Annotated in this window: 35 protein-coding genes (2 of these 35 running past the window's edge); 16 read left to right on the top strand and 19 right to left on the bottom strand. The window is 63.3% G+C overall.

All coding sequences use genetic code 11. The features are described from left to right. A protein-coding gene (locus LOY37_RS15120; protein ID WP_258715135.1) for a PAS domain-containing sensor histidine kinase crosses the window boundary here: on the top strand, positions 1–604 show its end. 1,424 nt of this gene lie to the left of the window's left edge; 604 of the gene's 2,028 nt are visible here — the last part of the coding sequence; its start codon lies beyond the left edge, outside the window; the stop codon is at positions 602–604. On the opposite strand, the gene LOY37_RS15115 is transcribed toward LOY37_RS15120, so the two are convergent. From LOY37_RS15115 to mexE, 9 genes are all read right to left on the bottom strand, one after another. Beyond that, positions 565–1,524 carry a lysylphosphatidylglycerol synthase domain-containing protein gene (locus tag LOY37_RS15115; protein WP_258715134.1) on the bottom strand — a complete coding sequence of 320 codons (960 nt, stop codon included), beginning with the start codon at positions 1,522–1,524 and terminating at the stop codon, positions 565–567. The genes LOY37_RS15120 and LOY37_RS15115 overlap by 40 nt on opposite strands. After that, entirely contained in the window at positions 1,521–2,732 is a 1,212-nt protein-coding gene (gene clsB, locus LOY37_RS15110) for a cardiolipin synthase ClsB (protein ID WP_258715133.1), read from the bottom strand. The genes LOY37_RS15115 and clsB overlap by 4 nt, the downstream gene beginning before the upstream one ends. Then, on the bottom strand, positions 2,729–3,511 hold the full coding sequence (locus tag LOY37_RS15105; RefSeq protein ID WP_258715132.1) for an endonuclease/exonuclease/phosphatase family protein: 783 nt from the start codon (positions 3,509–3,511) through the stop codon (positions 2,729–2,731). Before LOY37_RS15105 ends, clsB begins: the two co-directional genes overlap by 4 nt. Next, entirely contained in the window at positions 3,508–5,142 is a 1,635-nt protein-coding gene (locus LOY37_RS15100) for an ATP-binding protein (protein ID WP_258715131.1), read from the bottom strand. The genes LOY37_RS15105 and LOY37_RS15100 overlap by 4 nt, the downstream gene beginning before the upstream one ends. A 121-nt stretch (positions 5,143–5,263) precedes the next feature. Continuing rightward, a complete protein-coding gene (locus LOY37_RS15095; RefSeq protein WP_258715130.1) occupies positions 5,264–6,319 on the bottom strand; it encodes a tetratricopeptide repeat protein in 1,056 nt (351 codons plus the stop codon). Between the two features lie 866 nt (positions 6,320–7,185). Beyond that, positions 7,186–8,313, bottom strand: a complete 1,128-nt coding sequence (locus LOY37_RS15090; RefSeq protein ID WP_258715123.1) for an IS481 family transposase — start codon at positions 8,311–8,313, stop codon at positions 7,186–7,188. A 253-nt stretch (positions 8,314–8,566) separates the two neighbouring features. Continuing rightward, positions 8,567–9,994, bottom strand: a complete 1,428-nt coding sequence (locus LOY37_RS15085; protein ID WP_258715129.1) for an efflux transporter outer membrane subunit — start codon at positions 9,992–9,994, stop codon at positions 8,567–8,569. Then, positions 9,991–13,170, bottom strand: coding sequence for an efflux RND transporter permease subunit (locus LOY37_RS15080; protein WP_045198110.1), 3,180 nt, complete (start codon positions 13,168–13,170; stop codon positions 9,991–9,993). The genes LOY37_RS15085 and LOY37_RS15080 overlap by 4 nt, the downstream gene beginning before the upstream one ends. 12 nt (positions 13,171–13,182) lie before the next feature. Beyond that, positions 13,183–14,424: a multidrug efflux RND transporter periplasmic adaptor subunit MexE gene (gene mexE / locus LOY37_RS15075; RefSeq protein ID WP_093381986.1), complete on the bottom strand. Its 1,242-nt coding sequence runs from the start codon at positions 14,422–14,424 to the stop codon at positions 13,183–13,185. A gap of 183 nt (positions 14,425–14,607) precedes the next feature. Here mexE and LOY37_RS15070 point away from each other — a divergent pair, with 183 nt between their 5' ends. Then, positions 14,608–16,869 (top strand): KAP family NTPase, encoded by a 2,262-nt coding sequence (locus tag LOY37_RS15070; RefSeq protein ID WP_258715128.1) that lies wholly within the window; start codon positions 14,608–14,610, stop codon positions 16,867–16,869. Between the two features lie 48 nt (positions 16,870–16,917). Beyond that, a complete protein-coding gene (locus LOY37_RS15065) occupies positions 16,918–18,021 on the top strand; it encodes a hypothetical protein (protein WP_258715127.1) in 1,104 nt (367 codons plus the stop codon). 28 nt (positions 18,022–18,049) lie between these two features. Here the strand turns inward: LOY37_RS15065 and LOY37_RS15060 are convergent, their stop codons facing one another. From LOY37_RS15060 to LOY37_RS15045, 4 genes are all read right to left on the bottom strand, one after another. Then, a complete protein-coding gene (locus LOY37_RS15060) occupies positions 18,050–19,351 on the bottom strand; it encodes a di-heme oxidoredictase family protein (protein WP_258715126.1) in 1,302 nt (433 codons plus the stop codon). Between the two features lie 14 nt (positions 19,352–19,365). Next, a complete protein-coding gene (locus tag LOY37_RS15055; protein ID WP_258715125.1) occupies positions 19,366–20,667 on the bottom strand; it encodes an ABC transporter substrate-binding protein in 1,302 nt (433 codons plus the stop codon). Beyond that, a complete protein-coding gene (locus LOY37_RS15050) occupies positions 20,654–22,696 on the bottom strand; it encodes a TonB-dependent siderophore receptor (protein ID WP_258715124.1) in 2,043 nt (680 codons plus the stop codon). Before LOY37_RS15050 ends, LOY37_RS15055 begins: the two co-directional genes overlap by 14 nt. A 200-nt stretch (positions 22,697–22,896) precedes the next feature. Then, a complete protein-coding gene (locus LOY37_RS15045) occupies positions 22,897–23,172 on the bottom strand; it encodes a hypothetical protein (RefSeq protein ID WP_045198120.1) in 276 nt (91 codons plus the stop codon). A gap of 273 nt (positions 23,173–23,445) precedes the next feature. Here LOY37_RS15045 and LOY37_RS15040 point away from each other — a divergent pair, with 273 nt between their 5' ends. Then, entirely contained in the window at positions 23,446–24,573 is a 1,128-nt protein-coding gene (locus LOY37_RS15040; protein WP_258715123.1) for an IS481 family transposase, read from the top strand. 345 nt (positions 24,574–24,918) lie between these two features. On the opposite strand, the gene LOY37_RS15035 is transcribed toward LOY37_RS15040, so the two are convergent. Genes LOY37_RS15035 through LOY37_RS15020 form a run of 4 tightly spaced genes read right to left on the bottom strand, consistent with a single transcriptional unit; the run spans position 24,919 to position 29,073 of the window. Then, complete coding sequence (locus LOY37_RS15035) at positions 24,919–26,316, bottom strand: isochorismate synthase (RefSeq protein ID WP_258715122.1); 1,398 nt, start codon at positions 26,314–26,316, stop codon at positions 24,919–24,921. Then, positions 26,313–26,618, bottom strand: coding sequence for an isochorismate lyase (locus LOY37_RS15030; RefSeq protein WP_258715121.1), 306 nt, complete (start codon positions 26,616–26,618; stop codon positions 26,313–26,315). The genes LOY37_RS15035 and LOY37_RS15030 overlap by 4 nt, the downstream gene beginning before the upstream one ends. After that, positions 26,618–27,406: a thioesterase II family protein gene (locus tag LOY37_RS15025; protein WP_258715120.1), complete on the bottom strand. Its 789-nt coding sequence runs from the start codon at positions 27,404–27,406 to the stop codon at positions 26,618–26,620. The genes LOY37_RS15030 and LOY37_RS15025 overlap by 1 nt, the downstream gene beginning before the upstream one ends. After that, complete coding sequence (locus LOY37_RS15020; protein WP_258715119.1) at positions 27,406–29,073, bottom strand: (2,3-dihydroxybenzoyl)adenylate synthase; 1,668 nt, start codon at positions 29,071–29,073, stop codon at positions 27,406–27,408. Before LOY37_RS15020 ends, LOY37_RS15025 begins: the two co-directional genes overlap by 1 nt. A gap of 221 nt (positions 29,074–29,294) precedes the next feature. On the opposite strand from LOY37_RS15020, the gene LOY37_RS15015 reads away from it, so the two are divergent. The 11 genes from LOY37_RS15015 to LOY37_RS14965 all read left to right on the top strand — a co-directional run bounded on the left by LOY37_RS15015 (position 29,295) and on the right by LOY37_RS14965 (position 53,963). Beyond that, complete coding sequence (locus tag LOY37_RS15015) at positions 29,295–30,188, top strand: helix-turn-helix transcriptional regulator (RefSeq protein WP_045198130.1); 894 nt, start codon at positions 29,295–29,297, stop codon at positions 30,186–30,188. Positions 30,189–30,341: 153 nt separating this feature from the next. Beyond that, entirely contained in the window at positions 30,342–34,664 is a 4,323-nt protein-coding gene (locus tag LOY37_RS15010; protein WP_258715118.1) for an amino acid adenylation domain-containing protein, read from the top strand. Next, on the top strand, positions 34,661–40,066 hold the full coding sequence (locus tag LOY37_RS15005) for a non-ribosomal peptide synthetase (RefSeq protein ID WP_258715117.1): 5,406 nt from the start codon (positions 34,661–34,663) through the stop codon (positions 40,064–40,066). The genes LOY37_RS15010 and LOY37_RS15005 overlap by 4 nt, the downstream gene beginning before the upstream one ends. Next, the gene (locus LOY37_RS15000) at positions 40,063–41,100 is read left to right on the top strand and encodes a Gfo/Idh/MocA family oxidoreductase (protein ID WP_258715116.1); all 1,038 of its coding nucleotides are present in this window, start codon (positions 40,063–40,065) and stop codon (positions 41,098–41,100) included. The genes LOY37_RS15005 and LOY37_RS15000 overlap by 4 nt, the downstream gene beginning before the upstream one ends. Beyond that, positions 41,097–42,836, top strand: coding sequence for an ABC transporter ATP-binding protein (locus LOY37_RS14995; protein ID WP_258715115.1), 1,740 nt, complete (start codon positions 41,097–41,099; stop codon positions 42,834–42,836). The genes LOY37_RS15000 and LOY37_RS14995 overlap by 4 nt, the downstream gene beginning before the upstream one ends. Beyond that, positions 42,833–44,530, top strand: coding sequence for an ABC transporter ATP-binding protein (locus tag LOY37_RS14990; RefSeq protein WP_258715114.1), 1,698 nt, complete (start codon positions 42,833–42,835; stop codon positions 44,528–44,530). The genes LOY37_RS14995 and LOY37_RS14990 overlap by 4 nt, the downstream gene beginning before the upstream one ends. A gap of 168 nt (positions 44,531–44,698) precedes the next feature. Beyond that, positions 44,699–46,792, top strand: a complete 2,094-nt coding sequence (locus LOY37_RS14985) for a TonB-dependent siderophore receptor (protein ID WP_408980658.1) — start codon at positions 44,699–44,701, stop codon at positions 46,790–46,792. After that, positions 46,792–47,073: a hypothetical protein gene (locus LOY37_RS14980; RefSeq protein ID WP_258715112.1), complete on the top strand. Its 282-nt coding sequence runs from the start codon at positions 46,792–46,794 to the stop codon at positions 47,071–47,073. Before LOY37_RS14985 ends, LOY37_RS14980 begins: the two co-directional genes overlap by 1 nt. Continuing rightward, positions 47,070–48,572, top strand: a complete 1,503-nt coding sequence (locus LOY37_RS14975; RefSeq protein ID WP_258715111.1) for a PepSY domain-containing protein — start codon at positions 47,070–47,072, stop codon at positions 48,570–48,572. The genes LOY37_RS14980 and LOY37_RS14975 overlap by 4 nt, the downstream gene beginning before the upstream one ends. Before the next feature lie 12 nt (positions 48,573–48,584). Next, positions 48,585–49,802, top strand: coding sequence for a RhtX/FptX family siderophore transporter (locus tag LOY37_RS14970; protein ID WP_213604270.1), 1,218 nt, complete (start codon positions 48,585–48,587; stop codon positions 49,800–49,802). A gap of 324 nt (positions 49,803–50,126) precedes the next feature. Continuing rightward, positions 50,127–53,963 carry a hypothetical protein gene (locus LOY37_RS14965; RefSeq protein WP_258715110.1) on the top strand — a complete coding sequence of 1,279 codons (3,837 nt, stop codon included), beginning with the start codon at positions 50,127–50,129 and terminating at the stop codon, positions 53,961–53,963. 445 nt (positions 53,964–54,408) lie between these two features. On the opposite strand, the gene LOY37_RS14960 is transcribed toward LOY37_RS14965, so the two are convergent. Together LOY37_RS14960 and LOY37_RS14955 are read right to left on the bottom strand one after the other, a co-directional pair. After that, positions 54,409–55,521, bottom strand: coding sequence for a hypothetical protein (locus LOY37_RS14960; RefSeq protein WP_258715109.1), 1,113 nt, complete (start codon positions 55,519–55,521; stop codon positions 54,409–54,411). A gap of 816 nt (positions 55,522–56,337) precedes the next feature. Then, positions 56,338–56,958, bottom strand: coding sequence for a hypothetical protein (locus tag LOY37_RS14955; RefSeq protein WP_258715108.1), 621 nt, complete (start codon positions 56,956–56,958; stop codon positions 56,338–56,340). Positions 56,959–57,122: 164 nt separating this feature from the next. Here LOY37_RS14955 and LOY37_RS14950 point away from each other — a divergent pair, with 164 nt between their 5' ends. Next, on the top strand, positions 57,123–57,671 hold the 5' portion of the coding sequence (locus tag LOY37_RS14950; RefSeq protein ID WP_258715107.1) for a tellurite resistance TerB family protein. The gene runs 165 nt beyond the window's last position; 549 of the gene's 714 nt are visible here — the first part of the coding sequence; it begins with the start codon at positions 57,123–57,125; its stop codon lies off the right edge, out of view.

The raw sequence follows: 57,671 nt of genomic DNA, 5'->3' as shown, positions 1-57,671 counted from the left end.
CACCAAGCCGGTCGGCCAGGGCACCGGGCTTGGCTTGTCGATGGTCTATGGCTTTGTCCGTCAGTCAGGGGGCCGGGTGTGGATCGATTCGAGCCCTGGCCAGGGTACCCGGGTGAAGGTCCTCCTGCCGCGCTATGTGGGCGAGCTGCCGCAGCCACTGGCCGGCGAGCCGGGGCGCAAGCGCTACCCACGCGCCAATGGCGAACGCATCCTGCTGGTCGACGACGAGAGTACCTTGCGCTTGCTGATCAAGGAGGCGCTGGAGGAGGAGGGCTTCGAGGTGTTTACCGCCGCTGACGCCAACAGCGCGCTGCAGCAGTATCGCCAGTTGGGCACGGTTGACCTGCTGATCACCGATATCGGTCTGCCAGGCGGCTTCAGTGGCCGTCAGGTGGCCAATGCCCTGCGCATGCTGCAGGCGCAGCAGAAGGTGCTGTTGATCACCGGCTTCGCCGAACAGGAAGTGACCGACCAGGAGGTGCTGGAGCCCGGCATCGCCCTGATGACCAAGCCCTTTGCCCTGCAAGACCTGGTGTACCAGGTACACCAGATGCTCGAGCCGGTTCAGCCGGTGGTTTGCGAACTTTCCCCGCTGGCGCGCTGACTGGCCAGGCGCTCGAGCATCAGGTAGGTCAGCGTGGCTACCAGCAACGGCAACAAAAAGTAGATCGCCCGGTAGCCAATCAGCGCCGCCAGCAGCGTGCCCTTGCCGTAGGTGCCTTGCAGCAGGGTCAAAAACACCGTCTCGAGTACCCCAAGCCCGGCCGGAATATGAGTAATGACCCCGGCAATGCTGCTGATCATCAGTACCGCCAGCACGGTCGGGTAGCTAGCCCCCTTGGGCAGCAGGATGAACACCACCAGCGCCATCAACGACCAGTTCAGAGCGCCCATCACCACTTGCAACGCCGCCAGACGGATGCCTGGCAGGGTGATCTGCTGCTTGCGAAAGTGCCAGGTGCGGCGAGTAGCGAAGGCGCACGCCAGCAAGTAAGCCATGACCACCAACAACAGCGCTGCACCGATCAGGCGCAGGCCGGTATTGCCGATCTCCATGCCCGCTGGCAACTTCGGCAGCCCGCAGACGAACAAGCTGCCGGCCACCGCGAAATAGCCTGCCCAGTTGGTCAACAGCCCCAGGCTGAGGATCCGGGTGATGGTCGCGACCTTGAGGCCGAGGCGGCTGTACAAACGGTAGCGCAGGGCGATGCCGCCGACCCAGGCGCTGAGGTTGAGGTTGAAGGCGTAGCACACGAACGCCAGCGGCAACACCTGGCGCGCCGGCAAATGATGCCCGGTGTAGTAGCGCCCGAGCAGGTCGAAGCTGCTGAACAGGGCAAAGCTGCACAGGGTTACGCCTGCAGCCATTGCCAGGGTGCGCCAGCGATAGGAGGCCAGGGCCTGGTACACCTCTTGCCAGTCGAGGTTTTTCAGCACGCTGAACAGCAGCACCGGCACCAGGATGAAGAACGCCAGGGTCAGCGCCTGGCGGGCACGGCGCCAGTGCTTATGCTGCCTGCTCATGTCGGCTTGCCCGCAGGTTGCTCGCCGTCATACAGCGGCTTGAGCCGTGGTACATGGGCCGGCAGCCAGCCGATCACGGCCGGGAATCGGCGGATGAAGTGAAAGGTCAAAAAGATCAGCGGCGCCCGCCACCAGTAGCCACGCAGTGCCCGCTGCAGGCTCACCGGTTTGCAGCGGTGGGCGGTAAGCTCCTGCAGGTGTTCATGCAGGCGGCTGTTGAAGGTCTGGTCGCGGATGACCAGGTTGGCCTCAAGGTTCAGGGCCAGGCTCAAAGGGTCGAGATTGCTTGAGCCGACCGTCGACCAGTGCCGGTCCACCAGTGCCACCTTGCCGTGCAAGGGCCGTTCGCAGTACTCGAAAATGCGCACGCCGTCGCGGATCAGGTAGTTGTACAGCAAGCGCGAGCACAAACGCACCCAGGGCATGTCGGGCATACCCTGCAGCACCAGGGTAACCTTCACGCCCCGGCGCGCGGCGTTGCGGATCGCCCGCAGCAGGCGGTAGCCGGGAAAGAAGTAGGCATTGGCAATGGTGATCCGCTCGCGGGCGCCGTTCAGCGCCCGCAAGTAGTGCTGTTCGATGTCGTTGGGGTGATCCTGGTTATCGCGGATGCACAGGGTCATGCTTGCCTGTTCGCTGTCGGCGGCGATCGGTAGCCGGCGTTGCCACCAGCGCCGGGTTCCGGGCTTGAGCGCGCTCTGTTGCTCCAGCAGGGTCAAGGTGGCGCGCTGCAGGTCGGCGACGATCGGCCCGCGCACTTGTACCGCGTAGTCCTGCTTGGCCATCGGTCCGAAATCGGCCAGGTGATCGGCGCAATAATTGATGCCGCCAACAAAACCGACCTCGCCATCGACCACCAGGATCTTGCGGTGCAGGCGGCGAAACAGATTGGTGCGCATGCCCAGGCGTTTCGGGCTCGGGTCGAAGGCCTGCAAATGCACGCCGGCGTCGCTGAGCTCGCGCAGGTAGTCAAGGCTCAGGTCTGCGGTGCCATAACCGTCGACCAGCATCTCGACCTTTACCCCGCGCCGGGCGGCGGCGATCAACAGTTGCTGCAACTGCTTGCCGACCTTGTCTTCAAAGATGATGAAGGTTTCCAGGAGAATTTCCGCCCGGGCCTGCTCGATCGCGGCAAAGGCGCTGGCGAAATAGTCCTCGCCGTTGATCAGCAGTTGCACCTGGTTGTCAGGTCGCCATTGGCTGTTCACAAGAGCACCTCCACTGCCAATGGCAGGTGATCGGACAGGTGGGTCCAGGGCTTGCGCGCCATGACCTTGGGCGCCTGTGCGCGGGCATTGCGCAGGTAGATGCGGTCCAGGCGCAACAGCGGCCAGCGTGCCGGAAAACTGCGTGCCGGGCGACCATGGGCCTGGCTGAACACTTCATTCAGGCCGCATTCGGCCAGTAATGCATCCGCGCGCTGGCGCCAGTCATTGAAGTCGCCGGCGACGATCACCGGCGCGTCGATCGGCAGGCTGTGCAGTAATTCGCAGAGCAGGTGCAACTGCTGCTGGCGCTGGCGCTCGTCCAGACCCAGGTGCACACAGACGGTATGCAGCTCGCACTCGGCGGGCAAGGCCAGTACCGAATGCAGCAAGCCGCGCTGCTCGGTGCCATGGACGCTGACATCGAGGTTGGCGTGGCGCCGGATCGGGTATTTCGACAGCAGGGCATTGCCGTGTTCGCCGTCCGGATACACCGCATTGCGGCCATAGGCGAATTCTGGCCAGAGGCTGTCGGCAAGAAACTCATATTGCGGCACATCCGACCAGTTGCGGTGGCGCAGAGCGTGCTTGCGGTGGCTGCCGAGCACTTCCTGGAGGAACACCAGGTCGGCGTTTTCGCTGCGTACCGCCTCACGCAGTTCTGGCAGCACGTAGTAACGGTTAAGCGCGCTGAAGCCCTTGTGCGCATTGACCGTCAGCACCCGCACCCGCTGCACGGCCGGCGCCGCCGCCAGGGCGGCGCTGGGTTGCACCTGGCTCATGAGGCGCTGCCCTTGCCGAGCATCTGCGCGACCTTAGCGGTCAACTGGGCGAACTCGAAGGGTTTGCAGATCATCTGCATGCCGGGGTCAAGAAAGCCGCCGCGGGCTACCGCGGTTTCGGCGTAACCGGTGATGAACAGCACCTTGAGTTGCGGGCGCAGTTGCCGGCCGATTTCCGCCAGTTGCCGACCGTTCATGCCTGGCAGCCCGACGTCGCTGACCAGCAGGTCGACGGCTTCTCCGGCCTGCAGAATGGCCAGGGCGACATTGGCATCCTCGGCCACCTTGCACGGGTAACCCTGGTCACTCAGCACCTGATGCACCAACTGGCGCACAGCGGGGTCGTCCTCGACGATCAGCACCGTGTGGCTGTTGCCGCAAGGTGGCGCCGGCGTTGCTGGCTCTTCGCTTTCACGGTTGGGTGCGGCGTGGCGCGGCAGGTAGACATCGACCCGGGTGCCGTGGCCGATGCGGCTTTGCAGCGCCACATGGCCCTGGGACTGCTTGCTGAAGCCATACACCATCGACAGCCCCAGGCCCGTTCCCTGGCCGATTGGCTTGGTGGTGAAGAACGGGTCGAAAGCGCGGTCCAGGGTACTTTGCGGCATGCCACAGCCATTATCGTTGAAGCTGATCAGCACATAGTCGCCAGCGGCCAGCGAGTGGCCACCGAACAGGCTGCCGTCCTGGCGCTGATTGCTGGCGCTGACGGTCAGGCGCCCGCCGTTGGGCATGGCGTCGTGGGCGTTGCTGAGCAAGTTGCCGAGGGCTTCCTGCAGCTGCGCCGGGTCGGCTTCCACGGCCCACAGATCCGCCTCGATATGCAGTTGCAGCTTGATCTGCGGGTCAAGCAACGGCTGCAGGCGCTCGGCCGTGAGCAGGGTGGCAACTTCCACGGGCTGGGCATCGAGCGATTGCCGGCTGGAAAACGCCAGCAGGCGGTGGGTCATGCTGGCGGCGCGCTTGACCGCCGCCTGGCTGAGGCTGAGCAGGGCGGGCAGGGCGTCGTGGCGACCCTGCTGCAGGCGTTTGCCGATCATTTCCAGGCTGCCGCCGATGCCGGTCAGCAGGTTGTTGAAGTCATGGGCGACGCCGCCTGCGAGCTGACCGATGGCTTCCATTTTCTGCGCCTGGCGCAGGTACTGTTCTTCTTCGCGCAACTGGCGCAATTGCTCTTCGACCCGTTGGCTCTGGCGCTCCAGTTCCTGGCCCTGGTTGCGTGCCTGGTACTGGCGCCGCCGCGCGCGCAACGAGGAATGGGTCAGGGCCAGCAGGTTGTCGGGTTCGAATGGATACTGCAGCAGGAACAGGTTGCCGAGCGCGGCGTGCTGGCTTTGCGGCGGGCTCTGGCCCTGGACCGGCGGCCCCGTCAGCAGCACCACCGGCAAGTCCGACCAAACCGGCTGCTTGCCCAGGTAAAGGTGCAAAGGCGAGCGCACGCTGCCGTCCAGGCAAGTGTCGGCAATGATCGCCAGGCCCACGCCTTGCTCCAGGGCAAGGCCCAGGTCTTCCATGCTGGCCGCTTGCAGCGCCTGGATGCCGGCCTGGTCGAGCAGGCGCTGGGCCAGCTGGCTAAGCTGGGCCGGGGCCAGGATCAGCGCTCGTTCGGCATTGGCTAACGCGTCGCCCACGGGTGTTCTCCTTTGATAACGCTCAGGCAAGCACCGCCGGTGCCTGCCGTGTTCGCACTATCTCTGGACCACAGGCTGGGTTGAGGGGTTCAACCGGGTTGTCAGACGGTCGTTTGCAAGCCTACAGGCCTTGCTGCACCAACGGATCGTCGGGGTTCTGCTGCTCCAGCTGGGCTAACAGCACCTGCACATTCTGCAACTGGCCGGTCTCTTTCCAGTACTCGATCAGCAGCACCCGGGCCTTGCGGTTGGCCGGTTGCCGGGCAAGGATGGTTTCCAGTTGCTTTTGCGCGGCGTCGACCTGCTCCAGCTGATGCAGGCTGGTGGCCAGGGTGTAGCGGTAGTCATTGTTGTCCGGCTCCAGCTCCAGGGCCCGGGCAAAGGCCAGCAGGGCGTATTCGTCCTGGCCGTGGCGCAGCAGCCAGCGGCCCAGTTCATGTTGTAGAAAGGCCGAGTCGGGACGTTGTTGCAAGGCCTTGGCCAGCACCTGGCGCGAGGCGTCGGTCTGGTTCTGGCGCTCCAGCAACTGCACCTGCGCGGCCAGTGCCTCGAGGTTGTCCGGCGCCAGCTGCAAGGTGCGCTCAAGCGCCTGCGCGGCCTCCTGGTAGCTGTTTTCATGCAGGTACAGCTGCGCCAGGTGCAACTGCGCGCTGGCATCGTCGTCGCGCTGCGCCAGCACCTGCTGATACTGCTCCAGCACCTCTTGCAGCGGGCCGAAGTACAGGCCGATGTCATCGGCGCTGAGCCCCAGCAGGGCATCGACCACGGCAAAGCGTACGCTTTGCTCCTCATCATCGAGCAACGGCCCGAGCACCAGGCTGCGCTGGGCGCCGGGCAGCATCGCCTGGATACTGGCGATGGCCGCGCGACGCACCAGCGGCTCGTCATGCTGCAGGTCGCGGCTGGCCAGCTTCAATGCCAGCGGCGAGGGGTAGTTGGGCAGTTCGGCGTACAGGCTGGCGCGGCGGATCGGCGACAGGTCATTGCGCCCCAGTTGCTGGTAGAGCACCCGGGCGGCGCCGGGCTGGCCGTCATGGGCCATGGTCAGGGCCTTGGTGTAGCTGTGCTTGAGGGCAGGCGTCGGCGCCGGGCTGTCGTCACGCCAGAAATAGCCACCCAGGCCGAGGATGATGAGCAGGGTCAGGCTGATAAGCGTGTACTGGCGCTGTTTCGACATGGTGAATCCGAAGCGTGTCGCGGCTGCAAAGGCTTGAGCTTGGGTCACGAGGGCCGGTGGCGTCAAATGTAAAAGGGGGGGGGGGCCCTATCGCGGGGCAAGCCCGCGCCTACAGATATCGCAGCGATGCCAAACCTGTAGGCGCGGGCTTGCCCCGCGATCGGCCATAAAAAAGGTTCTTCACGGAATCCCGGGGGCTATGATTCTTGGGTTGGGTTGCGGGCTTATCCATTCGGTGTGGCGCCGCTGTTGGCCCCTTCCGCCCTTACGGCGGGTCCCTTTTGTTCTTGGCAAAAGGAACCAAAACCGCTCGCTCCAGCATACGGCCCTACGCTGCGCTCCGGGTTCCTTCGCTACGGTGCCTTCCAGGGGCATCGCGGCCTACGACTTGCTTCGCCAAGTCTACGTCTCGCGACTTCGGCCTCGGCCGAAGGGTGCTACGCACCAGCCCCCTCCAGACACCTACGCTCAGCCTCCTGAAGTCGCGAAGTCACGGGCGGCGCCTGCACTGACGTATCTGCGAAAGCAGATGTTGGCGAAGCCATGCTGACGCAGGAGCGGGACAGCCCGCTGATAAAACGAGCACCAACTTGATCTTGATAGACATGCACGCACTTCCAGACGCCGCGAAAAGCGACTTCAGGAGGCCGAGCGTAGGTGCCTGTAGGGGCGGTGCGCAGCCGAAGACGCGAGATGTAGACTTGCGAAGCAAGTCGTAGGCCGCGATGCCCCGGAAGGTGCCGTAGCGAGGGGACCCGAAGCGCAGCGTAGGGCCGTATGCAGGAGCAAGCGGTTTTGCCTACTTCTTCCCAAGATGTATGGACCGGAGACATCGCTGACACATGTACGGGGACATGGTTGACACATTATCGCTTGCCATCCGGGTTGTTGAAATCGATGGTTCTCAGCTTGCGGTGGCAGAAGTAGACGTCGAAGTGATCAGGTCCCTTCTCGCTCGGGCGCAAAGCCAAAATGTGGCCCACCAGCGCTTTTGCTATCCGGAATGAGCGCTTCCTGAAGCGGAACTGACTATCGTAGGGTTTGACTAGGATATCTTCGGGTCCGTATTCAAAGGTTGGTACCCGGCTTGGAAACGGCCGTGTGCTCATCTGGTAGCGCTCCCTCGGTACTTGGTAGTCCAACTGCTGGTGGGGTCGCTTGTAGTTGTAGACGCCACGCCACAGGTCGAACGCCTCCTGCGCCTCCCGCAAATCACGGAAGGTGCGGTCCCTGAGCACCTCTGTCTTGAGCGTTCGGTGGAAGCGCTCGTCTTTACCGTTGGTCTGTGGGTGCCCTGGCCGGCTGAAGGTCAAGCGTATGCCCAGACGCACTATCCAGATCCCTAGTGGCGTCAGCTCTCCAGGGTTTCGTGGTGCCCCCCAGGGCGCGCCATTGTCTGCGTTGATCTGCAGGGGAAGGCCATACCGCCTGAACAGATCGGTCAGGTGCTCCTGGACCAATTCGGTTCGCTGATGCGCACAGGCTTGAATCGCCAAGTTGAAGCGCGAGTGATCATCGATCAACGTCAACGGGTAGCACGGCCCCTGACCTGTCTGGAAGAAGCCTTTGAAGTCGATCTGCCAGAGATCATTAGGAGCCTCGCGTTCATAGCGTTTCCACGGCGTAGCTGCAGCACTGGCTTCGGAGGTGATCAGCCCGTGGCGATGCAGAACATTGGTGACGGTACTGGCGCAAATGCGCTGACCCAGTAGATGCCTGATCTTGCGGCCACCCCAGGCAGGGTGCTCCTTGCGGATGGCGATCACTTCTTTCTCAAGCCCACGATCCGTCAGCCTAGGGCTGCTGGCAGGTTTTCTGGATCGTTCCAAAAGGCCTGCCGCACCCTCCTGCCGGTAGCGGTTAAGCCACTTGTAACCTGTCTGGGGACTGATACCGAAGCGTCGGCACAACTCCCTGACATTGGCGTCTGGGTGATTGGCCAGATGAACGAACTCTTCTCTCAAGCTCATGGCGTCTCTCGCGTTCCAAGGCATGGTCGAATTCCCGGCAGGTTTGCTTGCCGAAAAGTGTCAACCATGTCCCCGTACACCTGTCCACCATGTGTCCGGTCCATACACCAAGAGAAAAGTAGGCCGCCGTAAAGGCGGAAGGGGCCAGCAGCAGCCCCACACTGAATGGATAAACTCGCAGCCTCAACATCCCAACCCGGGATTCCGTGAAGACCCATAAAAAGCCCCGCAAGCGGGGCAAAAGGCCGGTCAGAAACCAACCAAAGGAGCCGTTGAATCAGTTCGCCGCAGCCACGCTTTCGGCCTGCCAGCCGCCACCGAGGGCCTTGTAGATGGCGACGATGCCGCGGTACAGGTCGACTTCGCCCTGGGCCTGGGCATCTTCGGCGCTCAGGCGTTCGCGTTCGGCGTCGAGCAGCACCAGGTAGTCGACCGTGCCTTCGCGGTAGCGAATCGAGGCGAGGTCGGCCGCCTTGCGACTGGCTTCGCTCTGGCGCAGCAGGGCCAGCAGCCGTTGCTGGCGTTTGCTGTAGTCGCTGAAGGCGTTTTCCGATTCTTCCAGGGCCAGCAATACCTGCTGCTCATAGTTGGCCAGCGCACCCTCGGCATCGGCGTTGGCGCCGCGCAGGCGGGCGCGCACGCTGCCCAGGTCGAAGGCCGCCCAGGTAATGCTCGGGCCCAGGGCCCAGGCCTTGGCGGCCGAGGAGCCCAGTTGCGAGCCGCGCCCGGCGGTAAAGCCGAGAAAGCCGCTGAGGCTGACCCGGGGGAACAGGTCGGCGGTGGCCACGCCAATGTTGGCGGTTGCCGCTGCCAACTGGCGCTCGGCGCTGCGGATATCCGGGCGGCGCTTGAGCAGCTCGCCGGGGTCGCCCACCGGCAGCGCCTTGGCGATGGCCGGCAGTTGCGCCGGCGACAGGTCAACCGCCAGGGCGTCCGGGCGCTGGCCGAGCAGAGTGGCGATGCGGTTGCGCGCCCGTACCTGTTCGGCCTGCAGTTGCGGCACACTGGCCTCGACCGCCGCCAGGCGGGCATCGGCCCGCACCACATCAAGGTCGTTACCGACCCCGGCGTCACGCAAGGTTTCGGTGATACCCCGCGAATCCTGCTGGGTCTTGAGGTTGGCCAGGGCGATCTTCTCGCGCAATTGCGCACCGCGCAGCAGGCCATAGGCATCGACCAGTTCGGCGATCAGGCTCACCTGCAGTTGCTGCAGGTCGGCCTGGGCGGCGTCCTGCTCGGCTTCGCTGGCTTCAAGTTGACGCTGGATGCGGCCGAACAGGTCCAGCTCCCAGGCCATGTCCAGGCCCAGGTCATAGCGTTCGCTGTTGACCCGGTCCTCGCTCTGGCCAGGCACCTGGCCCTTGCCCAGGTCGGCGCTGGCGCGGCTGGTGACGGTGGGCAGGGCGTCGTTGCTGACATCGTCGCGAATCGCCCGCGCCGCTTTCAGGCGGGCGAAGGCCACGCGCAGTTCGCGGTTGCCGTCCAGCGACTGGCTGACCAGTTTGTTCAGCACCGGGTCGTCGAACTGCTTCCACCAGATGCTTTCAAAACGGCTGCGGTCGAAGGTGGCCTTGGCGCTCGGTTCGTTGGCCGCGCTCAATTGCGCCGCCGCGGTGTCCGGGGCCTTGTAGTCCGGGCCCACCGCACAAGCGGCCAGGGCCAGCACCAGCAGGCTGGGCATAAAGAATTTCACACTGCGGTTCATGCATGAGTCTCCAGCTTCAGCGCACGCGCCGCTTTGCGGGCCTGGCTGCGTTCCACGTAACGGCGGATCAGAACAAAGAACACCGGCGTCAGCAGCAGACCGAAGAAGGTCACCCCGATCATCCCGGAGAACACCGCCACACCCATGGCATGACGCATTTCAGCACCGGCGCCGGAGGAGAACACCAGCGGCACCACACCCATGATGAAGGCGATCGAGGTCATCAGGATCGGCCGCAGGCGCAGGCGGCAGGCTTCCAGTACCGCGGCCAGCGGGTCGAGGCCTTCGGCTTGTTTGTCCTTGGCGAACTCGACGATCAGGATGGCGTTCTTGCACGCCAGCCCCACCAGTACGATCAAGCCGATCTGGGTGAAGATGTTGTTGTCGCCACCGGACAGAATCACCCCGGTAATCGCCGACAGCAGGGTCATCGGCACGATCAGGATCACCGCCAGCGGCAGGCTCCAGCTTTCGTACTGGGCGGCCAGCACCAGGAAGGCCAGCAGTACGCAGAGCGGGAAGACGAACAGCGCGGTGTTACCGGCCAGGATCTGCTGGTAGGTCAGTTCGGTCCATTCGAAGGTCATGCCGTTGGGCAGCTCTTCCTTGAGCAGTTTCTCGATGGCCTTTTCCGCTTGCCCAGAGCTGTAGCCCGGTGCTGCGGCACCGTTGATCTCGGCGGTGATAAAGCCGTTGTAGTGCATGACGCGGTCCGGCCCCGAGGTGTCGCTGACCTTGATGAAGGTCGCCAGCGGGATCATCTCGCCCTGGTTGTTGCGCACCTTGAGCTGGCCGATCTGCTCGGCTTCAAGGCGGAACTGCTGCTCGGCCTGGACGTTGACCTGATAGGTGCGGCCAAAGCGGTTGAAGTCGTTGGCGTACAACGAACCCAGGTAGATCTGCAGGGTGTCGAAGATATCGCTGATCGCTACACCGTGGGTCTTGGCCTTCTCGCGGTCGATGGCAGCATCGACCTGCGGCACGTTGACCTGGTAGCTGGTGAACAGCCCGGCCAGCTCCGGCACGTTGTGGCTCTTGGCGATGATGTTCTGGGTTTCCTTGTACAGCGCTTCATAACCCAGGTTGCCACGGTCTTCGATCTGCAGGCGGAAACCACCGATGGTGCCCAGCCCCTGTACCGGCGGCGGCGGGAAGATCGCGATGTAGGCGTCTTCGATATCGGCGAACTGCGCGTTCAGCGCGGCAGCAATCGCGGCGGCCGACTGGCTCGGGTCCTTGCGCTCGTCGAAGGGCTTGAGCGGGGTGAAGACGATGCCGCTGTTCGGGCTGTTGGTGAAGCCGTTGATCGACAGGCCCGGGAAGGCCACCGAGTCAGCCACGCCCGGTTGCTTGAGGGCGATCTCGCTCATCTTCTTGATCACCGCCTCGGTGCGGTCAAGGCTGGCGGCATCCGGCAGTTGCGCGAAGGCAACCAGGTACTGCTTGTCTTGCGCCGGTACAAAGCCGGTAGGCGTCGACGAAAAGCCCAGCCAGGTCATGATGATCAGGCCGCCATAGACGAACAGGGCGATGCCGCTGCTGCGGATGACCCGGCCGACAGCGCCGACATAGCCATGGCTGGCACGGTCGAAGAAGCGGTTGAACGGGCCGAACAGCCAGCCACCGAGCAGGCGTTCGAGCACTTTCGAGAAGCGGTCTTTGGGTGCGTGGTGCTCCTTGAGCAGTACCGCGGCCAGGGCCGGCGACAGGGTCAGGGAGTTGAAGGCCGAGATCACCGTGGAGATGGCGATGGTCAGCGCGAACTGCTTGTAGAACTGCCCGGTAAGGCCGGAAATGAACGCCGCCGGCACGAACACCGCGCACAGCACCAGTGCCGTGGCGATGATTGGCCCGGTCACTTCGCCCATGGCCTTTTGCGTGGCTTCCAGGGGCTTGAGGCCCAGGCCGATGTTACGCTCGACGTTTTCCACCACGACGATGGCGTCGTCCACCACGATACCGATGGCCAGTACCAGGCCGAACAGCGACAGGGCGTTGAGCGAGAAGCCGAACAGGTGCATCACCGCGAAGGTACCGATCAAGGAAACCGGAACCGCCACCAGCGGGATGATCGAGGCGCGCCAGGTCTGCAGGAACAGAATGACCACCAGCACCACCAGGATCAGCGCTTCGAACAGGGTGTGGACCACCGCCTCGATCGAACCGCGAACGAATACCGTTGGGTCATAGACAATGCTGTAGTCCATGCCTTCAGGGAAGTCCTTCTTCAGCTCGGCCATTTTCGCCCGGACCTCGTCGGAGATCTCGATGGCGTTGGAGCCTGGGCGCTGGAAGATCGGGATGGCCACGGCCGGCTGGTTGTTCAGCAGCGAGCGCAGGGCGTACTGGCTGGAGCCGAGCTCAACGCGGGCGATGTCCTTGAGGCGGGTGATCTCACCATCGGCGCCGGAGCGGATGATGATGTTCTCGAACTCTTCTTCACTGACCAGGCGGCCCTGGGTGTTGACCGACAGCTGGAAGCTGGTGGCCCCGGGTGCGGGTGGCGCGCCAAGTTGACCGGCGGCTACCTGACGGTTCTGCTCGCGAATGGCGGCGACCACGTCGCTGGCGGTGAGGTTGCGCGAAGCGGTCTTGTTCGGGTCGAGCCAGACCCGCAGCGAATAGTCGCCCATGCCGAACAGTTGCACGTCACCGACACCGCCCAGGCGCGCCAGTTCATCCTTGATGTTGAGGATGGCGTAGTTGGACAGGTAGAGCATGTCGTAACGGTTGTCCGGCGAGGTCAGGTGCACCACCATGGTCAGGTCGGGCGAAGCCTTGTCGACGGTAATACCGATACGCGTAACTTCCTCGGGCAGCTTGGGCTGGGTGCGGGTCACGCGGTTCTGCACCTGAACCTGGGCGTTGTCCAGGTCGGTACCGAGGGCGAAGGTGACGGTCAGAGTGACCTTGCCGTCGGCGGTGGACTGCGAGGACATGTAGAGCATGTTCTCGACCCCGGTAATCGCCTGCTCAAGCGGCGCGGCGACGGTTTCGCCGATCACTTTCGGGTTGGCGCCGGGGAAGTTGGCACGCACCACCACGGTGGGCGGTACCACTTCCGGGTATTCGCTGATCGGCAGCTGGAACAGCGAGATGCTGCCGGCGATCAGAATCAGCAGCGACAGCACCGCGGCGAAGATCGGCCGGGTGATAAAAAACTTGGAAAAATTCATCGGACTGATCCCTTAACCGCGCGGTGCCGAGGCACTGGCGAGTTTTACGCTGGGGGTGGCCACTGTTTTGCCCTGGATACTGGCTTCGAGCGCCTGACGTTGTTGGGCGAGGGCGGCGATGGTCGCGTCACTGGCCATTGGCGTGTCCTGCGGGTCGACCGGCGAGCCCGGGCGTACCCGTTGCAGGCCCTTGACGACGATGCGGTCATCCTTGCTCAGGCCGTTGCGCACGATGCGCAGGCCTTCGAGTTTCGGCCCCAGCTCGACGGCGCGGTAGGCGGCCTTGTTGTCTTTGTCCATGACCAGCACGAACTTCTTGCCAAGGTCGGTGCCGACCGCTTCGTCGTTGATCAGCACCGCCGAGTAGGTGGCGCTGCCGACCAGTTTCAGGCGTGCGTACAGGCCCGGGGTGAACTGCCCGTCGCGGTTGTCGAACACCGCGCGGCCACGGATGGTGCCGGTCTTGGGGTTGACCTGGTTGTCGACGAAGTTCATCTGGCCCAGGTGCGGGTTGCCGTTTTCGTTGGACAGGCCCAGGTACACCGGGGTGCTCTGGCCGCGCTGGCCGTCGCGCGCCAGCTGGGTGTACTTGAGGTACACGCGCTCGTCGGCGTCGAAGTAGGCGTAGACCTTGTCGGTGGAGACCACGCTGGTCAGCGGCGTGACGTCAGCCGTGACGATGTTGCCGGCGGTGAACTGCGCGCGGCTGACCCGGCCGCTGATCGGCGCGGTGACGCGGGTGAAGCTTAAGTTCAGGCGCGCCAGGTCCAGTTGCGCCTGGATCGCGGCGACACCGGCGCGGGCTTCGGCAGCGGCACTGGTGCGCGACTCGGCAAGCTCGGCGGAAATCGCGTTGCTGCTGCGCAGGCGCTCGCCGCGCTGGGCTTCGTTTTCGCTGCGGATGGCGGTGGCGCGGGCTTGTTGCAGTTGGGCTTCGAGGCGGCGGACCTCAGCCTGGAACGGACGCGGGTCGATCTGGAACAGCAGATCGCCTTTTTTCACCTGGGCGCCTTCGGTGAAGGCCACCTGGTCGATCTGCCCGGAGACGCGCGGACGCACCTCGACGGTTTCCGGCGCCTCCAGGCGGCCGGTGAACTCGTCCCATTCGTTGATTGGTTGTTCCAGCACCTTGGCCACGCTGACCTTGGCCGCCGCCGGCGCCTGCACGGCCTCCGGGGTGCGACCGCAGGCACTCATCACCAATACAGCCAATAGAGCAAGGGGGTAACGCAAAGGTTTGAGTGACTGTTCCATGGGGAGTCCGCCAATTTATTGATAGTGGGCGGATTCTGCGATTTGAAACTATCAACGACGAATCGAATGGGGCGAAGGTTATTATCATTGGGAATGATATGAGGAGTGTAAGGGCAGCGTTTCGGGGGTATGCTCCTGGCGATTGATGGCTAGAGGCCATGCAGGGATAGGACCGGAGTAGCAATGCCAACGCATGAAGTACAAGGTGCAGTTGAAGGCCACGACAGAGCCGCGCAACAGCGCGAAGATGATTTGCTCGATCGCTGGAGCATCGCCCGATCGGTACTGCGCGCCGCCAGCGCAACACCCGCATGGTCGACGCGAATTGCCTTGTGCGGCAGGTGGGGTAGTGGCAAGACCAGCGTGCTGAATTTCATTGAGCGTCAGGCTGGGCAAGAGAATCGCCGACGTTGTCAGGCAGATAGGCAATGGGTGATTGTGCGATTTTCAGCGTGGAATGCCACCGAGCAAGGGGGGATCGGCAGTTTTTACCAGGCATTGCTTGGCCAGCTGGGTAAACAGCAGATCAAAGTACCCAGGCTGGCCCGATGGGCCAAAAACGCCGCTGCGAAACTGGGCGGTATGGCCGATGTCGTTAAGGTCGTTATCGACGCGGGGGTGAAGCTCCTGCCTGGCGCAGAGGTCACGACGGCCGCAGTCGGGGGAGTGCACAAGTTGCTCGCCAGGCTACCAAAATGGCTGCAACCAGGTGCCGAGGATTTGCGTGCTTTGCAGGCTGAACTGCATTCGGTTCAGGTGCTGGTATTTATCGACGACCTCGACCGCATCGACCCCAAATTGATCCCCAGCGTATTGATGAGCTTGAAAGAGCTGCTGGACTGGCCAAGGTTCGTCTTTGTCCTGGCGTTTGACCTGGAGGTTGTCAGCAAAGCGCTCAAGGATCATTCGCAAGCCTTCGGCCCTGATGCCCAGCGGTTTCTGGAAAAAATCATTGATATTCGCTTCCACTTGCCGGAACCAGAGGCCGAGCAGGCAGCCAGCCTGGCCTGGTCATTGTATGAGCAGAACTTGGCGTTCATACCCAGGCCGGCCTATGCCAGGGTCGTTGACTGTATGCCGGGTAACCCGCGCTTGGCGAAAGCGATTGTCCGGGAACTCTGTTTGTACCGGGAGGTGGCAGGAAGGCACGCCAGCCACGAGCTACGCTGGGAAGTCATTGTTTTGCAAACCATCTTGCGCCATGAAGCGCCGGCAACCGAACGTGCACTTGCGAGGGCTTTGCAATCTGCAGAGAGTGGCTTGAAAGCAAAAAAAGACAGTTTTGTAGCTGAATCCATCAAGGCAGACGAGGTGGGTTTCGAGGCATTGCAGCGCAAGGTTCAAGAGTTCCTCTTGCTGTGTGAGCGCGTGCCCGCAACGTTGCTAGCAAAACAGGCAAAGTTGCTGATCAGCGAGCCCGTTTTCACTGACAAGGAATATCAGGACTTTCTTCGGCGATGGAACGCACAAGAAGAGGCCGAGCAGGTGTCTGCATTTATCAGACAGTGCGTTGACATTGCCTTCAAGCGGCCAGGTGATGTGGCCCGTGAATTTCTCGAAAAGGTTCTGGCTGACTACGGGGGTGCTTCACGGAAAATGGTCGATCAGCACAGTGAAGGGTTGCGTCGGTCATCTACCGATGCGGCTCATAAGCAGCTTTCGTTACTTGAAACTAGCTGGCGCATGAGTGATCCGGCGATCCAGGAAAGTTGCCAGAGCCTCGACGCCTTCACGCGCCTATGGGGTAATACGTTGTTGAGCAGAACGTCCTTCATGTCGGCATCGGCGCCTCGGGACTTTGTGCAACGCGAAGAGCAGTTGCTCGAACGTGCGCTGGAGGGGTGTCGTAACAAGATCGAGCTGTTCGAGTGGATGCAGGAGATGCTCTATCGGCATTCGCTGGAAAAAAGGACGAGCCAGCGCCAACTTCAGTTCATCGATAAACTGGCGCGGTCATTAGATTCTGAGGTTATCGACAGCACCCTGCAGGCGTTTATCCAAGCCAGGGGAGTGGCCCGTGCGCAGGCGCAGTCAGGCAATCCACACGGTTCGTTGTACTGGCGGTTAACCTCTGAGGATTCACCACTCTACACTCCGGCGGGATGCCGCCGGCTGTGCCAACTGTTCGAGGACGTGCCATCGGCGGTTACGGCGCGGGCTGATTTCACGGAGAACGTCGTTGATTATCTGGTTATGTTGGCAAGTCGCATCATGCCCACCCAGAAAATGGAAACCTACACTGCGCAGCAGGTACGGCAAATGCAGAACATTGCTGCGACGGCTTGGCGTACCTTGCTCTCGACCGCTCAGGATTATAAAGACCCGGGGAGGTTGATGGATAACCACAAGTACCTGTCCTCTTACCTTGATAGCGCGCTCATCCCAGTACCTGAATGGCTATCGCAATGGCATGAGCGTACGCGGATGAGCAGGGTCGAAAATTAGCAGCAATAATAATCGGGCCATGCCCAGCATGGCGGGCAGGATGTGGGAATGGAAACGGTAGACGAAGTGAAGGATGTATTGTTGGCAGGTATTCGTAGCGGTCTTGAACTCGGCTATGTAGCAATGGTGCTGCAGTACGCCGGTTTTATCTGCATCGCCGCAATCATTGGTTTTTTGTGGGTGACTCGCCGGGTCAAGGAAAATAAGGTTCCGCTCACCGAGAATAGCTTCCAAACGTTTTATTGGATCAATCGGCGGGGCGTTTTCTCGATCATCATACTGCTATCGATTTTTAGTTTATTGAATGCGATAGTTATTGTCTGTTCCGCAGAGGGCGGCGACTTCCATAATAGTCTGTCCGCGCACCCAGAGGTTTTGTTGTACTCGACGGTTATTGTGTTATTGATGGTCATTTTCATGCGCGGGCAGGGGTTCGCCCTTCCTTTGGGCGGCGGGGTTTCGCTAGGTGTCGACGCTACAGAGCTTCAGGCTGGCAAGCCAGTCAAGCGCGTCATGAGTTTTCACCTGAGTTGCGATTTTGAGAAAAATCGGTCCTTTGTACTGGAGAAAGTTGAAAAGGCGGTCCGTGAAATTCAAGGTGGCGGGCCAGCGTTCGAGGTGGTACTGAAAAGCTGGTTTCTCGCCAGCAAACATGGAATGGATGACGCCTTGGTCAGGCAGTTTCGGCAGCACATGCGTGGCACACGATATGCTGTGCTATCCATTGTTGCTGCGTTGGTATCTCTGTTTGTGGCGATGGTGATATATGAACTCTTCACTTACGTTGCTGCGCAGCAGTGTGTGGGCTGGCAGTGCGTGTCCTACGCAGGGTTTATTGTAAAGGTCTGTGGTGCAATAACCCTGATCGGCATGTTCGATGTGCTAATCGAGTTGTTTTACGCTCGTAGAAAAATGAAGGAAATCATCAGTCGCTACCGAAAGGCGCCGTCACTGGTTAACAACCGCAACGCATTCGAAAACGGCAATTGTGAAGTGGTCGCAAAGCGAATGCAGCGTAAAGTCGCTGTTCACTGTCGGTTCATCAAACCTGAACCGATGAGCCTGAGAAATTTTCTTTCCATCAGTGTGTTGATGCCCAATGTTATGAACACCTGTGTCGGGGCTGAGGCCGGCTTAATTTTCTCCGGGTGAGGCGAGGGCTCTCAAGGGCACTGCACCTCTACAGTGAGCGCAGGAATTCCAGTAACTCTTGGCGCTCCTGCCGCGAATAGCCTGCAAAGCGCTCCCGCGCCACTGCCGCCTCCCCACCATGCCACAACACCGCCTCCTCAAGCGTACGCGCGCGGCCATCATGCAGGTAGCCAGCGCCGGGGTTGATCCGTTCGAGCAAGCCCAGGCCCCACAGTGGCGGGGTGCGCCACTCGCGGCCGGTGGCCAGGTAATCGTCACGTCCATCGGCCAGGCCCGGGCCCATGTCATGCAACAACAGGTCGCTGTAAGGCTCGATCTGCCGCGCTGACAACAGCGGGTAGAGCGGATGCTGGCCCGTGCTCAGGTGCGGGCGGTGGCATTGGGCGCAGCCAGCCTGGTTAAACAACTGCTCGCCACGTTGCACCTCGGGTTTGCTCCGGTCGCGGCGCTGCGGTGGTGCCAGGTGGGCCAGGTAGAAGTGCAGGTCGCCCAGTTGCACGGCATCGAGCTCCGGTTCGCCGCCGCTGGCAGCCTGGCGACAGGCCGCTTGCAACGGCGTGCAGTTTTGTTGGGGATACAGTGGCGAAGTGATCCCCAGGTCACCGTGCATGGCGCCGGCAATCTGCTGACGCAGGTCCGGCTGGTTGGCCTTGAGGCCAAAGCGCCCGGGCTCAAGGCGCTGGCGTTCGACGCTCCATACCTGGTTGACGCGGCCCTTGACGCCATCGGGCTTGGGCGCGTCGGCCAGTGCCTGCAGGGTGCTGGCCTCGATGGCTTCGAGCAGGCCCAGGCCGAATACCGGCGAGCCGACCCGCATCGAGGTGCGCACGTTACCCAACGGGCCGTAGGCCAGTTCGCTGAAGCTCAGGCGCGGTGAACGCAGGCCGATGCGTTCGCCATCGGTCAGGGTGACCCACTGCTCTTGCCAGCGGATATGCGCACGGCCTTCGCCAGCCACGCCTGGAATGGCCGACTCACTTAGCTGGTCGCCATAGACCGGATGCGGCAGCGGCCCGCCGTGGGCATCGTGCCCGGGTAGCGACAGGCGCACCAGCATCGTGCGCAGCGGTTGCTGTTCACTGGCAGGTGCCTGCCCGCGACCATTCTTGGGGTGGCAGGCAATGCAGCTGATGCGGTTGTACAGCGGTCCCAGGCCATCGACCGCTTCGTCCCGTGAAGGCGCCACCACCCAGGCCTGGCGGAACAGGCTGCGGCCGTGAAAGAAACGCTCCAGCTGCTGCGCATCGTCCAGCCCCGGCAAGGGCTGGGCGAAGGCTTCACGGCTGACGGCGGCGCTGGCGGGCTGGCTCAGCAGCGCGCCTATCAGCAAGCAGACAACCCGCTTCACAGGCCCATGGCCGACAGCAGGCGCTCGGCTTGCGCCTGTTGCCGGGCGCTATGGAACTGCCAGGCGATTTCCTCGCGGCCGAGGGCATCCTGGTCGCTCGCCGGCTGGCGCTGCATGCCATGGTCCTGGCGCTGGGCAAACAGTGCCAGCAACGGCGCCGACGCCGCTTGCTCTTCGTCGATCGGCGGCACGCTGAGAAACTCGCGCACCGCGGTCAGGTCGCGGCCCTGGGCTTCACCGGCATGCACCCGCGCCCACAATAGGCCGAGGCGTTCATGGGGTTGGCCGAGCCATTGCTCGAACAGCGAGGTGATCAGCGCCAGGCGCTCGCGCGAGCTGTCGTCGGTGTAGGCATAGGCGCCCTGGCGGGCGGCGGCGAAGGGGTCGTGATAGCCCGCCGGCAAGTCGGCATAAACGCTGGGGCGCACCGGCAACTTGCGAATGTCCGGGTCGGCCAGCAGGCGTTGCCCTTCAGGCGACAACACGAAGCGCACGAAGGCCCGCGCTCCCTCGACCTGCCTGGCCTGGCGAGGGATGGCGATATGCGCCGGATTGAGCCCGCCGTGGGCCGGGTAGACAAACTCGACCGCTTCGCCGTTACTCACCGCCGAAGCCACGAAAAAGTCGATCGACACACCCACTGCCGAACGCCCGCTGGCGACCTCGTCACTGACCAGGGTGCCGCCGCGACTCACCAGCCGCGATTGCCCGGCGAGCTCGCTCCATAGCGCCCAGCCTTGATCCCAGCCGTAGGCCTGCAAAACGATATCCAGCAGCACTGGGGCAAAGCCGACGCGCGCAGGTTCGGGCAAGGCGACGCGCCCGCGCAGGCGGGCATCGAGCAGGTCCGGCCAGTCTTGCGGGGCAGGCATGTTCAGCTTGGCCAGTTCTTCCGGGTTAATGGCAAAGCCGTAACCGGCAAGCTCCGTGGCCTGGTAGCGCGCCGCGCGATCGCGCAGGGCGATGCCGCCAATGCGCGGCGGCAAACCGTCCAGCTCGACCCCTAGCGGCTGCCAGCCGGCGTCCTGGGCCAGACGCTTGAAGTTGCCCGGCGACGGTGCCCAGTAGACATCGACCCCGCCCTGATCGGCCTGACGCAGATAGGGCAGGGCATCGAAGCCCTGGCGCCAGAGGATCTGCAGGCGATAATCAGGGTTGGCGCGCTCGAAGGCCTCTTCGAAGCGCGTCATCATCTCCTCGGGGTAGCTGGTCAACACCACCACCGGCTGCGGCGCGCCCGCCTGGGCACTGGCTGCGCCCAGCAGCAGCGCCAGCAGCCAGGCCTTAGAGCGGCACATTGAACTGTACGAAGTAGCTGCGGCCAATTTCCGGGTACCCCTCGCTGTATTCATAAAGGCGATCGAACAGGTTGCGGATGCCCGCTTCGATGCGCACGTCATTGCTCAAGCGGTAGCCGCTTTTGAGGTTGTACACCGCGTAGCCGCCGCTCATCTGGCTGCCATCGGACATGTTGTAACGCCGCGAAGCGGCTTCGACGCTGGCGGTGTGGCGCCAGGCGTCGAGGTTCAGGCTGGCCGAGGCGAACAGGTTGTGGCGCGGTGTATCGATCGGGCGCAGCTCGGGATTGCTGCGGTTTTCACGATCGAGGTAGGTGTAGCTGGTGTTGAATTCCCAGTTGCCCAGATCGCCGCGCAGGCCCAGTTCGACGCCCTGGTTACGCGCCTTGGCGATGTTCTGGTACTGCCCGCAGGGCGCTGCGCAACCGGCGACCGGGGCGACGGTGACCTGCTGGATGGAGTCTTCGATGTTGCTGACGAACAGCGCCGTGTCGAGGGTCCATTGGCGGCTGATCGCGCCGCTGTAACCCAGCTCGTAGTGGGTAGCGCGTTCGGATTTCAGGTCGGGGCTGGGGATTACCGTGCCAAAACGGGTCGAGTAGCGGTCCTTGATGGTGGCAAAGCGGCTCTTGCGCGCCACGGTCAGGCGCACCTGGCCGTTGTGGTCGATGTCCAGCAAGGGGCCTGTGTTGATGAACAGGCCCAACTGGCTGTTGACCGCATCGTCGCTGCCGGTCGGCTCGTCATACAGGGTCTTGATCCGGGGCGAGGCGGCGCTGGTGCCGGAGTTTTCGGCCTCAAGGCTCTTGCGGTAGTTGTACGACACGCCGCCGACCACGCTGAAGATGTCGTTCAGGCGCAGAGTGTCTTCCAGGGCGATGGACTGGGTCTGGTCGCGAAAGTGGGTTTGCGGGTCGCTGCCATCGCGCGAGCGGTGCACGTCTTCCTTGAAGTGATAAGCGATGCCCAGGCGGTTGCCGGTGCTCAGGGCCAGGTCGCCCTCGACCGAGAAACCGGTGGACTCGTCATCGTATTTGCTCGGGAACCCCGGCTGCATCGCGCCATGGATACCGTTGTTGTAGACAAAGCTTTCCAGCGAGTTCTTGAAGGTGTCGCGGAACACCCGGGTCTTCAGGCCGTGCTCGCCGAAGCGGGTGTTGGTGGCCAGGAACAGGCTGGTCTTGTCCCACTGCGGCCACTCCCACCAGCGCTTGCGCTGGCCGCTGGCGGGCAGGTCGCCGGCGTAGGGCGGCTGGCCCTTGCGGCCTTCCTGCTGGACATAACCGAGCACGTACTCGTCGGTATCGTTAGGGGTGAAGCCGAGCTTGAAGCTGAACTTGCCGTCGCGCCTGTTACTGTTTTCCCGGCGGCCCTTGCCTTGCTGGTTGTTGGTTGGCTCGAAGTCGTCGGGCAGCATCGTGTAGTCATAGTCGACATACGATACGCCACCCTGCATCCACCAGTTGCCCTGGTTGGAACCCAGGTTGGCGTAGCTGCGATAGGCGTTGACGTTGCCGTGGTCGGTCAGCTCCAGGCCGCCACCGACTTCACCTTCGAAGGTTTCGGTGGGCCGCCGGGTGATCAGGTTGATCGCCCCGCCCAGGGTGTTGGGGCCGTACAGCAACGAGGCGAAACCCTTGGCCACTTCGATGCGCGACAGGTCGTAGGTGGTGAAACGTCCCAGGTCGATGTTGCCGTCATAGGGCACATAGGTGGGAATGCCGTCGATATACACCGGCACCTGCAGGCGGTCAAAACCGCGCACGTACACCACCTGCTCGGCGCGCCCGCCCATGTAGGCGAGGTTGACCCCAGGCGCCAGGGCCAGGGCGCGGTCGACGGTCTCGCGGTCATGCAGGCGCATGTCTTCGAGCTCGACGACGCTGCTGCCGGTGGCGAGCGCCTCATCCTGCGGGGCCCAAATCTGGATTTCACCGAGGCTGAAGGTTTTCTTCTGCTCGGCCACGGCAGCCTCGGCGCTGATGGCGGCCAGGGCGAGCAGCAGGGTACGGGGGGCGAACGGGGTCATGACGCTCCTTTGTCGGTATCGATATATATTATTTTATATAGCGCGTGGCGCAAAACGACCGACAGCTCCCTCCCCGGAGCCGTCTGATCGCATCGATCAAGCGGGTACGCGCAACGGCAGAACGCCGCCGATACTAGAGCCAGGCGAGCAAATTGACAACGCTATATAAGTATTTATATAGCGTATGGCTTACATGCGGATCAGCGTTTGCACTCGGCCAGCACCACCTTGCAGGTCCTGGGCAGGCCGCCGGAGCGCCCGGCGTAGCGGATGCAGTTGTTCATGGATTTCTGCCGGGCGATCTGCAAGGTCGGGCCCCACGCCAGGCCGCCTTCGCCGGCTGTGGGCACGGCTTTGGCGTGGCAGTTGGAACCGGCATTGGCGGCCAGGTATTTGGCCTTGGGTTTGCTCGAGCAACCGGCCGTGAGTGCCAGGCAGAGGGCGAGCAGGCAGGTGGTGAAGAGGGTAGTGTTCATGTCAGAGGCAGTCCGGATCGCCGAAGGGGGCTGTGCCCGGGTTGGCTACCGGTCTAGCTAATTATAGGTTCTTAGTGCAAACGGTGGAAATTGGTCCTTGGGTCTGTAAGTTGGGGCACCGAGCTTATCCATTCGCTGTGGCGCTGCTGCTGGCCCCTTCCGCCTTTACGGCGGCCTACTTTTCTCTTGGTGTATGGACCGGAGACATGGTGGACAGGTGTACGGGGACATGGTTGACACTTTTCGGCAAGCAAACCTGCCGGGAATTCGACCATGCCTTGGAACGCGAGAGACGCCATGAGCTTGAGAGAAGAGTTCGTTCATCTGGCCAATCACCCAGACGCCAATGTCAGGGAGTTGTGCCGACGCTTCGGTATCAGTCCCCAGACAGGTTACAAGTGGCTTAACCGCTACCGGCAGGAGGGTGCGGCAGGCCTTTTGGAACGATCCAGAAAACCTGCCAGCAGCCCTAGGCTGACGGATCGTGGGCTTGAGAAAGAAGTGATCGCCATCCGCAAGGAGCACCCTGCCTGGGGTGGCCGCAAGATCAGGCATCTACTGGGTCAGCGCATTTGCGCCAGTACCGTCACCAATGTTCTGCATCGCCACGGGCTGATCACCTCCGAAGCCAGTGCTGCAGCTACGCCGTGGAAACGCTATGAACGCGAGGCTCCTAATGATCTCTGGCAGATCGACTTCAAAGGCTTCTTCCAGACAGGTCAGGGGCCGTGCTACCCGTTGACGTTGATCGATGATCACTCGCGCTTCAACTTGGCGATTCAAGCCTGTGCGCATCAGCGAACCGAATTGGTCCAGGAGCACCTGACCGATCTGTTCAGGCGGTATGGCCTTCCCCTGCAGATCAACGCAGACAATGGCGCGCCCTGGGGGGCACCACGAAACCCTGGAGAGCTGACGCCACTAGGGATCTGGATAGTGCGTCTGGGCATACGCTTGACCTTCAGCCGGCCAGGGCACCCACAGACCAACGGTAAAGACGAGCGCTTCCACCGAACGCTCAAGACAGAGGTGCTCAGGGACCGCACCTTCCGTGATTTGCGGGAGGCGCAGGAGGCGTTCGACCTGTGGCGTGGCGTCTACAACTACAAGCGACCCCACCAGCAGTTGGACTACCAAGTACCGAGGGAGCGCTACCAGATGAGCACACGGCCGTTTCCAAGCCGGGTACCAACCTTTGAATACGGACCCGAAGATATCCTAGTCAAACCCTACGATAGTCAGTTCCGCTTCAGGAAGCGCTCATTCCGGATAGCAAAAGCGCTGGTGGGCCACATTTTGGCTTTGCGCCCGAGCGAGAAGGGACCTGATCACTTCGACGTCTACTTCTGCCACCGCAAGCTGAGAACCATCGATTTCAACAACCCGGATGGCAAGCGATAATGTGTCAACCATGTCCCCGTACATGTGTCAGCGATGTCTCCGGTCCATACATCTTGGGAAAAGGTAGGCAAAACCGCTCGCTCCAGCATACGGCCCTACGCTGCGCTTCGGGTCCCCTCGCTACGGCGCCTTCCGGGGCATCGCGGCCTACGACTTGCTACGCCAAGTCTACGTCTCGCGTCTTCGGCTGACGCCGAAGGTGCTGCGCACTGCCCCTACAGGCACCTACGCTCGGCCTCCTGAAGTCGCGAAGTTACGGGCGGTGCCTGTGCTGGCGTATCTACGAAATTGGATATCGGCAGAGCTTAGCGCCACGTCGAATGGATAAGCCCATCATCACCCCATTCAAGCCTGCAACGCCAACTGCATCCCCGCAAGCTTAATGCAGGTCTCCTCGTATTCACTGGCCGGGTCCGAGCAAGGCACGATGCCGCAACCGGCGAACAGACGGGCCTGCTCGCCGTTCAACAGCGCCGAGCGCAGGCCGACGATGAATTCGCCGTTGCCCTGCGCGTCCAGCCAGCCCAGGGGCGCGGCGTACCAGCCACGGTCAAAACCTTCGCAGTGGCGAATATGCGCCATGGCCTGCTGGCGCTCGTGGCCGCCGACGGCGGGTGTCGGGTGCAGGGCTTCGACCACTTGCAGCAGGCTTGTTTGCGGGCGCAGGCGACCTTCGATCACCGTACTCAGGTGCTGGACCCGACTCAGGCGTTGCACCGAAGGGGTCGCCGGTACCTGCAACTGGCTTGCCCACGGCGCCAGGCCGCTTTCGATGATCTGCACCACCAGTGCATGTTCGTGGCGGTTTTTCTCGCAGTCCAGCAGCGCCTGTGCCAGTTGCGCGTCTTGTTGCGGGTCGGGGTCGCGGCGGCTGGTGCCGGCCAGCGCCAGGGTCTGCAGGCGGCCGCCGTCGAGCTTGACCAGGCGTTCCGGCGAGGCGCCGATAAAGCAGCTTTGCTGGCGGCGAAAGGCGAACAGGTAGGCCGCCGGATCGTTGCTGGCCAGGCGCGCCAGGGTGCGTCCCGGGCTGACGGCCCGGGAAAACTCGCTGAGCACTTCGCGCGCCAGCACCACCTTTTTCATCGAGGTATCGCGTAGCGCGTCCAGGGCCTGGGCGATTTTGCTCTCCCAGCAGGCGCGCGGCAGGCTCTGGTCGCGCCGGTGCTGCGCGGGCGGCGTGACAACCGGCGCCGACAGGTAGCGATCCATCAGCCCGTGCCACTCATTGAGCACCTGCTCGCAGCGGCTTTGGGCAGTGTCCGCAGGCCCGACCAACTGCTGGCACAGCAGCCAGCAGGCGTCGGCGTCGCGTATCAGCAGCAAGGTCATCAGTCGCATCGAGGCGTCGCCAAAACCCTGCCAGGCGCTGCTGGCCTGGACCTGGTGGTCGAAGCGAAACCCCCCGCACAGCAGCGGCGGCTGCGGGCCGTGGATCACCGCGCTGCGCAGCCAGTGCTGCCACTGCTGGTCAACGCTGGCGAAACGCTGCTCGCCAGCACCGCTCAGCTCTGCAGCCACGCCCCAGCCGAACAGGCTCCTGCCGCCATCGGCGGCGCGCCAGAACACGGCCTCGGCGCAGGGCTGGTCGACCCGGCAAAACAGCTCCAGCAGGTCCACCGCATCGATCGCCAGGGCGTAACTGGCCAGCACCGGCTCAGCTTGCAGCACCGCGCGCTGGCGGGCCTGCTCGAACACCTGGGTCAGCTCGCCGAGGTGCTCTTCCAGTCGGGCCAGGGTTTTCATGCTGGCACCCTCATGCTGCGCCAGTGCACGACTTGCTGGGCGATGTACCAATGAATGATCTGGGCAAACAGGGTTTCGACAAAGTGTGCATCGAGCCCGGCGTCCTCGGCCCACTGGCGCCGTTGCGGGAGCATCTGGGCGACGCGCTCGGGCGCGGCGATGCTGTTTTCGGTCGGTTTGAAGCGGGCGGCGGCTTTGACGTAAGCCATGCGGTGGCGCATGAGTTCGATGATCTGGTGGTCCAGTGAATCGATGGCGATCCGGATGTCCGGCAGGCCTTCACAAGCGTCAGGCGATTTCATCAGAGGGCTTCCTCAAGGGCAGGTGATGTCAGCGGGCGACGGCCGAGCAGGCTGGCCGCCAGGACATCGAGCAGCGCCTGGCGCTGCTCGATGAGGTAGAAGTGCTCGCCCTGCCAGCGCTGCAGGTGCAGTGGCTGACGGCTGGCGGCTTGCCAGGCCAGGGCTTCGTCAAGGTCGATCTCCGTGTCCTGCTCGGGGTAGAACACGGTGATGCGGCTGTTGAGCGGCTGCGGCGCGGCGCGGCTGTAGGTTTCGACGATCTGGTAGTCATGGCGCAGGCTGGGCAGGAACATCTGGCACAGGGCCGGGTCTTCGAGCAGCGGGTTGGGGCGGCTCGACAGCCGCCGCACATCGTCGAGCAGGGCCTGGTCGGGGCCGCTGTGCAACTGCCCGCCACGCTGGCACTGCGGCGCCGGGTGGGCGGAGACGAACAACTGCTCGACGGCGATGGCCTGCTGCGCCAGGCGCACCGCCACTTCATAGGCGACCACCGCGCCGAGGCTGTGGCCGAACAGCGCCAGCGGCCGGTCGGCATAGCCACCCAGCGCAACGCTTGCGGCCTCGGCCAGGCTGGGCATGTCGCTCAGGCAGGCTTCGGCGAAACGGTCTTCGCGGCCCGGGTACTGGATGGCCAACAGGTCGATATCGGCGGGCAGGGCGCTGGCCCAGTCGCGGAAAAAACTCGCACTGCCGCCAGCATGGGCAAAGCACACCAGGCGCCAGCGCGGCATCGGCGTCAATCGATAGGGGCGCACCCAGCGCTCGCCCTGGGACAACAGCCCGGCCATCACGAGGCGACGCTCCCACAGTTGGCATCGAGCCAGGCCTGGCGCAGGGTTGCGCGCAGGTCCTTGCGGCTGACCTTGCCGACCCCGGTCTGCGGGAACTGCGCCACGAACTCGATGCGGTCTGGCACCTTGAACGCGGCCAGGCCCTGGCTGCGCAGGTGCTGCTTGAGGCCAAACGCCGAGGGCGCCGGATCGCGGGCGACGATAAAGGCGCAGGTGGACTCGCCCAGCACCGCGTCGGGCATCGCCACCAGCGCCGCGTCATGCACCTGGGGATGGTTGATCAGCAGGTTTTCCACTTCTTCGGCGGCGACCTTTTCGCCGCCGCGGTTGATCTGGTCCTTGTCCCGCCCCTCGACCACCAGGTAACCCTCGGCGGTGCGCCGCACGCGGTCGCCGCTGCAATAGAAACCATCAGCGGTGAAGGCCTTGGCGTTGTGTTCGGGCAGCCGGTAGTAGCCGCGAATGGTGTAGGGGCCGCGCACTTGCAGCTCGCCGACTACACCGTCGGGTACTGGCTGGCCCTGTTCGTCGACGATGCGCAACTCGTCATCGGCGCACAGTGGCCGGCCCTGGGTGTGCAGAAGCAACTCCTCGCGATCGTCCAGGCGGGTGTAGCAGAGCAGCCCCTCGGCCATGCCCAGCACTTGTTGCAAGGTGCAGCCGAGCACCGGTTTGACCCGCGCCGCAGCAGTGCTGAGCAGCTTCGCGCCGCCGACCTGGAGCAGTCGCAAGCTCGACAGATCGGCCTGGCGCTGGGCCTGGGCGTCGAGCCAGAGCATGGCCAGCGGCGGCACCAGGGCGGTGACGGTGACCCGCTCGGCGCTGATCAGGGCGAAGCAGGTGTCCGGATCGGGGCGGCGGCTGCACACCACCCGGCCACCGGCGAGTAAGGTGCCGATCACCCCGGGGCAGCAGAGGGTGAAGTTGTGCGCCATGGGCAGCGCGGCAAGGTACACGGTCTGCGCGTCGAGCCCGCAGACCGCGCTGCTGGCACGCACGTTGTAGAGATATTCGGCGTGCCGGCGCGGAATCAGCTTGGGCGTGCCGGTGGTCCCCCCCGACAACTGGAAGCACGCCACCGCCTCGGGATCGCCGGCGTCCTGCTCCATTGCTTCGCCGCCGTACAGCGTGCTGAGGGCAATGAACTCTTCGGCGTCACCGGCGATCAGCACATGCCGCAGGTGCGGGTTGGCAGTGCGCAACTGGCGCGCCATCTGCCGGCAGTCGAAACCTTCGAGCTGATCGCAGCCGATGTAGGCCTTGGCCTGGGCGAAGCTGCAGAAGCCGCCGATCTCGTGCTGACGATGAGCGGGCAGGGCCAGGATCGGCCGCGCGCCGAGGCGAAACAGGGCAAAGCACACTTCGACAAAGGCGCTGCCATTGGGCAGGTGCACCACCACGTTGTCACCGGCTTCGAGGCCAAGGGCACGCAAGCCGCCGGCCAGGCGCTGGCAGCGTTCTGCCAGGCTGGCGTAGCTCAAATGCAGGGCGCCGTCGCTGATGGCGATCGCAGCCGGGTTGCGGGCCGCGGCGGTGTCGAGGGCCTGGGCAAAGGTCTGCGCTTGCCAGTAGCCGGCCTGGCGATAGCGCCGGGCAAAGGCCGGCGGCCAGTCGGGCGCGTCGCCTACGGCATCTGGCAGGGGCGTCGAAGTGTTCAAGGACATGAAATCTCCTATTTGTAGAAATAATTGGCTACAAATGGCTTAATGAGATCTATTATCATTATCCTTCGCCGAGCGCTTCTCAACGCCAAGGCTTTCGGTGCCGCGACTTTTTCATTAGATGAAATACGCAGTGGCTTCAAACAGGGAGGTTGAGGGTTTACAAACCTCCCGTTATTTCAGGTCAGGCCCCACGTAATGGCCTCAGGAAAAGGGAAAACCCAATGACTATTACGATCATCGCCCCCACTCACCCAGAGAAGCAGGCCGAACCCAAGGGCAACCAGCCCGGGACGGTCTACCTGGAACCGCACATGACCCTGGTTACCGGCACCCTCTGGTCCGAGAGCGAGGCCTGGGTCGAAGACCCGCTGGAGCGCGGTCTGAAGCTGATCCTGGTGCAGAGCGGCGAGTTGTCCTGCCGGATTCCGGGGCACGCCGAGCAATCGATCCGCGGCCCGAGCCTGTGCACCATCGTCAATGACGGCGAGTTCACCTCGTCGCAGATCTACGGCACCTCGACGCCGTTGCGCTACACCATCGTCCAGCTCGACCTGGAGTCGCTCGACCGCCACCTGGGCATGGCCCCGCGCAAGCTGCTGGCGGCCAGGGGCGGCGACCCCTACATGATGGTGCGCCCGGCGCCGCGGGCAATGCAGGCCCTGGCCACGCAGATCGCCACCTGCCCGATGCAGGGCCCGAGCCGCTCGCTGTACCTGGGTGGCAAGGCCCTCGAGCTGACCGCGCTCAGTGCCCAGTTTTTACTGGATGAACGCGCCCAGCCAGAGCAGAAACTGCGCATCACCGCCTCGGATGTCGAGCGCGTGCACGCCGCCCGTGACCTGCTGGTGCGCTCGCTGCTCGAGCCGCCGAGCCTCAATGCCCTGGCCGCCCATGTCGGCATGAGCCCGCGCAAGCTCACCGCAGGCTTTCGCAAAGTGTTTGGCACCAGTGTGTTCGGCTACCTGCACGAGCATCGCCTGAGCGAAGCGCACCGCATGCTCAGCGATGAAGAGAGCAACGTTTCGACCGTCGCCTATGGCGTGGGCTACAGCCCGGCGCATTTTTCCATTGCCTTTCGCAAACGCTACGGCGTATCGCCCAGCGAGATCCGCTGACGCGCGCTGACTCTGAATCGAATAAAAAGGCCTGTGCATCTAAAGCCTTGAGCGCTTCCTGAAAACCCGCCTGCGATAAAGTCTCATTTGATAATGGCTTGCATCTTGGTGAGCCACGCAGACTTTATTCTTACGGGCTACAGGAAGCTTTTCATGCGCGAGCTGACAACAGCAGACACCCCCTCGGCCAACCCGTTGCGCCTCTGGCTGATCGAACACCTCGCCCAGTTGCTGGGCGCCTCGGTGGCTGAAATCGACAGCCTGGGCGACGAGCAGAACCTGCTCGGCTGCGGGCTTGATTCGATCCGCCTGATGTACCTGCAAGAGCGCCTGCGCAGCCACGGCCTGCAGGTCGAGTTTGCCCAACTGAGCGCTGAACCGAGCCTGGCCGCCTGGCTGGCGCTGCTGCACGGGCAAACCTTGCAACCTGCGCTGGCGCCTGGCGTTGCACCGGTATCAGCTGGCGAGCAGCGCTTCGAGCTCAGCGCCGTGCAACAGGCCTACTGGCTGGGCCGGGGCGCCGCCGAAGTGCTGGGTAATATCAGTTGTCATGCCTGGCTTGAGTTCGATTGCCAGGGCATCGACCCGCAGCGCCTTGAAGCGGCGGTGAACCTGGTGCAAGCCCGCCACCCGATGCTGCGGGCGAGTTTCAACGACGGCTGCCAACGTATCCTGGCGGCGCCGACTACGCCGGTGTTCGACCATCAGGACTGGCGCCAGGATTCACCCCATGGCGCGCAGCAGGCCTGGGCTGAACTGCGCCGCTGGCGCTCGCACCAGTGCCTGGCGGTGGAGGCGGGGCAGGTGATGCTGGTGGGCCTGGTGCAACTGCCGGGTGGCCGCGACCGGGTCTGGCTGAGTGTCGACCTGCTGGCCGCCGACGTAGAAAGCCTGCGCCTGCTGATGGCCGAACTGGGCCAGGCTTACCAAACGCCGGCGTTGCTGCCGGCGCCGCCGGCCCTGCACTTTGCCGACTACCTGAGCCGCCGCCAGCAACGGCGCGCCGAGGCTTACGGCCGCGACCGCGAGTACTGGTGCCAGCGCCTGGCGCAATTGCCCGATGGCCCGGCGCTGGCGCTGGCCTGCGCCCCTGAGTCAATCCGCGAACCGCGTTTCAGTCGCCAGGCGTTTGTCTTAAGCGCCGCTGAAGCCGAGCGTTTGCAGCGCCAGGCCAGCGACCATGGCCTGACCTTGTCCTGCGTGTTCGCCACTGCCTTCAACGCAGTGCTGGCGCGCTGGAGCGGGCAGTCGAAGTTCTTGCTCAACGTGCCGTTGTTCGACCGCCATGATGACCATCCGGACATCGATCGGGCGATCGCCGACTTCACCACCTTGCTGCTGGTGGAATGCCAGGACGCGCCGCAGTTGCCCTTCGCCGAGGCGGTACGCGAGTTTCAGCGCAGCCTGCACGGCGCCATCGACCGTTCGGCCTTTGCGGCCCTGGAAGTGTTGCGCGAAGGCCGTCGCCAGGGCCATCCGCGCTCAGCGCCGGTGGTGTTTTCCAGCAACCTCAACGAGACGGGGTTTGTTCCGGCAAGCTTTCGCCAGGTGTTTGGCGACCTCGACGACATGCTTTCGCAAACCCCGCAGGTATGGCTCGATCACCAGCTGTACCGGGTTGACGACGGCCTGTTGCTGGCCTGGGACAGCATCAGCGAACTGTTCGCCGAGGGTGTGCTGGCGGCGATGTTCCAGGCCTACATCGAATTGCTGCAGCGCCTTGCCGACAGTGACTGGAGCCTGCCGCAACCGGTGCTCCTGCCGCTGGCGCAACAGGCCCGGCGCGAGCGCCAGAACAGCGTACCGGCGCTGGCCCCGGGGCGCGGCCTGCTGGACGACTTTTTCCGCCACGCCAGCCAGCGCCCGGATGACCTGGCGCTGATCTGTGGCGCCCAGCGTTGCAGCTACGGCGAGCTGGCCACGCGCGCGCTGCGGGTGGCTGCCGGTTTGCTGGAGGCCGGCATGCGCCAGGGCGAGGCGGTGGAAGTCTGCCTGCCGCGCGGGCTCGGGCAGATCGTTGCGGTGTTCGGCGTGCTCGCAGCAGGCGGCTGCTATGTACCGGTCGACACTGCGCAACCGCCGGCGCGCCGTAGCCTGATCGAATCGGCGGCGGGCATCAGCCTGGTGATTGCCGAGCAAGCACCAACGCCCACGGCGCATAGCCCGTCATTGCGCTGGCTCAACCTGGCGCAGCTGGAACAGTGCGCAGCATTGGCAGCGCCGCGGGCGGTGGCGGCGCAGGCCAGTGCCTATGTGATCTACACCTCCGGCTCCACCGGCGTGCCCAAGGGCGTCGAGGTCAGCCATGGCGCGGCGATCAATACCATCGACGCGCTGCAGGCCGAACTTGGCATCGACCGCGACGACTGCCTGCTGGCAGTGTCGGCGCTGGATTTCGACCTGTCGGTGTTCGACCTGTTCGGGGTGCTGGGGCAGGGCGCGCGCCTGGTGTTGCTGGAGCCCGAAGAAACCCGCGATGCGGCGCGCTGGGCGCAATTGATTGCCGAGCACCGGGTGAGCCTGTGGAACTCGGCGCCGGCGTTGCTGGAAATGGCCCTGGGCATTGCCGCCAGCGACTGCCACTACCAGAGCCTGCGGGCGGTGTTGCTGTCCGGCGACTGGATCGCCCTGGACCTTGCCGCGCGACTGCGCCGGCATGCCACGGCGCAGTGCCGGGTGTATGGCCTGGGCGGGGCCACCGAGGCCGGAATCTGGTCGAACCTGCACAGCATCGACGAGGTGTCGGGTCATTGGACCTCGATCCCCTATGGCAAACCTCTGGCCGGCCAGGCCTATCGGGTGGTCGACGACAGCGGCCGCGATGTGCCCGAGCAGGTGGTCGGGCAATTGCTGATCGGCGGCGCCAGCCTTGCCCGTGGCTATCGCAACGACCCGCAATTGACTGCCCAGCGTTTTCGCAGCGACGAGCGCGGGCGTTGGTACCACACCGGCGATCGCGGGCGTTTCTGGGGCGACGGCACCATTGAGTTTCTCGGCCGTATCGACCAGCAGGTCAAGGTGCGTGGGCAACGCATCGAACTGGGCGAGATCGAGGCGGCGCTGAGTGCCCATCCTTTGATCGACAACGCCTGCGCGGCGGTGCTGCCAGGCACGGTGGCCAGCCTTGGCGCGGTGCTGGTGAGCAGCCCGGCGCCGGTGACTGTGGCCACGGATGCCCTGCAAGGCGGCTCAATGCTGGACGACACCCTGCAAGCTGAAGCACGGGTTAGCGCCGAGCTGCTGCAACGCCTGCTCAATGGCCAAGCGTTGCCGGCGCCGGCGCTGCTGGACACCTGGCGCCAGTGGTTGGGCGAACACCCCAGCCAAGCCATGAGCCTCGGTGATGCCCTGGCGCAACTGGGCTGGCGCGAGGCCGACCTGCAGGCCATGGTCGCTTCGCTGCAGTCGCTGTTGGCGGTCGAGGGTGGCGCTGCCCAGGTGCTGTTCGATCCGCTGCTGGCACCCCAGGCCATGGCCCTTAACCTGCCGGCCGGGCGCCAGTTGCTCGATGCCATGAGCCAGGCGCTGCAGCAGCAGTGCCGCGCCCAGGCCGGGCCGTTGAGGGTCGCGGTGCTGGACGTGCGCGGTGGCCAGTTGCTGGATCAATGGCTCGACCACCTCGGCCAGCGCGAGCTGCAACTGACCCTGTTCGAGACCAGCCCCGGGCTGTTGGCCGCCAGCGCCGGCAAGCGCCCGGGCGTTGCCAGCCAACTGCTGGTGGATGGCCTGCTGCCCATCGAGCAGTGCGCGCAGTACGACCTGGTGATCAGCTTCGCCGCCTTGCACAGCTATGCGCAGCCGGCTGACTGCCTGAACCTGGCCCAGGCGCTGCTCAAGCCGGGCGGGCGCCTGCTGCTCGCCGAGCTGTTGCGTGACTCGCCGCTGAGGCTGGTCAGCGCAGCACTGCTCGACAGCCGCAGGCCAGTGCTGCCTGACCCTGCGCAGATCGCCCAGTTGCTTGGCCGCAGTGGCTTTGCCGAGCTGCACAGCCTGTGGCAGAACCCGGCGATGCTGTTGCTCAGCGCCACCGCCACGGCCGATGCCCTGAGCGCCGACAGTCTGCAGCACTGGCTGCAACAACGCCTGCCGCAAGCGATGCGCCCCGAACACCTCTGGTGCCTGCCGCGCCTGGAGCTCAACGCCAACGGCAAGATCGACCGCAAGCGCCTGCAAGCCTGCATGACGCAAGCGTTGCAGCGCCAACAACCGGCCAGCGGCGAGGAGGGCGAGCTCAATCCTGCGCTGCAACCCCTGGCCGGGTGCTGGGAGGCGGTGCTGGGACGCCCGGTGCGCAGCGCCCAGGGCAGTTTTTTCAGCCTCGGCGGCGACAGCCTGCTGGCGACCCGGCTGCTGGCCAGCGTGCGCGAGCAACTGGGCGTGAGCCTGCGCATGAGTGACTTCTACCTGCAGCCAACCTTGGCCGGCATGGCCGCGCTGCTGGCCAGCAGTGCCGCAGTAGAGGAGGGCGTGCTATGAGCCTGAATGACCTTTTGCACATCTGCCGTGAGCGCCAGATCGAACTCTGGGCTACTGAAGGCCAGTTGCATTTTCGTGCGCCGCAAGGGGCGCTGGACCCGGCCCTGGCCGAACGTATCCGCGCCCAGCGCGAGGCGTTGATGGACCATCTGTTGCCACGTTCGCAATGGCGCTCGCAACCCGATCAGGCGCTGCAACCTTTTGCCCTGAGCGCGGTGCAGGGCGCCTACGTGCTGGGGCGCAATCCGGCCTTCGACTATGGCGGCAATGCCTGCCACCTGTATGTTGAATACCCCTGGCCGGCCACTGTCGACAGCGAGCAACTGAACCAGGCCTGGAACGCCCTGGTGCAGCGCCACCCGATGCTGCGCGCGGTGGTGCAGGACAACAGCCGTCAGTGCGTGCAGGCCCAGGTGCCTTGGCAATGCCTGCCTTTGCATGACCTGCGCCAGGCCTCGGCGCAAGCCTTCGATGCACACCTGCAGCAGGTACGCGAGCGCCTCGATCATGCCTGCCATGCCCTCGACCAGTGGCCGGTCCTGCTGCCGGAACTGAGCCTGGGCGCCGATCGCGCGGTTCTGCATTGCTCGGTGGATTTCACCCTCATCGACTACGCCAGCTTGCAACTGCTGCTGGTAGAGCTGAGCCAGCGCTACCTGGAGCCAAACCGGCACTGGCCGGTGCTGGAGGCGACCTTTCGCGACTACCTGCAGCATGAACAACAGAGCCGTGAAAGCGCCGCCTGGCAGAGCGACAAGGCCTGGTGGCTGGCGCGCCTGGAGAGCCTGCCCGGGCGTCCGGACCTGCCCTTGAGCGATGACGCCGGGATCACCTCGCGGCGCTTTCAGCACCACCATGCCAGCTTGAGCGTGGCCCAGTGGAATGCGCTCTGCGCCCTGGCCAGCGCCCAGGGTTTGAGTGCGGCGGGGGTGACCCTGGCGGCGTTCGCCGAGGTCATCGGGCGCTGGAGCCAGAGCGCTGACTTTTGCCTCAACCTCACTGTCCTCAACCGCCCGGACCTGCACCCGCAACTGGGCCAGGTGCTGGGCGACTTCACCGCTTTGAGCCTGTTGCAGGTCAATGGCGCCAGTGGCGCCAACTTCGTCCAGCGGGCACGGCGCATCGGCGCGCAGCTGTTCGACGACCTCGACCACAGCCGCTTTACCGGGGTCGAGGTGTTGCGCGAACTGGCACGGGTCCAGGGCCGTGGCGCCGACCTCATGCCGGTGGTGTTCACCAGCGGCATCGGCAGCGTCGAGCGCCTGCTGGGGGATAGCGGGCGCTTGTTGCAGCCGCCAAGCTACATGATCAGCCAGACCCCCCAGGTGTGGATCGATTGCCAGGTCAGCGACCAGTACGGCGGTTTGCAGATCGGCTGGGACGTGCGCGTCGGCGTCCTGCCGGACGGCATGGCGGCGCAGATGTTCGAGGCCTATGTCGCGTTGCTGCAGCGCCTGTCTGCGGATGCACAGCTTTGGCAGCAGCGCGGCGATATCGTCCTGGCGCAGCAGCGGGTCGCGCATCTGTCGGCGGTTAAAGCCGAGGACCGCAACATCGCCAGCGGCTTTGCCGGTCAGGCGTTGCGCAGCCCGGATGCGCCGGTGATCAGCGATCGCGACGGCGTTTACAGCTATCGCCAGGTCGCCCGGCACGCCGACGCCGTGCGCGCGGCGCTGGAGGCCCTTGATGTTGCCCCCGGGGCGCGGGTGGCGGTGATGCTGCCCAAGAGCGCCTGGCAACTGATGGCCGTGCTCGGCATCAACCAGATGGGCGCAGCCTATGTGCCCATCGACATCCGCCAACCGGCTCTGCGCCGCGAAGCCATTTTGCGCGATGGCGGAATTGCTGCGCTCATCTGCCTGGAAACCGAAGCCTTGCCTGCAGGCCTTGCGCTGCCGCGCATTGCCATCGACAGCCTCACGGCCGCAAGCCACTGGCCGCCGCGCGAACCGCTGGCGGTGCAGGCTGGCGACCTGGCCTACATCATCTACACATCCGGCTCCACCGGCACGCCCAAGGGCGTGATGCTCAGCCATGGCGCGGTGGTCAACACCCTCGACGACATCAACCAGCGCTACGGCGTCAATGCCCGGGACCGGGTGCTGGGGCTGGCGGAGCTGAGTTTCGACCTGTCGGTGTACGACTTTTTCGGCGCAACGGCTGTGGGCGCGCAGGTGGTACTGCCAGACCCCGAGCGTGGCGCCGATCCTTCGCACTGGGCGCAACTGATGGCCGAGTACGGTGTGACCCTGTGGAACTCGGTGCCGGCCCAGGGGCAGATGCTGATCGATTACCTTGAAAGCGAACCGGCAGCCATTCCCGGGCCGCGTTGCGTGATGTGGTCTGGCGACTGGATTCCCACCACCTTGCCAACCCGCTGGTGGCAGCGCTGGCCCGACAGCCAGCTGTTCAGCCTCGGCGGTGCGACCGAGGCGGCGATCTGGTCGGTGGAGCACCCGATTCGCCCCGCCGACACGGCCTTGCCGAGCATCCCCTACGGCCTCGCCCTCAACGGCCAGACCCTGGAAGTGCTCGACAGCCTCGGCAGGCAATGCCCGCCGGGGGTACGCGGCGAGATTCATATCGGCGGCCTGGGCCTGGCATTGGGCTACGCCGAAGACCCGCAACGTACCGCCGAGCGCTTCATCACCCATGCCAGCGGCCGGCGCTTGTACCGCACCGGCGACCTCGGCCGCTACCTGGACGAGGACGGCCTGATCGAGTTCCTCGGGCGCCAGGACGATCAGGTGAAAATCCGCGGCCATCGCATCGAGCTTGCGGAGATCGACGCTGCCTGGCTCGCTCATCCACAGATCGCCGCCAGCACCACGGTACTGGTGGGCGAGCGTCACGAGCGTTCGCTGTGCAGCTTTGTCACTGCACAAACTTCGGCTAACGATCCACAACGGGTTGGCGAGGAATTGGCCGAGGTTATGGCCAAGGCGCGTGACACCCTGGAACAGGCCGATTTCGGCCCGCGTGAAGAAATTCACGCCGCCCTGGCGGCGCTGGACCGGGCGGCCGATGCCTCGCTGCTGCACTGGCTGGCCAGCAGCGGTCTGCTCGCAGCGGGCGAGGAGGTGGCCTTTGCCCCGCTGTGCCAGGCGCTCAAGCTTGAGGCCGGTCAGCAGCGGCTGCTGCAGCATTGGCTGATGCTGTTGACCGACAGCGGCTATCTGCAACGTGGCGGCGCTGGCTGGCGCTGCCTGGTAGACCCCGGCGCGTTCGATCAGGCCCAGGCCTGGGCGCGTTTCGCCCAATTGGCCCCGGCGCCGTTGTGGCCGGTGGAACTGGTCGACTACCTGCGCGGCAGCGCCATGCGCCTGGCCGAGCAGCTGGATGGCCGGCTGAGCCCGGCCAGCCTGATGTTCCCCGAGGGCTCGGCGCATATTGCCGAGGCCATGTACAGCCGTGGCCTGCATGCCCAGGTGCTGCACCAGGCCATGGCCGAGGCGGTCAGGGCGATTGTTGCCCGTGAAGGCCAGCGCAACTGGCGCATTCTTGAAGTCGGCGCCGGCACCGCTGCCGCCAGTGCCTCGGTCATTGCCGCGCTGGCGCCTTTGGCGGCAGCCGGGGTGCAGATCGACTACCTGTTCTCGGATGTCTCCAGCTACTTCCTCAATGCTGCCCGGGAGCGCTTTGCCGAGTACCCGTGGGTGCGCTTCATGCATTTCGACATGAACAAACCCGCCTGCGAGCAGGGCCTGCAGCCAGGCTCGGTGGACCTGCTGCTCAGTTCCGGGGCCTTGAACAATGCCCTTGACACCCCGTGCTTGCTGGCCGGCCTGCGCCAGCTGTTGCAGGCCGATGCCTGGCTGGTGATCCAGGAGCTGACCCGCGAGCACCGGGAAATCAGCATCAGCCAGAGCCTGATGATGGAAACGCCGCAAGACCTGCGGGCGAGCACCGGGCAATTGTTCGTGCACCGCCAGCAGTGGCTGGACTGGCTCAACGCTCAGGCCGGCGACCATGCCCAGGCCCTGGGGTCAGCGGACAGCGTATTGTCGTTGCTGGGCTATGACCTGCTGGTGGCACGGATGAAAACCGACCGCCCCGTGCTCGCCAGCAACGACCTGCTGGCGTTTATCGCCGAGCGTGTGCCGCGCTACATGGTGCCGGCCCAGGTGCGGGTGCTGGACGCGCTGCCGGTCACCGCCAACGGCAAGATCGACCGCCGCGCCCTGACCCATCAGGCCCAGCAGCGCCAGCTGGAGCCGGTGCGCCAGGTGCGCAGCGAGGTCAGCGATGAGTTGGTCCAGCGCCTGATCGGGCACTGGCAGCGGGTGCTCGACTGCACCGAGCTGTCGGCCGATCAGGACTTCTTCGCCGCCGGTGGCGACTCGCTGCTGATCGCCCAGTTGATCGCCGGCCTGCGCGAGCAGGAAGCGCTGGCCCGTGCACACCCCTTCGATCGCCTGTTGCGCTGGGCCCTCAGCCAGCCGACCCCGGCCGGCCTGGCCCAGCGTTTGCGTAGTGAGTCAGGGGCTGAGGCGCCGGCCGCTGAACAGCCGGCAACGCCTGTTTTGCAAGCCACCCGCGCGCCGCTGGCCGGGCGCGTACGGGTCGACGCCTTGAGCGAGCTGGCCGCAGGCGAGGGCATCGCCCGGGTGCTGGTGCATGAAGGCCTCGGCACGCTGTTGCCGTATCGCCGGCTGATTGCCGAGCTTGCCGGCAGCGGCCCGCTGCTGGGGCTGGCGGTACACGACAGCGAGGCCTACCTGCGCCTGGCGCCGCAGCATGTCAATGCCACCCTCGGCAAGCGTTATGCCCAGGCTCTGTGGGACAGCGGCCGGCGCAGCTTCGATCTGCTGGGCTACTGCTCCGGCGGGCTGGTGACCCTGGAACTGGCCAAGGCGCTGCTGCAACTGGGCGCCGAGGTGCGCCGGGTGGACATTGTCTCCAGCTACCGCATCCCGTATCGGCTGGATGACGAGTTGCTGATCCTCTACAGCTTTGCCGCCACCCTCGGCCTGGACCCGCAGGCGCTCGGCTTGCCGTCGGCCGAGCAGTTGCAGGCGGCCCTGGCGCCGCTGCTGCAGGCATCCGTGCAACACCTGCCGGCGGGCAGCTTGAGCGCAGCCTTGCCGGCCTTCGACGTTGCCCAGCTCAAGGCCCGGGTGCTGAGCGCCGCCAGCGGCATCGCCGATGAACAGCTGTACCGGGTGTTTGCCCATTCGGTACGGGCCAGCCACTACAGCGACAGTGCGCCGTACATCGGTGCCGTGCGCCTGTTCGTGCCCAGTGTCGGCAACCCCTTGATCGCCAATCACCAGGCCAGCCTGCAGGCCTGGTGGCAGGCCGCGTCGCTGGCGCCGCTCAGTGTGCAGACCCTGCGCGGCAATCACTTCGATTGCCTGAACGCCGGGCTCAGTCGTTACTTGCTGGAGGAACAGCGCCCATGAACACTCCCGTCAAAACCCTGGTAGTGGGTTCCCGATTCGGCCAGTTCTACGCCGCCGGTGTCGCCGCTGCCGAGCACCTGCAACTGGTCGGCGTGCTGGGCCAGGGCAGTCGCCGTTCACAGGCCCTGGCCCGGCATCTTCGTGTACCGTGTTTCGCGGCCCTCGAACAGCTGCCCGACGACACCCGCCTGGCCTGCGTGGCGGTGGGCGGCGCGGCGCGCGGCGAGCAGGGCCCGGCCCTGGCGCAAGCGTTGATGGCGCGCGGTATCGATGTGTTGATCGAACACCCGCTGTTGCCTCAGGAGCTGCACGAGCTGTTGCGCTGCGCGGCACGCTTGCAGCGCCGTTGCCTGCTCAACAGTTTTTACCCGCAGTTGCCGTGGGTGGCGCGCTTCATCGAGCTGGGCCGGCAGTTGCATCGTCAGCAGGGCATCCGCCATATCGAGGCCAGTTGTGCGGTGCAGGTCAGCTTCGCCACCCTCGACATCCTGGCGGCGTTGTTGGAGTCGGTGGGGCCGTGGTCGCTGGACAACCTGGCACCGGCGCTGTCGCCGTGGCGCGATGTCAGCCTGGTGATGGCCGAGGTGCCGGTGGCGTTACGGGTGCTCAATGAACTGGCGGCGGCCGATGACGGGCGCATGCAGATGCTCCAGCGCATCAGCCTGGCTACCGACAGCGGCACCTTGCTGCTGGCCTCACCGCACGGGCCGCTGCTGTGGATGCCAGCGGTGCGCGCGCCGCGCGAGGACGAGGACGGCTTGTTTGTGCTGAGCGGCGGCGCCTTGCCGTGTGCCGAAGTGCTGATGGACGCCGCCACGGACTGGGGCCAGGTCTATCGGCAGGTCTGGCCACAGGCTGCGGCCAGGGCCTTGGAGCCGTTGCTCGACGGTGCAGGGCTGGTGCGCCGGCAACAGTGCAGCCTGGAGGTGGTCGCGCTGTGGCAGCAGGTGACGGCCGCCCTGGGCTTTCCACAGACACCCGCCCAGGCCTTGCCGGCGGCCACCTTGGCGCAGGCGCTGGAGGGGTGCCAATGAACCTGCTGGGGCCTGAACTGCAGGCACTGCTACGGCCGTTCCGGGCGCGCTTGTGGCTGGCGGTGGCGGTACAGGCCATCGCCGGGGTCAATTCGCTGCTGCCGCTGATTGCCCTGGCGCACCTGGCCGACAGCCTGCAACAGGCGCCGCCGCTGGCGCCCGGGGTGATGAACTGGGTGCTGCTGGCGGTGCTCGGCTCGGCCCTGTGGCTGTGTGGCCAGACCCTGGCCCTGCACCTCACCCACGGTGTCGATGCCGACCTGTGCGAGCGTTTGCGCGTGCGCCTGGCCGAGCATCTGCAACGCTTGCCGCTGGGCTGGTTCGCCCGGCTCGGGCCCGAGGGCGTGACCCGCTATGCCGAGCAGGACGTACGTGCATTGCACCAGTTGGTCGGTCATGCGCCGACCGATCTGGTCAACCTGCTGCTGATCCCCCTGGCCACCTTCGGCTACCTGCTGTGGAGCGACAGCGCCCTGGCGCTGTGGTGCCTGCTGCCATTGGCACTGGGGGTGCTGGGGTACTGGCGGCTGGGCTCGGCGCACTACCGCGAAGATGTCGAGCAGCGCAATGCGGCGGTGCAGCAGTTGTTCAGCGACTACAGCCAGTTCGCCGCCAACTTGCGCCTGGTGCGCCAGTTCCCGGGGGCCGGCGTGCAGCGCAGCCTGCAACAGGCGGTGCAGCGCTTTGATCAGAGTTTCAGCCACTGGGTGAGCCGCGCCGGTCAACTGGCGGCGTTGGTCCAGGTGCTGCTCAGTGCGCCCTGGCTGCTGGCCTGGGTGGTGCTTGGCGCGTTGCTGCCGGGGCTGACCGAGGTGGGCGCGGCGCAGTTGTGCGCCTTTCTGTTGCTGGTCCGGGCCATGGCCGCGCCGGTGCTGGCCATGGGGCACGGCCTCGATGCCCTCAATAGCGCGCGGGTCAGTGCGCAGCGCTTGCAGGCAGTGTTGAGCACGCCGCCGCTGGCCGAGCCCGACGCGCCGCAAGCGCCCAGGGACGCCAGCGTGGAAATGCGCGAGGTGTCCTTCGCCCATGGCGAGGTGCCGGTATTGTCAGCGATCAACCTGCGCCTGGAGCCGGGCACCACCACGGCCCTGGTGGGGCCGTCGGGGGCGGGCAAAAGTACCCTGGCCGGCTTGATTGCGCGGTTCATGGACGTCGACAGCGGCCAGGTGCTGGTCGGCGGGGTGGATGTTCGGCAGATCGCCAGCGCGCAACTGCAACGGCATCTGGCGCTGGTGTTCCAGCACGCCGGAGTGCTGCGCCTGTCGCTGGCGCAGAACATCGCCCTGTACCAGCCCGACGCCAGCCTCGAGCAGATTCGCGAGGCTGCACGGGCGGCCTGCCTCGACAGCCGGATCATGGCGCTGGCCAAGGGCTACGCGAGCATAGCCGGTGACGATGTGCAGCTATCGGGCGGCGAGCTGCAACGCCTGGCCATTGCCCGGGCGCTGCTTTCGAGTGCGCCGATCATGCTCCTCGACGAGCCGACCTCGGCCACCGATCCGCACACCGAGCGGGCCTTGCGCATGGCCCTGCACGAGGGCGCGGCCGGGCGTACGCGGTTGATCGTTGCCCACCGCTTGCAGAGCATCTGCCATGCCGAGCAGATCCTGGTGTTGAACCAGGGCCGGATCGTTCAGCGTGGCAGTCATCAGCAGTTGCTGGCCATGGACGGCCTTTACCGTCAGTTGTGGCGTGAACAAATGTCCGATGCCGAGCAAATGGAGCCTGTGTCATGAGTGTTTTTTCGTCCTTGCGCCAGTTGCCGCAGCGCACCTGGCAAGCCCTGCGCGCGGCGCTGATATGGATGGTGCTGGCCGCGGTGCTTGATGGTCTGGCGGGGCTGGCACTGGTGCCGCTGGTGCTGGCCTGGTTCGACCGCGCAGGCGCCGATGTGCTGCAGCCGGTGGGGCTGCTGCTGGGCCTGACGCTGCTGCAGGCCCTGGTCAGTTACATCGCCCAGCGGCGTGGTTACCTCGCCGGGGCAGGGCTGGCAGCGGGGCTGGTGTCGCGCTTGCTGGAGCATTTGCCACGGCTGGCGCGGGGCCGCCAGCGCCATCTCGACGACCTGGTGCGCGGGCCGGTGTTCAGCAGCATGAGTATCCCGGCGCACCTGTTGGCGCCGTTGATTACCGCGTTGGTGACGCCAACGGTGGTGGTCCTTGGCCTGTTCGCCCTGGCGCCATCCGTGGCGCTGGCGCTGGCCGTGGCCTACCTGCCGTTGTTCGGCCTGCTGCGCTGGGCCGGGCGCCGCAGCCTGGACCTTGAGCAACAGCGCCAGGCGGTTGATCGGCATGCCGGGCAACTGCTGCAAACTTTCGCCGAACAACAGGCGCTGATGCGTAGCAGCGCCGTTGCCAGCCAGGGCCAGGTGGCCCTGCGCGAGGCCCTGCAGCAGCAACATCAGGCGACCCGTTCGCTCAACCGCCAGGCATTGCCCGCCAGCCTGGGCTTTGCCAGCGCAGTGCAACTGGTGTTTTCGGCGCTGCTGGTCGGCGGCGTGCTGGCGGTCGCCGCCGGGCATTTGCCGGGGGCGCTGCTGGTGGCGGTGCTGGTATTGCTGGTGCGCTTTGTCGAGCCGCTGTCACAACTGGCGCAACTGGACCAGGCCCTGCGCATGGCCTGGCAGGCCTTGGCACAGGTGCTGGGGGTATTGGCGCAACCGATCCTGCACAGCCCGCAACCCGGCTTGCAACCCCTGGACGCCAGCCTGCAGGGCCAGGGCCTGAGCAGCTACGGCGAACATGGCGAGCACCTGCTCAAGGACCTCGACCTGTACTGCGCGTCTGGTACCTTCACGGCCCTTGTCGGGCCGTCGGGCGCCGGTAAAAGCACGCTGCTGGCGTTGCTGGGGCGGGGCATGGATGCCCAGGCCGGCGAAGTGCGTCTGGGCCAGATGGACATCCGTCAGTTGAGCGAGCAAACCCTTGCCGCGCACTTGACCCAGGTGTTCCAGGACAGCGGCCTGTTCGCCGGCAGCCTGCTGTGGAATGTCAGCATGGCGCGGCCACAGGCGACAGCTGCGCAATTGCAGCAGGCCGCTGAAGCGGCGGCGCTGGATGAGGTGATCGCCAGCCTGGCCGAGGGCTGGCACAGCGAGGTAGGCCCAGGCGGCGCCTTGCTCTCCGGTGGCCAGCGCCAGCGCGTGGGGCTGGCGCGGGCGCTGCTGTCGCCGGCGCCGATCCTGTTGCTCGACGAGCCCACTGCCAGCCTCGATGCGCGCAGCGAGGCGCGGGTCAATCGCAGCCTGCGGGCATTGCGCGGCCGGCGCACGCTGGTGCTGGTGTCGCACAACCCGGCGCTGGTGCGCGACGCCGATCAGATCCTGGTGCTGGAGGCCGGGCGCCTGAGCGGCAGCGGCAGTCATGAGCAACTGCTGGCCACCCACCCGTGGTATGCGCAGTTCGTCGAGCAGCACGGTGTCGTCGATTGAATGCACCGGTGCCGGGCATCAATTGAAAAAGTCCCTAAATCGAAAAGTTCGCCCACTCGTTTGAAGGATACTAATGAGAATTATTATCGAAATTGGGGCGGGGCAATGTTACATCAGGGAGTCAAAAAGGCAGGACGGAGTGGGCAACGCAGCCGGGCGCACTTGGGGATGGTCCTGGTACTGGGCCTGAATCCGCTGGCGCTGGCGATTGCTGCAGAGAACGGCAACGGCACGCTGCAACTGGGCAACATCGAGATCACCGGCAAGGACAGCGCCAGCAGCGTGACCGCACCCGGTGTCACCACCATCGGCAAGATGCCGCTCAAGCTGCGCGAGACGCCGCAGTCGGTGAGTGTGATCGACCATGAACGCATCGAGCAGCAGAACCTGTTCAGCCTCGATGAGGTGATGCAGCAAGCCACTGGCGTCACCGTGCAGCCGTTCCAGCTGCTGACCACCGCTTATTACGTGCGTGGCTTCAAGGTCAACTCGTTCGAACTCGACGGCGTGCCGGCCTTGCTCGGCGACACCGCCAGCTCACCGCAGGACATGGCGGTGTACGAACGGGTCGAGATCCTGCGGGGCTCCAATGGCTTGCTGCACGGCAGTGGCAACCCGGCGGCCACGGTCAACCTGGTGCGCAAGCGCCCGCAAAAGGAGTTTGCCGCCAGCACCACCTTGAGCGGCGGCAGTTGGGACCGTTACCGCGGCGAGGTCGATGTCGGCGGGCCGTTGACCGAGTCTGGCAATGTGCGCGGGCGCATGGTCGCCGCCTACGAGGACCGCGACTACTTCTACGACATCGGCAAGCAAGACACCCAGTTGCTGTACGGCATCAGCGAATTCGACCTGAGCCCGGACACCCTGCTGACCCTGGGCGCGCAGTACCAGACCATCGACTCGGTGACCAACATGGCTGGCGTGCCGATGGCCAAGGACGGCTCGAGCCTGAACCTGCCGCGCTCCACTTACCTGGATGTCGACTGGGACCGCTTCAAGTGGACCACGCGGCGGGTGTTCGGCTCGCTCGAGCAGCAACTGGACTACGGCTGGAAAGCCAAGGTCGCCGCCGAATACCAGGACGCCGACTCCAGCCTGCGTTATGCCGGCGCCTACGGTGCAATTGACCCCGTCACCGGTGACGGCGGCCGTCTGATGGGCGCGGCGTACAAGTTCGAAAGCACCCAGAAGAGCGTCGATGCCTCGGTCAACGGGCCGTTCTCGCTGTTCGGTCGCAGTCATGAACTGCTGCTGGGCAGCAACTACAGCCAGGGGGAAACCGAGCAGCGCACGGCGGACTTCACTACGCCGTTGAACGTGCCGGTCAACGTCTATCGCTGGGACCCGCACAGCGTGCCCAAGCCGGGTATCGGCGCCTACACTTCGCCGGGCTCGACCACCACCACCTCCAAGGGTGTCTACGCGCTGACCCGCTACAAGCTGCTCGATCCGCTGACCCTGGTGGTCGGTGCCCGGGCCAGCTGGTGGGACCAGGATGCGCCGGGCGATCACTTCAAACCCGGGCGCGAGATCACCCCGTACGGCGGGCTGATCTGGGACTTCGCCCAGGACTGGTCGTGGTACGCCAGTTATGCCGAGGTGTTCCAGCCGCAGACCGGGCAGACCTGGAGCGGCGACCTGCTCAAGCCGGTGGAAGGCAAGACCTACGAGACCGGGGTCAAGGGCGAGTTGCTGGATGGCCGCCTGAACGTGTCGCTGGCGGCGTTCCGCATCGACCTGGAGAACAATCCGCAGGTCGACCCGGAACACCCCGGCGCCGGCCCCAACACCTACTACATCAGCGGCGGCAAGGTGCGCAGCCAGGGCTTCGAGCTGGAAAGCACCGGCTATATCACCCCGGACTGGAGCCTGTTCGCCGGCTACACCTACACCACCACCGAATACCTCAAGGACACCCGCAGCAACTCCGGCGAGCGCTATGCCGAGTTCACCCCGCGGCACATGCTGCGGTTGTGGAGCCAGTACGAGCTGCCTTGGCAGGAGCGGCGCTGGAGCGTCGGTGCCGGGGTGCAGGCGCAGAGTGATTTCTCGGCGCAGTCGGGCGCCGTATCGATGCAGCAGGGCGGTTATGCGTTGCTCAATGCACGGGTTGCCTATCGCATTGACGAGCACTGGACGGCCTCGCTCAACGGCAACAACCTGGCCGACCGCAAGTATTACCAGAGCCTTTCCAACCCCAACTGGAACAACCGCTACGGGGAGCCGCGCAGCCTCAACATGACCTTGCGAGGCACGTTCTGATGGCAGCCCCGGGCCTTGGGCCATGGCCGCTGCGCATCAGCCTGGCGCTGGCTGGCAGCGTGCTCAGCAGCCTGCAACTGGCGGCGCTGCTGGCCCGCCACTACCCCTTGGGCGACGGGCTTGAGCGGCTTTATGCGGCGATCTTTCTCGGCCTGGGGTTTCTCGTCACGGTGCTGTTGTGGGCGCTGCTGGCGCCGGACTGCAAGCGCGTGGTCTACCGCTCCAGCGCCTGGTTGCTGCTGTTCAGCCCTTGCCTGGCATGGGCAGGAGCCGGGTCATGATGGGCGCACCGCGGGCGCTGGTGCAGCGCGTGCATGCCGGTGCCGGCGGGGTGTTCGGCGTGCTGCTGTTGGTGATTCTGCTCAGCGGCGCCTGGAGCATGGCCCATGAGGACCTGCGCAGCTGGTTTCGCGGTCCGGCAGCCTTGGCGCCAGGGCCGCTGTTGCCCTTGGCGCAATGGCTGCCGGTGGCCAGCCGCCACGGCCTGGCGCCCGAGGCGTTGCAGATTCGCCTGCCCGACGGCGAGCGCGCGGTGGTCGAGCTGTGCGCGCCTGCCAAGCCGTGCAACCTGGCCCTGGACCCGGCCACTGGCCGGGAGCTGGAAACGGAGAACGCCGCCGATATCCTCTTCAACCTGCACAAGAGCCTGTTTGCCGGCTTCCCCGGGCGGGTGCTGATCAGCCTGCTGGGGGTGGCGCTGTTGCTGATGATCTGGGCCGGCAGCGCGCTGCACAGCGGCCGCTTGCAGGACCTTACGCGCTTGCGCCGTGACCGTGGCCCGCGGCTGCTGGCCCACGACCTGCACAGCCTGATCGGCCGCTGGGCCGGGCCGTGGCTGCTGTTGTTCGGGGTTACCGGGGCGATGTCCGGCCTTGGCGCCCTGGGTACCCTGACCCTGGCCGGGCAGGCGTTTCCCGGGGCCCCGCAACAGGCGTTCATGCAGCTGCTGGGCGCACCACCGCAGGTCGATCCGCAAGCGGCGCCGGCCCAGCCCTTCGATCTCGATCAACTGCTGAGCAACGACGCGGCGGCGCACCCGGGCTTCACCGCCCAGAGCGTCACCCTGCATCACTGGGGCGAGCCCGGAGCCTGGCTGGAAGTGGCCGGCATCGAGTCCGGCCTGCCCAGCACCGCAGTGTTCGAACGCCATGCCTACCGCGGCGATGACGGCCGGCCGCTGGCCTCCAGCAGTGCCAGTGGCCGAGGTTTCTGGCTGCAGGCGTTTATCGCGGTGCAGCCGCTGCACTTTGCCGATTATCGCTGGCTACCCCACGCCGGGCCGCTGTTGCGCGTCGTGCATTTCAGCATGGCCCTGGGCGCCGCAGTGCTGGTGCTCAGCGGCCTGTACCTGTGGCTGGAGCGCCGGCGGCTGAAGGGCGGGGCAGGCTGGCAAGTGCTGCTGCGCCTGGTGGTCGGGGTCGGCGGCGGGCTGCTGGCGGCCAGCGCCGTGCTGCTGTGCGCCGGGGCGCTGGCCAACCTCGGGCTGTTGCCGCGCGGTTCACTGACGGCGTGGTTCTGGGGCTGCTGGATCGCCAGCCTGCTGCTGGCCGCGCTGATGCAGCCGCAGCGCCAACCGCTACGCCTGCTGTTGAGCGTGGCCGGCCTGGCCTTCCTGAGTGCTGGCGCCTTGCACCTGGCTGGCAGCCTGGTGCACGCCAACCTGAGCCTATGGCCGATTGACCTGGTGCTGTTGCTCGTGGGCGCCAGTGCCCTGTGGGCGGTGCGCCGCCTGACTGTTTTTTCGCGTACGGCACGGGCTGCCGACGCCAACGCTATCTGAATGGAGACTCGCATGCTGGATCTGTTGAAACACTGGCGCATGGTGCTGACCTTCGCCCTGTTGTACCTGTCCCAGGGCATTTGCTTCGGCATCGCCATGGACGCCTTGCCAACCCTGCTGCGCCACGACGGCGCGGCCCTCGATGCCCTGGCCTTCCTGCCATTGGTGGGCCTGCCGTGGGTGGTGAAGTTCATCTGGGCGCCGCAGGTCGACAACCACTGGAGCCCGCGCCTGGGGCGGCGGCGCAGTTGGATCATACCGATGCAGATCCTTGTGCTGCTGTGCCTGGTGACCCTGGCGAGCATCGGCTTGAGTGTCGATACCGCCGGCTGGGCCGTGGGCCTGCTGATCCTCGCTTCGTTCGCCAGCGCCACCCAGGACATCGCCACCGACGGCATGGCCGCCGAGTATTTCAGCGACAACATGCTCGCGCGGATCAACGCCATCCAGGTCGGCGGCACCATGTTCGGCTTCTTCGTCGGCGGCGCCGGGGCGCTGCTGCTCAGTGGCCACTTCGGGCAAACCACGGCCTTCGGCCTGTTGGCCCTGGTGCCCTTGGCGAGCCTGTGCTGCGTAGCCTGGCTGCATGTGGCACCGGCGAAAGAGAAACAACCCGACGTCGCCCACGCCAGCCTGTTGCGCTTCATCAAGCGCCCCGGGGCGCTGTCGCTGGTGGTGCTGGCATTGCTCTCGGCGATGACCGCGGTGTCTGGCTTCGGCCTGTCGAAACTGTTCCTAAACGATGCTGGCTGGTCGTTGCAGGCCATCGGCCAACTGGGCATGAGCGGCGGCGTGGTGACCATCGTGCTCGGTTGCGGCGGCGGTGCCTGGCTGATCCGTGTGCTGGGCTTGTGGCCGGCGTTCATGCTGGCGGTGGCCATGGCCGGGGTGGCGGCGCTGGTCTGGCTGCTGCAGGCAAGCGGGCTAGTGGCGCCCCGGGTCGAGTTGATCTGGCTGGCGGTGGGGCTGGGCTCGTTTGCCACCGGCGCGACCTCGGTGGCAATCATGACCGCCTCGATGGCGTTTGCCGGGCAAAGCGACCAGGCCGGCACCGACATGACCGCCGTGCAAAGCACCCGCGACCTTGGCGAAATGCTGTCGTCCTCGCTGTTGCTGGGGCTGACCGCGCAGGTCGGTTACAGCGGCGGGTTCCTCACCGGGGCGCTGATGGCGGTGGTGGCGCTGCTGGTGGCGTTGAATTTGGCGCGGTATCGGGTTATTGCGCAGTAGGGGGATCGTCCGCTCGAACGGCGATTAGACGGTGGGAGCGGGCTTGCCCCGCGATAGGGTCATGGCTGCGTGATAGACAATGCCCATGGCCCGGATCGCGGGGCAAGCCCGCTCCCACTTGACCGTCATGCATCGGCGGCTGAGGGTTGAACTAATGGCCGCTATCGACCCGAAGCTGCCTTTGGCGGCGGGCAGCTCATGGCCAGAAGGGGACAGTCGACCAATTAAGCCGAGGCGGTTAGAGTTGCGGGCAGAAGGCCTGCTGACGATAACTCCAGTCTGAGGAAACGAGCAGCAGGTCGACAGCCATTTAAAGGACTGCTAATGAGCGTTGTGGATTCACGATACGAAAGGTTGAGCCCGCGTATTGGGTTGCTCCAAGATGAAGTCGTACTTGCCCAAGCATGGAAGAAAACCCACACTTTCATAAGACGGCATAACTGGTATGCGGATGTGTTGGAGCTTGATGCTTCTGCCGTATGCCTGGCTGATAATTTAAGTCTTTGGTCAAAGTCGATCTCATCCGGGGAGTACCAGACTGCTCCTGCCTGGCTCGTGCCCGCACCGAAAAACGGCCTTTGGGGCTTTCGTGAGAACGAAGAAGGTGGCTGGGGGCCTCGGAAGAGCGGAAATGATGACGAGCCTGTACTGCGCCCACTTGCTCACATCGGGATCAAGGAACAGACCGTTGCTACCGCAGTTATGTTGTGCCTTGCGGACTGTATCGAGACGGCTCAAGGCGACACGTCGCAGGATGCGCTAGCGGCCTCGAAATCCAAAGTGTTTAGCTACGGCAACCGGCTTTTTTGCTCATGGTCGAAAGATCATTCCGCTGCAACATTCTCATGGGGTAATTCCAATACTTACAGCCGCTATTTTCAGGACTACCAACGTTTCGTGCAGAGGCCGGTAGTTTTGGCTAAGCATGCTGAAGCTGAAGGTGAAGAAAACATTTTCATCGTGAGCTTGGATCTGAGCGCATTTTTCGACAGCATCGATGTGGATCTACTCATCGAGCGAATGCGTGATGAATATGCGCGCTTCGTAGGGGCCACTGATGAGGAGTATCTTGACTCTGATGAAGCATTTTGGACGGTTACCCGCGCGGCTCTAAAATTCGACTGGCGAATTGAAGAGCAACCGCTTGCAAAATTATTTCGAGACCAACAGCTCCCATTAGGCCTCCCTCAAGGCTTAGTCGGAAGTGGTTTTTTTGCAAACGCATATCTTTTGAAATTTGATCGCATGGTAGGCGAATTTATCGGTAGGCGGCCTCAAAAGAGATCTTTCCGAATTCACGACTACTGCCGATACGTAGATGACATCAGATTGGTTGTATCAGTAGACAAGGAGGAGGGAGAGTTTGTCGATCCAGCGCAATTAGGTAGTGAAATCAGCGACTGGGCGCAACGCCTGTTAAAGAAACATACCGCCCCGAAGGATAACCCTGATGCGTATTTGAGAATCAACGAGCGTAAAACTCAGCTTGAACCACTTATCGAAGTAGGTGGCGAATCCGGCACGGCTGCGCGGATGAAAACTTTTCAGAAACAGTTGAGTGGCCCATTCGATGTGGATTCACTGCGTCAGTTGGAGTCAGGCCTGAACGGCTTGCTTTCATTAGCTGAACTCAGCCTTGTTGAAGACGAATCTTCTCCACTGCTGACCCAAGGCCTTCAATTGGCATCAGTTGCAAAGCTAAAGCTCGAAGTGCGTGACGACACGTTGACTAGGTTTTCAGCGTACAGACTCGTTCGCTCATTGAGAATGCGTCGGAGCATGACTGATCTAACAGAGTCTACCGACGGAAAAGACCCCAAGATTGATCTTATCCAAGACTATCAGGCTGTTGCCCGTAGGCTGGTGTCCGCATGGGCTGTCAACCCCTCCTTGGTTCAGGTGCTCAGGTATGCACTAGACCTCTATCCGAGCACTGATCTCCTCGAACCTATAGAGCAAGCTCTGATGAGCAAAATTGATCAGGTAACGTCGACCGGTGAGTTTGGGAAACGTGTTGCTTGGTACGTGCTCGCTGACCTTTTTAAAGCGGGCGCGACAGAAACTGGGAAGGAGGCAGAAAGCGACTCAGCTTTGGGCGTTGCCGATGTAGGGAGCTACCGCGTTGCGCTTTCGATTTTGGCGAAGAAAATTATCGAGAGAAAAGATTCGCCATGGTATGTCCAACAGCAGGCCACGCTCCTATTGGCTTCTCAGCGTCAAGCCGCATCGTTGTCAAAAAGTGTCGAGGAACTACGTTTTTATCGAGTGCTCAGTTCGTATGTGAGATTTCGACCTCTAGAAGATGAGGTATCGGCGCAAGAGCAAATCGTCGTTTCACTTGTAGGGCATCAGTTACTCAACGATATACCTCACTATGAAAAATGGTTCATACGTTTTTGTGAGAATCGAGATAGAGTCGTGGTCGGCAGGGCGTGGCAGGCAATCGCAGAAACCTCTTCAGAGTTGTTTATATCTTTGCTGGAATCCCCCCGCAGTGGAATGTCTGATGCAATAACCAAAATTCCGAGGTATCTAACCCGCTACTCAGCCGCTAGATGGGATAAGGGCACCGATTTTCTTCCCGCGCGCAAATGGCTGCCGCTGTTAACGGTGATCACTCATCCTTCCGAATTATTCGCACAGGAAAACGCTCTTCTCGTGCTAGCCCGCGCCTTGGGACGCAATAAAACGATTCGAAGCTTTGATCCCGAGATTCTTACTCTTTTGAACGTTGAAGTTCGAAGCGACGACTGGGATAAATTAAATAATCCCAGACTAGCAAATCTTGATGCCAGGGCGATCGAGCACATAAAAACCACGGGAGGGTATTATGACACGCCGTCTTGGTGTCGCCCTGAGGAAGCTTGGAAATACGCCTTTGGTCGCCTCCTTCGCGCTGCCGCTACGGGAGAGCCCGACTTTACAGTTCGTCATTGGCTGACGCGCGAAGACTCTGGTTGGTATTTAGGGATTCGCAGCACTTGGCATAAACGCCGGCTGGGCATGCTCCATTCTGCTGAAGGTTTGCGTGGAACCACTGCTGCTATAACTCCATGGTTCTCAGAGCTTCTTCTTAATCTGCTCCGATGGCCTGGTATAGCTGAACGAGACCAAGTTGAATCAGTAAATATTCGCACGCGTACCGACTTTTTGAAGACCATCGAAAAACGCATCGACGAGCAGACCTTGATCTTCGGAGAGAGCAGTAATCTGCCAATTTATAGGTATCCCTTTGAGTGGCGTCTGAACGAAAAGCGTGGCTTGCGGGTGGTGATGGTCCAAGGACTGATGCCGATGCAGACCCATTTTGATCGAGGACTTGAAGGACTTGATGACCCAGGGTACAGAGAACGGCACCGGAACCACACGGCGGCGCTATTGCATTTAACGACCAAACACCTTGCTGCACGTGACTACGTTTTGGGACGTTCAGAAAAGCCACAATTCGATCTGGTCGTGTTCCCTGAATTGAGCATCCATGTCGACGATCAGGATTTAATGCGCGCGTTCTCAGACGCCACGGGTGCAATGTTGTTCTACGGGCTACTTGGGGCAGCGGACCGTGGCGGGAAGCCCATTAACGCGGCAAGGTGGCTAGTACCCCAAATGAGAGCGCAAGGGCGCTCGTGGGTTCAGGTAGATCAGGGGAAGTTCCACCTCACGCCAGGGGAGAAAATTCTGGGGATTAACTCATGGCGCCCCTACCAGGTAGTGATCGAGCTTCGCGATCCGTCAAGTTCTACATTAAGCCCATACCGCTTAACTGGGTCGATATGCTTCGATGCAACTGACCTAGCCCTCGCGGCAGACCTCAGGGATGAAAGCCACATGTATGTGGTATCTGCAATGAACAAAGACGTGAAGACGTTTGACGGGATGGTCGCAGCCCTGCGTTATCACATGTACCAGCACATTCTGATCGCCAATATTGGTGAATATGGCGGCTCGACGGCCCAAGCCCCATACGATCAAGAACACCGGCGTCTCATCTCCCATTCTCACGGTAGTGAGCAACTTGCAGTTTCAGTTTTCGATGTCCGCATGGAAGATTTTGGTCCAGAACTACAAGCAGCGGGTCCTGGAACCAAAAAACTCAAGGAGGTTACTGAAAGGATTGGCAAAACCCCCCCTGCTGGTTTGAAGCGCAAGTCAACTATGTAATTGTAGATCGCGAGCGGTGTCCAGAGAGGTTCACAGGTATGCCAGGTGCGCGTACAGACCCGCCCCAGTCCACGATGAGGCCATGGAAGGCTTACATTCTCTCCACCGTTTTTGCTGGGGCGGACAATCCACGAATATTCCCGAGCAGCCGCGTCGGACGACATTTGGTTCAATCTTGGTTCTCGCGGACGTCTGCTATGGGTGGGTAGCAGCCAATTGGGACTGACCGCCATCGACCCAAAGCAGCCCTTCAGGAAGGACGGGAATCGGCCAGAAGCGGACAGTAATCCCAACAATCCCCATCTCGCTGACCTACGTTTCGCTAATTGCGTACTTCCCCGCAATACCAATCTTTTGCCTCGGCAGCCTGGATACGAACTTTTCGAGATGAGACTGAGCGGAGATTTATAAGGATCGATTCTAAAAAAAACTGCGCGCAAAAAAATCAACTAATTTGGATGGCTTTTATTTCTATATCACCATCATACCCCCAAAAAAATGAAATCTCACGGGATGCTCGCTCTTTTACTTCGAGCGAACGGGCAATCTCCAAAAACTCCAGTCTGCTTGATGATATCTCAACTACAGGATTGCGAGACTCAACAGAGATGTTTATTCGCAACTTCAAAGGTATAGAAGGCAGAGCCTTGCGGCGCGCACAGTCCCAAATATAGCTTTCCAGTGCGGCATTAAATTCTTGCGAGTGAACTGCCAGCTTGCGTGGATCGAATATGGCCTCATGTCGAAATTCATTTTCTTTTTCAACAAAAAACTCAACATTTAGCTCATGAAGCCTTGTGAGGCGCGACACATCTTCCTCGAATTTCTTTTTTGTAAGATAAATGATCCTAGAGTCGTGATCGAGATTGTCTATTTTGTAACTGGCCATGGATACTTGCTCTGAGATTTCGACCGCATCGACATCTGTGCCATCGCTAAAATCAAAGGCTACAAAATCGCCTTCAGTCAAAGATATCAAGTTAAACTGCTTAATTTCACGAGCATCTCCGTGGTGCTGATTCGATATTTCGTATGCCTGAGCTTTGATCAGTTGCATGGTTGCGCTATGCATGTCGCTATCATGAAGTTTTCCTTTCTCCAGCGGGATTTGCTGATGTGCAAATACGTCATATTGGGGCGCGCCAAACCAACTCGATAGCCCGTTCTTTGCCATAAAATCACAAAACTTTCTCTGCCAACCCCAACCATCAAGAGCATAATTTACTGGGGGGTACTTTGAAGAGATCATGGCTGGAAATAAATTTATTTGGTTTCCATATTCTGGAAAAGACCTGCGCAAGAATCCCCAAACGGAAGATTTTGATTTTTTGCAGCTTATTAAAAGAACCGTCTTTACATTGAATCTACCAGCGCTCTTTAGCTTGAAAGCCACGATATCCATTTCCCGAGGCTTCTTATCATCTGAATCGATATAGTAATAATTGGTCCTTACAGTCCAGCCTTCCCTTCGTAAAAGCGAAGACGCCCAGTGCTCAAGTGGGAATCCTGACTCTTTGATCTGGCCTACAAATTTATTAAGCTGTTCATTTGATACCATACCCAATCCTCCTTAGCCAATTTCCGAGAGTTAATTGTATTCCATTTGCGTAAAAATTTAAAACGCCACATGCCTCGCCCATGCAAAACAACACGCTTACGAAATAGCCACGTCGACAAGACCCTCTGCAATTCGGAAAGTGCAGATAAATATGATCTCCAAAAAATTACCATTGCTAACTTCTAGTATTATAATGTCAAAACGACAACCCTCATAGAGCGAAGCAACTCGATGCTGGAAGAGGCGACGGGAGCCGCTAAAAAGGATAGTTTTACATTCCGGGCTGACAGCTCGCTTCTGGCCGGGATCGGATGGAACCAGTCGGCACCACGCCTATGTAAAGGCCTCCTGACTCGACACAGGCCACCTGGTGCTACCTGAGGTTAGTCCCAAGGCTACGGCTATCGTTACTAAACTTAGTCGTTGGGATGGGAGGCCCATGCACAAAAGAGCCGACGGCATCGCCTGACCTACCGAGACTCATTAAGGATGTTCTGGCGGAGCTGGGATATGACGCGGAGGCCGCAGCGGAGGCCGCAGCAGTGGCCGAGTGAGTTCGCCGCCCGTGTATCGAACTGCCGATTGAGGACGAGTTCTCAGTAGTGTGCGCCTGGCTCGGGAAGTGCCAACAACCGTCCCCTTCTGGCCGATTGCCGACCTCGGCGAAGGACCGCTTTGGGTCGAAAACGGCCTTTCGCGAGAGCCAGCAAACAGCGGTGGCTTCAACCGCAGGTGCCTTCGAAACTTGCTTCGATTCTCCGACCGGCCTTGATTCCGCACACCGCCAAAGCCTTGCACGCCTTAGAGCGCTGCACGCTATTTACCCTGTTTGTTGCCAGATTGCGCAACCGGCACCGAGGATTGCCCCGCGATTCGCTTGACCAGCGCCGCATGACTGCTGGCTTGGTCGCTGCGGGAAATGACCTGGATGACCGCCATGCGCTCGCCGGAGCCTGCGATAAAGGTGCTGTTCAAGGTTTTGCCGCCGCCCAGGGTCGCCGTGCTGTCGATTTGTCGCACGCCAAGGCCGTTGCGGTTCAGGCGCGCTTCGCCGGTTTGTCGAAAGTCCGGCAGCCCGGCACTCTGGCGTTCGACGAAACCGCTGACGGCGCCGTCGAGGAAGGCGTCGTCGTTGTCACCTGGGCGCGACGCTTCGGGGAGCGGTTTTTCGACCACCATGACCACGCGCTTTTCCTGCGCATTGGCATACAGGGTGCCCACGGCGCCGGCGCCTTCGCTGCTCTGTTCGTCGGCGCTCAAGGGGCTGGCGATGAAGCCTGCCGGCAGGGTGAAGCTGAACTTGCCGCCGAGCACCGCGACCTTTACTTCAGCTTTCGCCTGGCTGCCGGCTTTGCTCGCGGCATGCAGATTCGGTAGCGCCAACAGGCCGACAACGGCCAGGGTCAGCGTCAGGGCGGTTTTGTGGAAAATCGTCATACAGCCTCTCGTGGGGCGCGGGGCAGGGCGGGGTGGATATGCTCACATAAACCTGCATGCTCGGTAAGCCCCGGCTTTGCCGTCGGCCAGACGGTCATGGCAGATCGCCTTGCGGGGGCTATCGTTGCTTGTCTAAACAGCAACTACCGACCGAGGGCGGTGCTATGAACACCAGCGATCTACTCGAACAGCTGCTTCGCGCCGGGCAGGGTTCGCAAGCGCAACAAGGGAGCAGCGGCAGGTCCGTGCAAGACGGCCTGGGCGGTCTGGGCGGCTTGCTGGGCGGGCTGCTTGGCGGCGGCAGTGCATCGGCGGGCGGTGCTGGCCTGGGTGGTCTACTGGGCGGGCTGTTGGGGGGCAGCGCGGGTGGCGCTAGCCAGGGGCGCTCCGCCGGAGGCACCAATTACGCCGCCCTGGCGTCGTTGGGCATGATGGCGTTCCAGGCCTATCAAAGCTGGCAGCGCAGCCAGGCGGCGGCCCCGCAACAGGCGCTGCGTACGGTCGATCAATTGTCCGGCGCCGAGGCCGAGGGCCACAGTCATGCAATCTTGCGCGCGCTGATTGCGGCAGCCAAGGCTGACGGTCGTATCGATGAGCAAGAACAAGCGTTGATTTGCGCTGAAATCAAACGTCACACCAACGACCCGCAACTGCAGCAATGGCTGGATGAGGAAGTCAGCAAGCCACTGGATGCTGGCGAGGTGGCGCAGTCG

Origin of the sequence: Pseudomonas sp. B21-012 (assembly GCF_024749305.1) — a bacterium.
In the GTDB taxonomy this organism is placed as follows: Bacteria; Pseudomonadota; Gammaproteobacteria; order Pseudomonadales; family Pseudomonadaceae; genus Aquipseudomonas.
This window is presented reverse-complemented; position numbering and strand designations above follow the sequence as displayed.

Coding starts and splice junctions, on each gene's coding strand:
- LOY37_RS15115 (WP_258715134.1), bottom strand. CDS start 1,524: ATGAGCAGGCAGCATAAGCACTGGCGCCGTGCCCGCCAGGCGCTGACC.
- LOY37_RS15105 (WP_258715132.1), bottom strand. CDS start 3,511: ATGAGCCAGGTGCAACCCAGCGCCGCCCTGGCGGCGGCGCCGGCCGTG.
- LOY37_RS15095 (WP_258715130.1), bottom strand. CDS start 6,319: ATGTCGAAACAGCGCCAGTACACGCTTATCAGCCTGACCCTGCTCATC.
- LOY37_RS15090 (WP_258715123.1), bottom strand. CDS start 8,313: ATGCCTTGGAACGCGAGAGACGCCATGAGCTTGAGAGAAGAGTTCGTT.
- LOY37_RS15085 (WP_258715129.1), bottom strand. CDS start 9,994: ATGAACCGCAGTGTGAAATTCTTTATGCCCAGCCTGCTGGTGCTGGCC.
- LOY37_RS15080 (WP_045198110.1), bottom strand. CDS start 13,170: ATGAATTTTTCCAAGTTTTTTATCACCCGGCCGATCTTCGCCGCGGTG.
- mexE (WP_093381986.1), bottom strand. CDS start 14,424: ATGGAACAGTCACTCAAACCTTTGCGTTACCCCCTTGCTCTATTGGCT.
- LOY37_RS15070 (WP_258715128.1), top strand. CDS start 14,608: ATGCCAACGCATGAAGTACAAGGTGCAGTTGAAGGCCACGACAGAGCC.
- LOY37_RS15065 (WP_258715127.1), top strand. CDS start 16,918: ATGGAAACGGTAGACGAAGTGAAGGATGTATTGTTGGCAGGTATTCGT.
- LOY37_RS15055 (WP_258715125.1), bottom strand. CDS start 20,667: ATGTGCCGCTCTAAGGCCTGGCTGCTGGCGCTGCTGCTGGGCGCAGCC.
- LOY37_RS15050 (WP_258715124.1), bottom strand. CDS start 22,696: ATGACCCCGTTCGCCCCCCGTACCCTGCTGCTCGCCCTGGCCGCCATC.
- LOY37_RS15045 (WP_045198120.1), bottom strand. CDS start 23,172: ATGAACACTACCCTCTTCACCACCTGCCTGCTCGCCCTCTGCCTGGCA.
- LOY37_RS15040 (WP_258715123.1), top strand. CDS start 23,446: ATGCCTTGGAACGCGAGAGACGCCATGAGCTTGAGAGAAGAGTTCGTT.
- LOY37_RS15035 (WP_258715122.1), bottom strand. CDS start 26,316: ATGAAAACCCTGGCCCGACTGGAAGAGCACCTCGGCGAGCTGACCCAG.
- LOY37_RS15030 (WP_258715121.1), bottom strand. CDS start 26,618: ATGAAATCGCCTGACGCTTGTGAAGGCCTGCCGGACATCCGGATCGCC.
- LOY37_RS15025 (WP_258715120.1), bottom strand. CDS start 27,406: ATGGCCGGGCTGTTGTCCCAGGGCGAGCGCTGGGTGCGCCCCTATCGA.
- LOY37_RS15020 (WP_258715119.1), bottom strand. CDS start 29,073: ATGTCCTTGAACACTTCGACGCCCCTGCCAGATGCCGTAGGCGACGCG.
- LOY37_RS15015 (WP_045198130.1), top strand. CDS start 29,295: ATGACTATTACGATCATCGCCCCCACTCACCCAGAGAAGCAGGCCGAA.
- LOY37_RS15010 (WP_258715118.1), top strand. CDS start 30,342: ATGCGCGAGCTGACAACAGCAGACACCCCCTCGGCCAACCCGTTGCGC.
- LOY37_RS15005 (WP_258715117.1), top strand. CDS start 34,661: ATGAGCCTGAATGACCTTTTGCACATCTGCCGTGAGCGCCAGATCGAA.
- LOY37_RS15000 (WP_258715116.1), top strand. CDS start 40,063: ATGAACACTCCCGTCAAAACCCTGGTAGTGGGTTCCCGATTCGGCCAG.
- LOY37_RS14995 (WP_258715115.1), top strand. CDS start 41,097: ATGAACCTGCTGGGGCCTGAACTGCAGGCACTGCTACGGCCGTTCCGG.
- LOY37_RS14990 (WP_258715114.1), top strand. CDS start 42,833: ATGAGTGTTTTTTCGTCCTTGCGCCAGTTGCCGCAGCGCACCTGGCAA.
- LOY37_RS14985 (WP_408980658.1), top strand. CDS start 44,699: ATGGTCCTGGTACTGGGCCTGAATCCGCTGGCGCTGGCGATTGCTGCA.
- LOY37_RS14980 (WP_258715112.1), top strand. CDS start 46,792: ATGGCAGCCCCGGGCCTTGGGCCATGGCCGCTGCGCATCAGCCTGGCG.
- LOY37_RS14975 (WP_258715111.1), top strand. CDS start 47,070: ATGATGGGCGCACCGCGGGCGCTGGTGCAGCGCGTGCATGCCGGTGCC.
- LOY37_RS14970 (WP_213604270.1), top strand. CDS start 48,585: ATGCTGGATCTGTTGAAACACTGGCGCATGGTGCTGACCTTCGCCCTG.
- LOY37_RS14965 (WP_258715110.1), top strand. CDS start 50,127: ATGAGCGTTGTGGATTCACGATACGAAAGGTTGAGCCCGCGTATTGGG.
- LOY37_RS14960 (WP_258715109.1), bottom strand. CDS start 55,521: ATGGTATCAAATGAACAGCTTAATAAATTTGTAGGCCAGATCAAAGAG.
- LOY37_RS14955 (WP_258715108.1), bottom strand. CDS start 56,958: ATGACGATTTTCCACAAAACCGCCCTGACGCTGACCCTGGCCGTTGTC.